This window comes from Acinetobacter sp. P1(2023) (assembly GCF_028367635.1).
In the GTDB taxonomy this organism is placed as follows: domain Bacteria; phylum Pseudomonadota; class Gammaproteobacteria; order Pseudomonadales; family Moraxellaceae; genus Acinetobacter; species Acinetobacter pittii_E.
Window position 1 is genome coordinate 1 of sequence record NZ_JAQNDD010000010.1, and the last position, 57,671, is coordinate 57,671.

Sequence of the window (57,671 nt, forward strand, 5' to 3'; positions counted from 1 at the left end):
ACCCATGTGAGAGTAAGTCATCGCCAGCTCATTATTCTAAACACCCCCACAATTAGTGGGGGTGTTTTTTTATGTAGAAAGAAAAATATATTAAAAATCTAAATTAGATTTATGGATTTAAATCTTTAAATTTAATAAAAAACTGTAGGTAAAAAGGATAATTAATGAGAAGAGCCAACTTTTATTAAAAAGGACTCTTCTAGAATTGATTATTTCAACTGTCTACGTGCATGTTTTAAGGCAGTTCGAAGGCCTTCTTCTAAAGTTGGATGATAGAAAGGTTTTTCTAAAATATCACTTAGTGTTAATTCTTCACCGATTATCCAACTTAATAAATGAGCCATATGTTCAGTTGCTTCTGTAAATAGCTCAGCACCGAGAAGCTTTTGGCTTTCCCGTTCTATATATACTTCAATAGCCCCCTTATTTTTTCCAAGAACTATAGCTCTCCCTTGTCGTTCATAAGAGGCTTCGCCTGTAATAAAGTCTATGCCTTCGTCTTTTAGCTGTTTATAACTTTGCCCTACAATCGCCATTTCAGGATGACTAAATACAATGCCTAGTGGGGTAAGTGTCTTAACTGAGTTAACTTGTGGATAATTCAAACAGTTATAAACAACTTTTTTACCTTCATGTGCTGCCTCATGTTGTAGGGGCGTTGAGGTGTAAGCGTCACCAACAACAAAAATTGGATATGCTTCTAACTGCTTAGTTCTTGAATTTATAGGTAATAACTTAATATCTTTAAAAGAATTATCTATATTTTCTAGTTTTAAAGTATCAAGTAAACTTGTACGGCCTGTTGCCGCTAAAACATATTCAACTTTGAGAGTCTTCTGTTCTTCATCAAGTTGATAAGTTAATAAAGCGTTTTCATCACTGCATTTAACTTCATTTGGTAGAGTTTCGAATAGAATTTTTAACTCTTTGCCTAGTTCTTTTTGTGCAAGTTGTTGAAGCCTATCACTAGTAAGTACTCCAATTCGTTTACTGCGAGCAAAGATTGTAGTTTCTACGCCTAAACGATGCATTGCTTGAGCAATTTCAAGGGCAATTACACCACTGCCAATGACAGCAATAGATTTAGGCAGTGTTTTTAACTCAAATATTTGATTTGTAGTTATAAGACGATTACCCAGTTCCTCTTTCCAATTTTTATCATAATTGGGAGTTGAACCGACAGCTAGAATAAAACTTCTTGCTTGGTACTGTTGTCCATTAACTTCTATAGTTTGTGCATCAATAAAATGTGCTTTGCCAGAAATTTTGTGCTCAGTTGGCCATTGTTCTATATCTTTTAAAGTCGCTTGTGTAAATCGGTCACGTAAAGTTTGTACATGCTGCATCACTTGATTTGTATTAATTTTTGCAGTTACATCCAAAGCAACCTCTTGAGCATTTTGAATGTCAAACATACGGTTTGCTGTAGAGATGAGGACTTTACTTGGCATACAGCCTACACGAGCACAAGTAGTATCCCATGGTCCTCATTTATAATTAAAATATTATTGGTATGTTTAACGGCTTCTTTATATGCGCTAATACCAGCAGTACCTGCGCCAATGATAATAATATCGAACATTATGAATCTCAATATCTATAAATTTTCTACTTAATAAGTTACACAATAAAACATAAAGTAATTTATGTTTACAGAGCGTGGTGAATATGATTACACTAATAATATAAATAATTAATAAATCTTATACCTTTAGGAAAGATTGGGGAAATGAAAAGTATGTATAAAAAACAACTTACCTTGAAGTTGTCGGCTATTGCTATATCAATTATGTTAGCAAGTTGTGGTGGGGGAGGCGGTGATGGTTATTATCAAAATGGTTCATCAAATAATAACTCATCTGGAAGTAATAACAGTGGATCACAGCAAGCCACTGCTACAGCTTTAAAGATCGAATTAGATAAATTATCATTTGCAGCGACGAATGATACTTTAACAGTTACTGTTAGAGCTTTAGACAAAAATAAAGGTGGTGTTGCTGGTGCTAATGTTACTTTGGCATTAGTTGACCCAACAAACAATGTGTCTATAGAAGGGGTATCAACTCAAATTACAGATGCAGCAGGTAATGCTGTATACATTATAAAAACTCCAAAAACATCAAATTCAATAAATGAGTTAGTTAAAAATGGTTTTAAATTAATTGCGTCTACAAATAATGGTACGCTTACTCAAGAACAGACGGTAACAGTGACAGGTAGCAATAGTACTGTCGAGGCTGATACTACAAGTATTGTATTGTTTGATGCTACAAAAACTTCTTTAAATGTTAGAGGAGATCAGACAACTGTTACATTAACGGCTGTAGATGCAAATGGCTCAACTTTAGCAAATCAGGCTATCACGCTTAGAGTTAAAAATTCAGTTTTAAACGGTGTCAAATTTACACCTAATGCAACACAAACCGATGCGAATGGTCAGATTACCTATACTTTATCTTTTAGTGAAAATCAAAGATATTCCTCATATAGTGCAGCTCAATTTGTGATAGATGATTTAGTTCTAGAAGCGAATTTTGGCCAATCAACAAAAATTTATACTTATAAACTCGATGTTGTTAATTCCGATGTGCCAGTTGCAGTGGGGGCAATTGCTGTAGCATATAATCCGACGACGATGGAAGATACGAGTGAAGGGGTGTATTACTATAAGAATATTTCGGTACAAGTGACTGATGTGGATGGTAAGCCGATACCAAATCAAGACGTAACAATGGGAGTTAATGCTCTTGCTTACTATAAAGGGCGATTTGGTTTTGTTGATACTTCTAATCCGACGGATGGTAAACCTGACGAATATCTCCCAGTTATTAGATCAATGTGTACCTCACCAGTTCAAGCTGTAAATGCTAATGGAGAAGTTATTAATCAATTAACTCCACTTAAAAAGGATTCTACTGTACAAGTTGTATCGTATATTAATAGTGCAGGTACCGCTGCAACGAATAATAAATATACAACAGATGCGAATGGTCGTTTTGATCTTAAGATTCAATATCCTAAAATTTATGCATCGTGGTTAACTGTTCAGTTAACGGCTAAATCTACAGTTTCGGGAAGTTTAATCAAAGGATCTACATCTCTAACTTTAGGTTATTTAACTAAAGATGTCAGTCTTAGCGATCTTAATGGACCAAATATAGAAAGCCCATATGGAATAGATCCAAATTGTACAAATGGTAATTAATATAAAAAGAAGCAGCGTATAAGCTGCTTCTTTTTTAAATGTGTGTACCCATAGTTACTCCAACTGTAGGTTTTACTTGCATTGAAGAACATGCGGTAACGATTAAACAGCTTAAAAGAACGAATATAAATTTATTCATAGAAAATTAATCAATGAATCAAAAGATTTAAGTACTCTAAATTAATATTATTTTTAGTTCTGTTGAATTCGTGCAGAGATATGCAAAATAATTTATCTAAAAACCCTACTTTATAAAGAAATAGGGTTTTAAAGAGTAATAGTTTCTTAAACTTAGTCGTCTAACAAATCCATTTGTTTTGCTAATTGATATAGGTTGTTTGAACGGTTTCCTGTACGACAGAACATAAGTATAGGTTTTGGTAATTCATTGTAATGATTAGCAAAAGTACGCACATCGAGTTCTGTGATTTGTCCAGCTACAACAGGTTGATAAACGTAGTCTAAACCGACTTGACGGGCTGCTTCTTCAATTTGAGCACTTGTAGGTTGTTCTGGACCGCCTTCCATATCTGGTCGGTTATTAATAATAGATTTGAATCCTTTTTCTACAACTTGGCCAACATGTTCTGGGCCAATTTGACCTGCGAAACCAACATTATCTGACATTTCGTCACTCCAAAATTTAACAAAACCTCTTATGCTGTATCATAGCATTAAGCTTAACCTGAGATACAAGACACTAAAACGTTGTTCCTACATAGATAAAACTTATGTCATAGAACAGCTATAGATTTTTAAAAGGCGATCAGGATGTTTTTTGTAAATTCATTACTTCGACTATAATGCCACGGAGCACATATGCACGCTTATACGGTTGAGCCTTTATATGTTCCATGTGATCAGGAAGTGATCGCAGCTGATTTTTATATTCCAAAAACAAATAAGAAATCGGCAGTAATTATTATGGCGCATGGTTTTGCCGGATTGCGTCAATTCAAACTTATTCAGTGTGCCCAGCGATTTGCGCAAGCAGGTTACGCTGTTATTTTGTTTGATTATCGATATTGGGGCGGGAGTACTGGCAAGCCGAGAGAAATGGTCTCGATCAATTCCCAGTTAGAAGATTGGAAGACAGTTATTCAATATGCTTCGAATTGCAAACTTGTAGATAACCGAAGAATTGTGTTGTGGGGAACTTCTTTAAGTGGGGGATATGCGCTAAGTTTAGCGTCAGAGTTAAAGAACATTCAGGCAATTCTAGTACAAATTCCTTATGTTGATGGAGCCGAAACTGCTAAGCTCTATCCTTTGCAACGCTATCCTCAAGCATTGAAGTTATCAAGTCAGGATTATATGGGATCAAAAATGGGACTTAATCCCAAAAGATTACCTGTAGTTGATCAACATAACTTATGCTTTATGCCTACGGCAGATAGTTATTATGGCTATCTATCGATTGTGAATCCTGATTACTACTGGAGTGGGGAAGTCCCGGCACGTGTCTTTTTTAATCTGATGAGATACCGTCCAATCCAAGTTGTGCGCCAGATTAATATTCCTGTTTTATTTATTGCTGCTCAAAAAGATTCGCTTATTCCTATTGAGTCAAGCCGTGAAGCTGCGACAAATATTGCGCCTTTTGTGAGTTATCATGAGTGGGATATGAAACATTTTGATATCTATCACGGTTCATGGTTTGAAAAAGCAGTGGTAACCCAATTAGAATTTTTACATCAGCATATAGGAGTGATGTAAATGATTATTGTATGTGCATCGTGTGGTGCTAAAAACCGAGTTCCGGAAGATAAGCTTCCAGAACAACCAAGCTGTGGGCAATGTCATCAGCCATTACTACCGCTTGCACCTATTGAGCTAAAAGAGCAAAATTTTAGTAACTACATCACGAATAGTGATCTCCCTATTCTTATAGATTTATGGGCAGAATGGTGCGGACCCTGTAAAATGATGGCTCCACATTTTGCGCAGGTCGCAAAACAAAATCCAGGCGTTATCTTTGCTAAGATTGATACCGAAGAATCTCCTCGCTTAAGCCAAGCGTTTCACGTGAGAAGTATTCCAACCCTTGTCTTAATGAATAAAACGACAGAGGTCGCGCGTATTAGCGGTGCATTACGTGCGCCTGAATTACAGCAGTGGCTCGATCAACAACTTCAAACGAATTTCGGGAGCTAAGGTGTCAGAAGCTTATACCAAACCAGAAGGAATTTTGTCCTTACAAACGATTGCCATGCCAGCAGATACAAACTGGAGTGGTGATGTATTTGGTGGATGGATTGTGTCACAAATGGACTTGGCTGGAGCAATTCACGCAGAACGTTTCAGTCGTGGTCGCTGTGCTACGATTTCTATTAATCAAATGACCTTTTTGGTTCCGGTAAAAGTTGGCTTTGTCATTAGCTGCTATACCAAGATCTTAAAAGTTGGAAATACTTCTATTCAGATGCAAATTGAAGTTTGGGATAGTCATGATGACTCTCGTGAGCCAATACGTATTACTGAAGGAGTCTTTACTTTTGTAGCAGTAGATGTAAAAGGGAATAAGCGTTATATACCTGAAGAAGCCAAACAGAAGTTTCTTGCCTCTCAAGAATCATAATAAAAAAGCCCAAATATGAATTTGGGCTTTTTTCTATTTTTATTTCTTACGTTTAGGCAACCATGCCCACAGCATTTGACATTGAATTGGTTCGTTGCCTGCATCATCAATTACAGTAACTGGGATCACAAGTTCACCTTTCTCGTTATCTGCAATAAACTTTTGTTGTTCAGCAGATAACGTTGCTGTAGCAGTCAAACCGCCTTCAACCACTTTTAAATAATCTACATGTAACGATTTGATTAATAAAATTCGATTATCAGGAATATGTAAACCCGTTAGAAAACCTGTGGCAGTTTCTGCTAAAAGAGCCATAGCCGCAGCATGAACTCCTTTAATATGATTTTGCATATTTTTTTGGTTATCTAAACGGACAATAACGTGGTTTGAATCTACTTCCAGATAGCGGATATTTGCTGTACCCACCATTGGCACGATACGACCAAACGCCTTGCTCCAAAGCGTGCTCCGAATACCTTTTGGGAATTTTGAAGTTGCTTTTACCAGTTTTGATAGACGGTTGGATTGAGACATGGAATTACCTTAGCTTTAAATGGCCGACAAGATATTAATCTTTGAAGTTATTAAATTGTAATGGCACACCGAATTGTTGTTCACGTAAAAAAGTCATGACTTGTTGTAAAGTGTCACGCTTTTTATCTGTTACACGAATTTTGTCGCCTTGGATAGAAGATTGCACTTTAACGCCACTTTCTTTAATGGCTTTATTAATTTTTTTTGCAGTATCAGAGTCAAGACCATCTTTAAGTTTAATGACTTGTACAAAATTTTTGCCTGAAGCAGCGGCTTTTTGTGGGTCAAGTGCTTGCACATCAATTTTACGTTTATAAAAATGATTTTCTAACATGTTATAAACTTGTTCACACTGGAAATCACTTTCGGTACTGATTTTAATCTCTTTATTTTTTTCATTTAATTCGATAGAAACATCGTGACCACGGAAGTCAAAGCGTGTTGCAATCTCTTTTTGTGTGTTTTGTACAGCATGATTAACTTCAAATAACTCTAATTCAGAGACAATATCGAAAGAAGGCATAGTTTAGACCTTTACAAAGTGAAAGAATATTTGAGATGCTAAGAGGGTTTTCTTCATTTGCCAAGTGTTGTTTACATCAAAGGAGTGCACAATGATCCGTAAACAAGAAATTACAACATTTGAATTCCCAGAAAATGCTGTTATCTGGGATGTCCGTGATACTAATGCTTATGCAGAAGGGCATGTTAAAGGTGCGGTGAATCGCCCAATTAATGATTTGAATGCTGATATTTTAAACCAGGTCTCTGCGGGTCAGCCGATTTATATTTTATGTGGTGGTGGTAGCAAAGCTCCTCGTGCAGCTGAGAAACTAGAAGGATTGGATGCCTCGCGTGAATATGTCGTGCTGATGGGTGGGACACGTGCAGCTCGTGATGCTGGCTTGCCCCTAGAGCAGGGCGCATAAAAAAAGCACCTTCGGGTGCTTTTTTATTGAAGTAAATTATTGCGGCTTAAAATAAGGCTTTTTAGGTTTGACTTTCTTTTGGAACCGTTGAGGATTCAATTTTTGTAATAGGCGGTCCGGCACTGGACAAGCTTCTCCTAGTATTTGAGCCACTAAGATTTCACTGCATAGCGGGGCAAAAAGAAAGCCTTTAGAGCCAAGCCCAGCAAAAGTAGCTATTCGGCTATTTTCCTGCATTTTTCCAACCAGAGGGAAATAATCCAAACTTTGTGCCCGTATCGATGCACGGCCTTGCCATGTCGACGGTGATGGGAGTTTTTCTGCATATTCAGGGAATATACTGTGGATTAATTCAAAGTTATGCACATGGTCTTCGGTAAGTACATCTTGATCCTCACGATTTGGATAGAAAGACGCACCTAAAATCATTTGCGAGGCATCAAGTTGCATACAATAGCCGCCATAGCTATAGGCTTTATTTAAAGGCAGTGGGGCAAACGTATTATCAACCCAGCTCACTTGTCCACGTATTGGTTTTAACTGTGGATAGCTTTCAAATAAAGCCGCACTTTCTCGAGCACAGCACACAACGACATGGTCTACTTCTGCAATAATTTCATTGTTGGCTTGCAATTGAACTTTATTTTCAGAAGAAATAAGTGCTGTCACATGGGCAATTTTGAGATTGATAGATGGATGCTGCAAAATTTCATCACGTAATTGATGTGGTGAAATGGAACCAGCCTCAGTTAGTAATATGCTTGAATAATCAGTTTCAAGTGAGCTTGCTGAGTTAGTAACAACTTGAGCTGGATATTGATTTACCAGATCAAGAAGTTCATCTGCATTTTTCAATGCAATTTGCTGTATTTGCAGTGGACGGAATGCTTTGAAGTTTTTATAAAAATTTAAAGCATGTTGCCAACTTAAGGTCATGAGATGTTCATGACTTTGTTCAATTGGACATAGTTTTGGATTAAGTAAGGCTAAAGGATTTCCAGAAGCGCCAGATAATGCTTCTGTTTGCTCATATAAGGTCACTTGATGCCCACGTGCTGCAAATGCCCACGCCGTGGTTAAACCAGCAACACCAGCCCCTACAATCGCAATATGCTGTTGCTTTGTACCAAATGAGGTTTGCACTAATGAGAATGACTCATTATCAATTTCAGGCAGTTTCCAGACCGCTTTAAGCATTTCTCGTTTATGTCCAAAACCACGTGGACGAGAAATATCGATACCGTGTGCTTTTAATCCCCGTTTTAAAATACCAGCGACACTAAAAGAGGCAAATGTAGTGCCATAGTCAGAAAGACGGACAATATTGTTTAAAACGTTTTGTTCCCACATGTCTGGATTGCATGAAGGTGCAAAGCCATCTAAAAACCATGCATTCACAGCTTTAGTTTTAGCCATGCTTGGGAAAATCTCTTGCGCATCGCCAAGCCATAGATCGATGCTAAAACGTTCTTTAGGGAACGTTAAGCGATGACATCCAGCAATGAGCAGGGGATATTGTTCAATTAACTGCTCTGCAAGTGGTTTAAGCTCATCCCAGACATTTAAAGCACGAATAAGATCAGCTTTACTTAATGGAAACTTTTCAACGCTAATTGCATGTAAATGGCTTTGATTATCGGGACGGACTTGTTGCCAAAGTTGCCAGAGTGCAAGAATATTTAAACCTGTACCAAAACCGGTTTCTCCTACACTGAAATATTCAAAATCTTTTAAATTGGCTAATCGTTCTGATAAGTCGTTACCATTTAGAAAAACATGTCGTGTTTCCAGTAGGCCATTATCTTTAGAGAAGTAGACATCACCAAATTGTTTGGAAATGGGAATCTCGATACCATCGATGACCTCCCAGTCCAGTTCAGCTGTTTGGATACGGTTTGATACGTTCATTGGGTTTAATAGGCCGCTTGGAATTACCACTGGCGTCGACGTTTTGTATGAATATAACTAGCGATAAAGAAACCTAGCAATACGCCACCCGCTAAGGTCACAGCACCATATAAAAACATTTGAGCGCTGCGTTCGCTTTGTAAGACTTGAACCTGAACAGAGAGGTTATCATTTTTGAGCTGTAACTCTTGGTTCTGGGCCAGCGCTTCAAGGTTGGCGTGTTCTAACTGTTTTAAGCGAGATGCCTGATCTTGAACTAAGGCTTTGATTTTTGCGTCTTGCTGTTGCTTGTTCTTTGCAAGTTGTTCTGCTGTCAGTGGTTGTGTTGCAGTTGGTGCTGTTGTTTTAACTCCAGTTGCAGATGTTGGAGCTGGTTTAGTGGCCTGAGTTGAAGGCGCACTTGGAGAAGGCGTTGCTGGTGTCGCAGCAGGTTCAACTGCTCCAGCAGTTGAACATATCAAACACAAGCCAAGAAAGCTTTTGATTGCAAGCTGCATGCGGTTACCCTTTTGGAAATGCTTTATTAAACGGTTTTACATCAACATGAGCATAAATGCCTTCTTTAACAAATGGCTCTTCTTTTAACCATTCATCTAATGCTTCGCGACTGTCAAATTCAACAATCATGGTGCTGCCATAGAAGCCTGCTTGCGGATCATTAGGATCTTTTGGCATAGCACCCGCTGTAACAAGGCGGCCTTCATCATCGAGTTTTTGTAAACGTTCGATATGCTGAGGACGTACTGCTAAGCGTTTTTCTAAAGTTCCTTCGTTATCGGTACAGCTTAGTACAAAAAAAGGCATGTAATTTTATCTCTATAAACTATCAGGAAGCATTTTAAGCGTCTGGTGACTTAAAATGTTTACGTAAAATAATGAACTGAATAATGATAAATGAAAACATCACAATCATGTCACCAAATGCAGTGAATTCACCCCAATATTTTCCGCCGTGAAATAAAAATGCGAAGAATACATGCAAGCAAGACATCACAACAAACATGGCTGCCCAAGCAAAATTGAGATTTTTCCAACCTTTTTCACTTAAATCTAAAATAGGATCAAATAAGCGTTGTATGAGTGGCTTACGGTCTTTACCAAACCAAGGTGAAACCAAGAATGCGCCAGCGAAAACTAAATTTAAAATTGCAGCTTTAAGACGAATATAAAAATCGTCACTTAACATGAGCGTGATGCCACCGAAAATGACGGTCATGAACAATACAAACCATTGTTGTTTGTCTAGACGGAATTTTTGGAAAATAAACAGAGCACCATATACCACAAGCATTGAAATAATTAAGCCAGTCGTCGCTACAAGAATATTATTATTATCGACACCGCCAGCAGACCCGATCAGTTTAAGTAAAGGATGTTGTGTGTCGGTTGGATCAACTGTTTTATATAAATAGAAGAAAATAATTAATGGAACAAAGTCCAGAAGTGCTTTCATGTTAGAGTATCTGATCAGGTTTGGTGAATGGCATAGTATAAAAGATGCAAGGCATAGATTTACATACACATAGCAATATTTCTGATGGAACTTTGTCTCCGGAATTACTGGTGCAAGCTGCTATAGATGTGAACTTGCATACGTTGGCTTTAACTGACCACGATACAATGGATGGGTTACAGCGTGCTAAAATTGCTGCGCAAGAACATGATTTAGAAATCATTTCTGGTGCAGAGATTTCAAGCCAGTGGTCACGTCCAACTACTAAAAAGAGTTATGGTGTACATATTGTTGCTTTAAATATGCAAGATGAAGCACCAATTTTAGAAGCATTAGAACAACAAAAAAGAATTAGGGCGCAAAGAGCTAAAGTGATTTGTGAACTGCTAGAAAAATGTATTGGTTTTCAGATTTATGATGATGTTCTTGCCAAAGTAGAACATCAAGCTGACAGAGTAACAAGAACACATATTGCTAAAACATTGGTCGAGAAAAATGTCGTGGCTCGACCTCAACAAGCTTTTGACCGTTTCCTAAAGGAAGGAAAGCGTGCCTTTGTAAAGTTCGAAGGTTTAGGGTTAAAAGAAACAATTGATGTGATTCATCAAAGTAAAGGGGTTGCCATATTAGCTCACCCGACGCGTTATGATTTATCTGCAACTAACGTTCGCTATTTAATTGAATTGTTCGCAACTTCAGGTGGAGATGCAATTGAGCTACCTCCACCTATGGAACCTCTATCTACTCGCCAAATGATTGACCGCATGATTGAACAATATCAGTTGTCAGTTTCAATTGGCAGTGATTTTCATGGTGAAAATATGCCATGGATTAAACTCGGAAATACACCTAAACCCACTGATAAGCAGCAAGGGATTTGGGAGCGTTTTCGTTAAACTTTTTACAGTAAGTTGTTATCTTGAGCTTGAATAGGCGGTGGAGTAGGTTTACCGAGCGTCCCTAAAAGTTCAATCTCGATACTACGTACCATCGCATCTAGCGGTAAATCATTACTTTGAGTACCAAAAGGCTCTTCAATTTCAGAGCTTAGAGCATCTAGACCTAAGAATGTGTATGCCAAAATTCCGACGAGTAAAGGTGTTGCTAATCCAAGCAATGAACCTAGACTAAACGGTAACATAAAACAGAAAAAATAGACTGTGCGGTTAAGTAAAACTGAATAAGCAAATGGAATAGGTGTATTGGCAATTCGGTCACAGCCAGTTTGTACAACACTTAAGTCGGCAACATTTTTATTCATTTGTGCATAAATAATGTCTGAAATTTCACCTTCTTTAAGGGCTTGCAATAATTCCCAATGAATGAGACTGAGCGTGTACTGCGGAGCATTATTTTGTTGGTAGAGTTGAGTGAGTGCTTGCTGACTCATACCACTGGTTTGAATTAACTCAGTTGGGTTCGCTGTCTGACGGCGTAAGCGGTCACGCAATACATTAGCAAAAACAATTACATGTTGAATAACGCGCTCACGGCGAGCTTGAGTTAAAATACGGCAATCACGGTCAAAATGGCGTGACGTTGCAATCAAAACGCCCCATAATTTTCGGGCCTCCCACCAACGGTCATAACACGCAGTATTTTTAAATCCTAGAAAAATAGAAAGTACGACACCAATAAGTGTAAAGCCAACCAAAGGGATCTCTGGAAAGCGATAAAGATTGATATATTCCACTCCACCAATGATTGCCGAGATCAGCATCACAACGCCTAGGGAAGGTAAAATTTTGGGTAAAATTGTGCCTCGCCAAGAGAATAAAACTTTGAAAATACTAGGCTGTTCCCGAACAATCATTTTATTTTAAACGTCGCTATTTTTGTTTTGATCTTCTAGGCTTAGTGGTACTTTGTCAATATCATTGAACTGATATTGTTGCTGGGTTGAGCAGTTGTTGTTCAGCAAAGGAAAAGCTCCCTTCTGGAGAGATAATAAAATGGTCAAGCAAACGAATTTCGACAAGCTGACAAGCCTGTTCAAGTTGCTGAGTTAAGGTAATATCTTCGGAAGATGGTTGTGCTGAACCAAATGGATGATTATGTGCAATAACGAGCTGACAAGCATGTTGCTGTAAGGCATAGCGTAGTGTTTGATTGACTGAAACCGAACAATGCTGAACTGAACCAAAGAATAGCTTTTTAAAATGTAGCTTTCTGAGTTCAGGATCTAGACATAAGACCGCAAAGACTTCTTGTTTTTCGCCCTTTAATTCGTAACGCAGATAATCTAAAACTAAGTCAGAGGAATGGAGGCTGAGGTGAGTTGTCTGAAAGTGATGATCGAGATAACGCCGTCCCAGTTCTTTGACTGCCAGTAATTGTGAATATTTCGTTGCTCCAATCCCATTAAATTGAGTTAACTCACTTAATGGCGCATCGAATACTGCATTAAGGCTACCAAAGTGATGAATGAGTAAACGTGATAGCTCAACTGCTGAATGTTGCCGTGAACCGGAGCGAAGAAAAATCGCCAGTAGCTCTGCATCGGATAGACTTTGTGGACCTTGTTGCAATAACCGTTCTCTTGGCCGTTCTTGTTCAGGCCAATTTTTAATAGAAGTATTCATATTCCCCAGCATAATTCGCTTAAAATTTTATTTTGTTTGCCCAATCAATCTTGGGTCTGCGCGTATTTAATGCTATTGTGAGCGCCACTGCAACAGAAAGGTATCCTGTTCGTGAGCTTTGATCTAAGTGTTATTCCTCATAAAAACATTGTTTTAGCTGTTACTGGCGGAATTGCTGCCTATAAAAGTGCCATCTTAGTCCGCCGTCTCAAAGATTATGGCTTTGACGTGCGAGTGGTGATGACACATGGCGCTCAGGCATTTATTACGCCACTAACTTTTCAGGCTCTTTCTGGTAATCCTGTTCATACTGAACTTCTAGACCCTGCGGCTGAAGCAGGTATGGGACATATTGAATTAGCGCGTTGGGCTGATTTGTTACTGGTCGCACCTGCAAGCTGTGACACATTGGCTAAATTTGCGAATGGTTTAGCAGATGACTTACTGAGCACTGTGTTTTTGGCAACAAAATCTCCTGTCTGGGTAGCTCCAGCCATGAACCAGCAAATGTGGGCTGCTAAAGCAACTCAGCGAAATTTACGAACTCTGGTTGAAGATGGTGTACATGTAATTATGCCAGACGCGGGTGAGCAGGCGTGTGGTGATGTCGGTTTAGGTCGTATGCCTGAACCAGAAGAAATTGCTCGCCAAGTCGCTGGTTATTTCCATCAAGCTCAACGTGCCATCGCTGAAAAATTTGGTTTGTTGGCTGGTAAGCGGGTGGTTATTACTGCTGGACCGACACGTGAAGCGATTGACCCTGTTCGTTATATCTCAAACCATAGTACTGGCAAAATGGGCTTCGCTTTAGCCGCTGCTTGTTATGCTGCTGGTGCGCAAGTGACTCTAATTGCTGGGCCTGTCAGTTTAGATACACCAAATGGTGTTCAACGTGTAAATGTTGCCTCAGCACGACAAATGCTTGATGTCAGTATGGATTCACTAGAAACAGGCTGTGATATTTTTATTGCTACTGCCGCAGTCGCAGACTATCGCGTAGCAGAAGTTGCTGAGCACAAAATTAAGAAAGCAGGGGATGAGCTGAATGTTTCCCTTGTAAAAAATCCAGATATTGTGGCAACAATTGCAGGTCAGGAAAAACGTCCATTTATGGTGGGCTTTGCAGCCGAAACGCAAAATGTTGAAGAATATGCGGCAGGAAAACTAGTGGCTAAGAAACTAGATATGATTGCATGCAACGATGTATCACGTGCAGATATTGGTTTTGCTTCTGATGAGAATGCGATGACAGTTTTCTTTGCTGAAAGCTACCACATGAAAAAGCGTGAATTAGAGAAAGCCTCTAAACAAGAAATTTCTCAACAGTTGGTTGAAGCAATTTCGGATGCTCTACGCCGTAAATAATTTTTGAATCAAATAAAAAACCGCGAATAAATCGCGGTTTTTTTATATGTCTTGGTTTAGACAACTTAAGGAATTTCATCCTCAAATTCAGGTTTAACCTGAACAATGAAGTCTTGACGGTTAAGACCACGCCATAATGCAAATGCAGTACCGATATAAATCGAAGAATAAGTACCGACAAATACACCAACAAACATTGCCACAGAGAACCAGTGTAGACCATCACCACCTAAGAACATCATCGCAAGTACAACAAGTAATAATGTCATTGAGGTATGAATGGTACGACGTAAAGTCTCAGTTAACGCAATATCGACGATTTCACGAGGAGTCGCACCGCGAATCTTACGGAAATTTTCACGAATACGGTCTGACACTACAATGTTATCGTTAAGCGAGAAACCAATAACAGCAAGTACCGCAGCTAAAACTGTAAGGTCAAATGGCCATTGGAATAATGCAAAAGCACCAATGATAATGATGATGTCATGGAATAAAGACATTACGGCACCCATCGCGAGTTTAAACTCAAAGCGAATAGTCACGTAGATCAACATTAAGATAAGTGCAAGTGCAACCGCACCAGCAGAACGAACATAGAGTTCATTACCAACTTGACCACCTACAGAGTCCACTTTATGAACTTCGGCAGCATTATTCGGTAATTGTACAGCCTTAGTGATCGCGTTATTAAGATCTTCAACCTTAACTTCTTGTACTGGCATACGCACAAGTAAATCTTTATTACTACCTAAGGTTTGTACTACAGCATCTTTAAAACCAGCTTTATCGAGCGCCTGAATAACTTCTGACTGATTGGCTGGTTGAGCATAGTTAAGCTCAGCTGAAACACCACCTGTAAAGTCCAAACCTAAGTTAAGACCTTTAGTCGCAATAAAGAAAATACTCGCTAAAGTAATAAGGATCGAGAAGATTGCCGCAGGTTTGGCAATCTTCATGAACGGGATGATTTTTGCATCATCCGGACGACCATATTGTTTTGAATCTTGTTGAGTCACTTTAGTCATCATCGATCTCCTTAAATGCTCAACTTTTTCAAGTTACGGCGTTGCCATAAATGATTTGTACGATTGCACGAGTTACTGTAATTGCAGTAAACATTGAACAAATAATACCGATCATTAATGTTACGGCGAAACCTTTGATTGGACCTGTACCAATTGCAAACAGGATGAATGCAACGAGGAACGTGGTTAAGTTCGAGTCAAAAATGGTGTTATAGGCTCGATCATAACCGGCCACAATGGCCTGTTTGGGTGAGGCCCCCCAGAGCATTTCTTCTCGGATACGCTCGCATATCAATACGTTGGCATCGACCGCCATACCAATGGTAATAACGATACCCGCAATACCCGGTAAGGTGAGGGAAGCACCAATCCATGACATGACGGTTAAAATCATTGCCAAGTTAAACACAAGTGCAAAGTTCGCGATTAAACCGAATAGACGGAAGAAGACTACCATCCAGATTGCAACGAGCAAGAAGCCGATTTGAGTAGACAATACACCTTTATCAATGTTTTCTTGACCAAGGCTTGGACCAACTACACGCTCTTCAACAAAGTACATTGGCGCAGCCAAAGCACCAGCACGAAGCATTAATGCAAGTTCAGATGCTTCTTGAGGAGAACTTAAGCCTGTAATACGGAAAGTCGAACCTAAAACAGCCTGAACTGTTGCTGCGTTAATGACTACAGATTCAGTGTATGGCGTACGAACTTCTGTTTGTGCACCAGTTTTTGGATCTGTTACATAGTTAATTTTTTGCTTGTTCTCGATGAACAATACCGCCATGCGTTTACCAACAGCATTACGGGTTGCATCAGACATTAGCTTACCGCCAGCACTGTCGAGCGTAATATTTACCTCGGCACCGCCAGAGTCCTGACTAAAGCCAGAGCTCGCATTTTGAACACGCTCACCCGTCAAGATACGGTTACGTTGCAACAAGAGCTGACGGCCGCTATCTAAAGACTCATAAGCAAAAACTTCTGTGCCCGGAGGTAAAGGTTGACCATTATATTTACCCGTATATGGATCAATATATTGATCATTTGAGTCAGAAACTAAACGGAATTCGAGGTTCGCAGTACGCCCTAAAACACGTTTAGCTTCAGCAGTATCTTGTACACCCGGTAATTCAACAACAATACGGTTGCTACCCTGACTTTGTACCAATGCTTCTGCAACACCAAGTTCGTTAATACGATTACGTAATGTTGTTAAGTTCTGATTTACCGCATATGACTGAATTTCTTGGCGACGTACATCAGTATAAGTAAGCTTTAAAGTAGAACCTGTAGAGCTTGCTAATGCCTGTTGGGTATATTCATTCCCATTACGACGTAAAAAATCCATTGCTGCATCACGGTCAGCATTGTCAGCAAATTGAACAGTGATCACATTATTCGTTAATGCAAGACTGTTAAATTTGATCTTGTTTTCACGGAACTGACGACGCAAATCGGTGGCAGAGGTTTCCATACGTTGGGCAACGGCTTTGTCCATATCTACTTCAAGCAAGAAGTGGACACCACCACGTAAGTCCAAACCAAGTTTCATTGGTTTTGCCCCAATCTTTTGCAGCCATTCCGGTGTGGTTGGTGCAAGGTTTAGGGCGACAACATATTCATCACCTAAGTCACGACGTAATACTTCTTTTGCCTTTAACTGTGCTTCAGATGAACTGACACGCAATAGGGCAGCATTATTTGTAAAAGTATTGTCATGGCTTGCAATATTTGCTGTTTTTAAAATTTGCTCTGCTTTTTTCACCACACTTTGATCAATTTGGGTACCAGCTTTGGCACCGGAAATTTGAACAGCGGGCTCATCCGGATATAGACTTGGCAGTGCGTATAATGTACTGATTACCAGAACAACCAGAATCAGTAAATATTTCCATGCAGGGTAACGCATTCGCTTTCTTCTTAAATGAAAAAGCCGTGCTAAAGCACGACTGTTTTATGATTAAAGGTTATTTAGAGTGCCTTCAGGTAATACTGAAATTACGCTGGCACGCTGAATTTTTACTTCTACACCACGGCTGAGTTCAACAACTGCATAGTCACCTTCAATTTTGGTTACTTTGCCCATTAAACCACCAGCGAAAACAACTTCACTACCAACACCTAAGCTCTCGATTAAAGAACGGTGTTCTTTAGCACGTTTTGCTTGAGGGCGCCAAATTAAGAAATAAAAGATTGCAACGAATACGACAATCATCAAGATGTTTGGCAAAATACCATTAGTTGGGCCAGCTGCCGGTGCTGCATGAGCAGCAGAAATTAAAAAGCTCATTTTGATTTCCTAAAGTTAAAAATATGAGTCAGATAACTGACATAATCCTAATTCGTTTTGCAATTTACCTTGTCTTGAGGTTGAGCGCAAATCTGGCTTATTCATCAACAGGACATGGCGGAACTTCTAAACCACGACGGGCATAAAAGTCCTGAACAAATTCATCAAATGTGCCATTGTCTAATGCATCACGCATACCTTCAGTCAAACGTTGGTAATAACGTAAGTTGTGAATAGTACCGAGCATAGACGCTAACATTTCTCCACATTTTTCAAGATGGAATAGATAAGCACGGGTAAAGTTCTTACAAGTGTAGCAATCGCAATGTGGATCGAGCGGACTTTGGTCATGACGATATTTACTATTACGAATACGTACCAGACCATCCGTGACAAAATAATGACCGTTTCGAGCATTACGAGTCGGCATTACACAGTCAAACATATCGACACCACGGCGCACCGCTTCAACGATATCTTCTGGTTTACCAACGCCCATCAAATAGCGCGGTTTATCATGTGGCATTTTATTCGGCAGATAATCTAAAACTTTGATCATCTCTTCTTTAGGTTCACCAACAGATAAACCACCAATGGCATAACCATCAAAACCGATTTCTAAAAGGCCATTTAAAGACTCATCGCGTAAGTCTTCATACATGCCGCCTTGAATAATGCCAAATAACGCATTGTGATTTTTGAGCTCATCATGATGATGGGTTTTACAACGTTTTGCCCAGCGTAAAGAAAGCTGCAATGATTTTTGAGCTTCTTCATGGGTTGCAGGGTAAGGTGTACACTCATCAAAAATCATCACGATGTCAGAGTTCAAAACCTGCTGAATTTCCATAGAAATTTCAGGTGATAAAAACACTTTTGAACCATCAATCGGTGAGCGGAAAGTAACACCTTCCTCTTTGATTTTGCGCATTGCGCCAAGACTAAAAACCTGAAAACCGCCAGAGTCAGTTAAAATTGGCTTATTCCATTTAATAAAGTCATGCAAACCACCGTGCTCTTTAATTACTTCGAGACCCGGTCGCAAATATAAATGGAAGGTATTTCCTAAAATAATTTGTGCCTGAATGTCTTCGATGTCACGAGGTAACATACCTTTGACTGTGCCGTAAGTCCCCACTGGCATAAAAACAGGTGTTTCAACAACACCATGTTCTAAAGTTAAACGACCACGACGGGCACGCCCCGACTGACCTAATTTTTCAAACTTCATCTAAAAATCCTGAACACGAGCAGAGGCGAAGAAACAGTTCGCTGCTAAAAAGAGGGCTATTTTCCTTGATTCTGCGACGTAGTTCTACTACTAAATGTAGCTGGTTATAAAATAGATAAATTTCCGATAGTTTAGAGACTATTTTCTTCCTATTAAAAATTAGGTTTATAGTCAAAATTCTCATTAACGAGATTATCTCTAAAAGGACGAATTGCTTTCTTGGATAAAGTTAAGGTGTTAATGAGATTATTAGGGAATACTTCAATCTGGTTGTTGAACAGCTCGACATTACGGTTAAAAATACTAATTGCTGCACCAACATTTTCATTTTGTTCCTGAATATCATCCATCATTTTGCTATAGAGTGAATCAGCTTTAAGCTCTGGATAATTTTCAACAACAACTTTTAAGCTTCGAATAAGTTCTTGGCTCATTTTCTCGATCTCTTGTAGCTGAGAAATATCAGTGTTATTCACATTTAAATTAAGAATTTGTTGACGTAATTGAGTAACCTTCTCTAATGTCGATTTTTCAAATTGAGTATATTGATTGAGTGTTGATTCGAGAGATTCCAAGGTCTTTACTTTTTGACGCTCGAAATTGGCAACTTCAGCCCAGGCTCTTTTAGTCGCATTAAAGTAACGTACGATGGTGTTACGGATGTGAACACCCCAGACAATCAGTACGACGAAAATCCCCAAGAAAACAAATAAACCTGTCATTTTCACTCCTCTTATTTTTGTTCCCTCATTGAGCCTTTTAACTTCTTATTTTTGATAAGTTGCCAGTTCAGCGCTACGAGAGATTTATTTAATTAAATTAAGCATTAATTGCTGAAATTTTTCATATTGCGGCATAGTCATGGTACGCAAGTGTCCACGTAAAGTTGAAACATTATGAATTTCACTTTGCTTGCTGGTGGTCTGAAAAAGATCTTGTTCACCGATATAACACAAAATTTGTTCTTCATGATGATAAATTAAATCACCTTTAAAGTGTTGAAAAAAATCATGAAGTTTTAAAGTTGTGCTTGGGCTAACTTCTTTAGCTAATTGGTGTTGGGCAGTACCAAAAATATTGAGCTTTTGGTTAATCAGGATGTCAGTGCTTTGCCATTCAGTTAAGTAAGGTACAAAAAAGCGAGAACGTTGGTTACTTATAGCAATACCCAAGGCAGGCATTTGAAATATAAAAGCGCCCCATAGATCTCTATGGATCTCTTTAACTATTTTTTTGTCACTACCCTGATTTTGAAGAATGGGTAAATTATTTACATAGTGATATTTGAACAGCAGAACTTGATGTTCCGTAATTCCATCATCCCACGTAGTCGAAGCAAACTGAGTAATTTCGTTAGATTCATTACCCCGATTAAACAGTGGAAAGTGTTGCTTTAATTTGCTTAAGACTAAAATTGGTTGAGATTGAATAGGAAGATAGGCCGGTAACTGTTGAAAGCGTAATCCATAACGTAAAGTTGTGATACGTTCTTCTAAATAGTGAATGACTTCGCTTAGAGGTTTTTGCGGTTCATAGAGCACATAGGCCAGAAAACTAGTTAAAAATGCCCATAAGAGGCTCAAAATATATTGAATATGAGGATGAAACAAGTATCCAAATAATAAAGTCGTAATACTGCAAATACCTAACAAATACGGCAATACATTAACAAAACGAAGGTTAGGATCTTCACGCCATGGATGTAACGCATTTAAGAGCTCTTGATCTGTTTGTGACTTTTGTCCAGCATCCCAAAGTCGAGCAATATTGCGAAAAACCTGTGTGTTTTTCTTACGTCTTATATGCAGAGCTTCTTGTAAGGTATCAATTGGCATGGAAGTAATGAGGTCATTATCATAAAGTTCTATTTTTAGATTATCTTTTAAATTGAATGAGATAAATAGAAATAAATCATAAATAATTACTTTTATGATTTTGCCATTTGAGTTTCATTAATGAAATGCTGCAATTTATTTGCAAATTTCTCAAACTCTGGCATTGAAAGTGTTTCAAGGCATTCAGCAAGCTCGCGTACACTAGCGCCATATAAGCTTTGTTGCCGTAAAAGGTTTACATTACAGAGCCAACATAATGCAGATGTTTCAGGGTGTACATAAAAATCCCCTGGAAAATCTTCCAACATTTTTTCTAATAATAACAAACGGTCAGGGCTTAGAAATTTTACTAAATCCAATTCATTAATTCCGCTTTGTTGGTACTTTTGATTAAAACGGATATCACTTGATTCCCAAGCTACTCCTAAGCGACAAACCTTTTTCTGTTTACTTGAAATACTAACTCCGCGAACTGGAAAATTCTCTAAAATAACGCCGTATAAGTTATAGCTAACATCTTTTAGTTCCCATTTACCTTTTGAATTATAGGCCATCTCTCGATTTATATAATGGTATCTAAAGATTTTATATGGATGAATTGTTTCTCTTACTTGCCACTTACCGTGTATTGCAATTAGGACTGAATTTTGTTGATTACCTAACTTAAACAACGGAAAGTCTGAAGCGGATGTTCCTTCTTTAGGTAGGTTATCTTCAGTTGCAAATCTGAAATTATATTTATGTTCATAATAATAAGTTTGGATATCTTGAAGTAGGCAAATCAGTTCGGAGGTAGAGGCTCTGTGATAAAAACCATAAAAGATCGCAAGAATGGCAAAAGGAAAGAAGTAAATCGAGATTAAAAAGCCTAAGGCCATACAAACTAAGGCGAAAATTGTAGCATTCCAAAAAATATAATTTCGAATATCAAGTTGTTGGGTGCCTGTCCAATTCTTTAATGAATAAACAAGAATATCAAGTGGTAATTGCTGATTAAGTAAATTTCTTAATGCCTCAATATTTCTTAAAGTAATTTTGTTATGGGTATTTTGATTGTCAAAAGCATTTTGAATTTTTTGAAAAAGCAGTTTCATAAATTTTATTATTAGTCGAAATTGTAGTTGGATCAGCTGGGTTAAACTTTAAATGGGTTTATAAAATTTAACCCAGCTTTAATTTTTAAACTTCAAATTTATCAATCAGCATTGCATCGCCATAGCTAAAGAAACGATAGCGGTCTTTAACTGCATGTTTATAGGCAGCCAAGATGTTGTCTCGATTTGATAGTGCTGATACCAACATAAGCAGGGTAGATTCTGGTAAATGAAAGTTGGTAATTAAACGGTCTACGATGCAGAACTCATAACCTGGATAGATAAAGATTTGCGTGTCGCCAGTCCAAGCCGCGATTTTACCACCATGAGCTTGAGCTGCACTTTCTAAAGCACGTGTCGCGGTTGTACCCACAGCAATCACTTTATTGCCACGTGCTTTAGTCGCCAAAATTAAATCAATGGTTTCTTGGGGAACATCACACCATTCACTGTGCATGACATGATTGGTAATGTCATCAGTACGAACAGGCATGAAGGTGCCAGCACCAACGTGTAAAGTCACAAAAGATTTTTGAACACTTTTTTGCTCTAACTTTGCTAATAACTCTTCGTCAAAGTGCAAGCTCGCAGTAGGAGCGGCAACACTGGCAATTTTTTCGGGATTATGGAAAACCGTTTGATAGCGTTCCGTATCAATTTCTTCTGCTTCACGGTTAAAGTAAGGCGGAATAGGTAACTGACCATATTGCTCAAGTACAGGCAAGATCGGCTGTGAAAACTCAACCACAAATAAATTTTCGTGACGGCCACGTACAATCACAGGAATATTATCTGCACCAACAAAAAGCTCCGCACCTGCTTTAGGTGAGTTGCTTGATTTAATATGACAATACGCTGTGGTGTGGTTCAGCATACGCTCAACCAGAATCTCAATCGCACCACCTGTAGAGCGTTTTCCTTTAAGTCGAGCTTTCATGACCTTGGTGTCATTAAGCACTAACAAATCACCTTCTTTGAACAGATCGATAATGTCTGTGAACATGTGATCGTGATATTGACCTTTTGAGTCTAAGTGCAACAACCGTGAAGCACTACGTGATTCAAGAGGATAACGGGCAATAAGTTCATCAGGTAATTCAAAGGAAAAGTCAGACAGTTGCATATTTGAGAAAAAACACCACAAAAATTGTGCCTAGTATAAACTTTTTCGCTTTTTTATGGCTGTGCTTCTAGCCTAAATCATGAAAAATGTTTAAATGATCTAAAAGTGAACGATAATATTCACTTAGGGTTTGACAAGTTTTACAAACGCGCTAATATACGCAACACAAACATACTTCCTCTCCCGAGGTGGTGAAATTGGTAGACGCGGCGGACTCAAAATCCGCTGTCAGAGATGACGTGTCGGTTCGAGTCCGACCCTCGGGACCATATTCAGAATTGAAAGATTCTACGAAAACCCCTAAGCTAACGGCTTAGGGGTTTTTTGTTTTAGAAAACAAATATTTACGCTATCTTAAGTAGTTGATTTATAAAGTTGCTCAAAATTTTCTTTGGGGAATTAGCCCTCTTGATAGAAAGAATAAACATCCATATAAACATCCAGAACTTCTTTGAATCTTAATGAAATCAGAATGGCTAGGATTGTTAAACCTTTAACTGTTACTCAAATTGATGCTTCACAACCTAAAGAAAAAGATTACAACTTATCTGATGGTGAAGGACTTTACTTACGTATAAGAGCCTCTGGAACAAAAACTTGGATATTTCAATATAAGAACCAGCAAGATGTTCGAGTAGTGATTACCATAGGAAACTACCCACAATATAAATTAGCCTTAGCTCGTGAAAAGAAAAGAGATTACTTAAGTATCTTGGCAGAAGGTAAAGACCTTAAAGAATATTTAGACTCATTAAAAAAGAAGTCTACTCAAGAACTTTCACTTGAGGTCATAACACGTACATGGTTAGAACAATACGCTGTTAAGAAATCTCTAGATGAAGAAACTAAAAGGAAAAGAATTAGGAAATTCGAAAACCATTTGTTTCCTTATATTGGGCATTTGCAAATAACAGATATTCGGTCCAGTGACCTAAGACTGTTATTAAACAAGATTTATGAGAAAAGTGCTGATAATGCACAACGAATGCGTTCCGATCTAATCTTAATTTTTAGTTATGCTGTTCAATATGGCTATATTGAAGTCAATCATGCAAGAGAGATGGAGAGCCTTGATTTAACAGCCCCTAAAAAACATAGACCAGCTTTATCTTTAGAAAGATTACCTGAGTTAATACGGCGTATAAAAAGTGATACAGGACAACCGTTAACCAAGTTTGGAATTCTATTAGGTCTACACATCTTTATACGTTCTTCAGAATTACGATTTGCTAGATGGAGTGAAATTGATTTAGTAAAGAAGCAATGGGTACTTCCTGCTAAAAGAAATGAGGTGAGGGGAGCTAAGCATTCTGACCGTGGAGCCAAAATGAGAACTCAGCATATTGTTCCTTTATCTGACCATGCAATTGGGATACTTAAAGAAATAAAGCTCATTACTATGGGTAGTGAATATATATTTCCTAGCTCATATAAAGGTGCTCAATTTCTAGGTGAGAATACATTCAATGATGCCTTAAGAAGAATGGGATATGATACTCAAACGGAACTATGTTTTCATGGACTAAGAGCTATGGCACGTTCTGCATTAGGTGAGTGTGGTTTATTTCAGAAAGATGCTATAGAAAAGCAAATGAGTCACCAAGAACGAAATAATGTAGTAGGGGCTTATACACACGTCGCTGAGTACTTACAAGAACGAAAGGAAATGATGGAATGGTGGAGTCAATATCTTTTAGATATTGAAAAAAAGGGATATATTTCACCTTATTACTATGCTAACCCAGAAAAAAATAATGTAGTTACCTTTCAAAGAAATATAGCTTGAAACTAGATTTTCATAGTAATTGAAAAGTACAAAATTTTAGTCTTAATTTCTAGTTCTTTAAGGCCTAGCTTTATTACAATACATTGTTGATTGAGATGTGTATGTTTAAATAATTAAAAAGGAAATGTAAATTGATTAATAAGTATTTTATGATTGAAATGTCAAAGATAGCAACCAAAAATCTAGGCTTGGCTGTAGTTGATAGTATTTCATTAGGTTTAGGAAGCGGGATTAAAAATGCTGCTGATGAAATGACAAAATATGCCTCACTTTGTAATGAAGCACTTTATCATATGCAAGTACGAACTTTTCTTGAAACACTAGATTTGGATCAAGATGAAGTTAATAATTTTTTTAATGATAATCCTGATAATCAAAGATTAGGTGTTGAGATTTTTAAAATTTTAGAAATTACAATTTTAGAGAAACAATCTAAATATATAGCAATAGCTTTCAAAAAATACGTTAGAGGTGAGATAAATTCAAGAAAATTTCATCAATACTTACATGTAATCAATCAGCTTAATAGACATATTGTTGATGAAATTGAACTGGATCTGGGAAATGTTAATGAAAGCTCCTTACAAGGATTGCCAGATATAGAAAGAGAAGTGAGCTTAATAGCTTTTACAAGTATCAACACTTCAAAAAATCAAACATTACAAAATATTGGATTTATTGTAGAAAAAACAGAATCTCAAGAGTTACGGCTCACTGGTACTTTTGAACCAAAATTATCTTATTTTAGAACTGAACTTTATCTTAATTTTTATCTTGATATTATTAAAGAGTAATAATTTGGTTATTTTTTAGAATAGATGTAAGAGAAGTTTAATTAAATAAAAATAACAATTCCCTGTTATCTATATGGTTATTATAAGGAAACTCATAATAGACAATAAAGAGATATAAGATAATGGCAACGCCATATATAACAATTGGATGTCCTACTACTGGTGGTGGTCAAGTAATTTCAGGGAATAGTATGTTCCTTATTGATGGTATTCCTGTTGCATGCGTGGGTGATAAAGCAAGTTGTCCAACTCACAAAGTTGTTGCAACTATTGTGTCAGGTGATCCATATATGCAAATTTTTGGTAAAGCTGCTGCAAGAGTAAATGATTCACTTTCTTGTGGTTGTAAATTACTTCCAAAACAGAATCTAGTAGTTCAGGATAATGGTGGTAGTACAGGATCTGCAGCTTTATCTACTAATAATTTTCAACCTGCTCAAATAAAAGAATTCGGGCAAAAGTTTTTAATTATTGATGAGTCAACTTCAGAACCGTTAGCTAATATTCATTATGAAATTCATAAAGAAGGAAGTTTGTTTTCAAAAGGTGTGACAGATGAACAAGGATATACTCAATTTATATCTGGCGCTGAAAATGAAGAAATCGAATTAAAAATTGTAGTAGAGGATAAAGATCATGAACACTGTTGTAAGCCTTAGAGCTAGATTACAGGGTAAGGATTTCGTTGAGAAAAATCCAACAACTGTAACTGTAAATACACGTCGAAAATTGACTGGTGGAGAAATTGCTCTTGCTAAAATTATGTTTAAAGATGCAATCGATTATTCAAAGGTTGAGATTATTCGTGGTGGTCTATTATCTATTCCTACAAGAAGTAAAAATGCTATGACTCCTTTTGGTAGCATTCATTTACCTAATGAAGATTATGATAAGGTCAAAGATTTTTCTCAGGATCAAAAAGCGACTAATAAAATATGGTTCATTCATGAAATGGCTCATGTGTGGCAATATCAATTAGGATTGAATACAGCAATGCGTGGTATCGAAATAGGTATTAGAGGTGGTTATAGTGATGCTAAAGCTTATGACTATGATTTAGTATGCGATGACCAAGGTAAAAAATTTCAACAATTTAACTTTGAACAACAAGCTGAAATTATTAGCCATTACTTTGATGCCTATCATTTACCTGTTCAAGGGCATAATTATCCAGTTTTACATAATAAAAATGTTATGCAAAAATTTGCTTTAAAAAATGTTTTAAAAGAATTTCTTGTGAATCCTTCTGATAAGGCTTTGTTATCACAGAACTATGGAGGTATTTACTATAATCATGAGCCAAAAAGATATTGATTATGAAAAAATATATATTATTAATTTTGTTAACGATTCCTTTTTCTGCTTTTGCTACTTCAAATCCCTATAGAGGTGGTGAAGTTATTATAGATGTGAAAAATAATACGCCATGCTTTTATATTGATGATACAGAACAAAGAGGGGACTTTAGTATTGTTGTATTAGGCTTAACTCATGGCAGTAAAGAGTACTGGAATTATGATAGTTCGTTCGAAAAGAGCTATCCAGTGAAAAATAAATGTATTGTTCTAAATGAAAAAAACTTTAAGAACTTTAAAGGATTAAAAGAGAATACCCCTTATAGTGTAACTTTAGGAGGAGTGAGAACAGCCTATAACAAAGACTTCTGTGTCACAAAGAAAGCAGGAATACTTACAGTACAAGATTTTAAAGGGACGCAGTGTGTGGATGTAGAACCTAGTTTTTGGGATAAGTTAAAAAGATTATTTAATTAAAACAGTTTTTAGTTATTTGGGGGTAGATTTTTGAATAGCTTTTTTGAGGTTTCTTTTACTTATTTTATTTTAATATTTATTATTTTAATTGTCGGATCTATATTTTACAAAGTTAAGTATGGAACTACACCTCCTTATAAATGGTTTAATTCTATTATTACTCTTACTGCAACTGTCTTAACTCCCATATTAGCAGTTGCAGCATATGATAGTTGGAAAAAACAACATGTTATTAACCAACAGGAAACAATTATTGTTAGAGTGTTGGATCAACTTGATAAAGTAGATATGGCAGCAAAAGATTATTTTAAGCCTATTCATAGTTCTACTGTTATTGAGGATAATGAGAAATATGCAAATGATATATACTCTTCAGAGATACAATTAACTTTTGAATTAAAAAAACTAGAAACTTTGTTAGAACGTACTAAAGAAATAGATTTGAGCTGTTCAAGTTTAGAAAAAAATAATGTAATTAAATTTCGAGAATTAGTGGGAAAACATTATAAATATTTAAAATTTAATACAGAATCATTTCTAGAGGAAAATAAAGAATTTAAAAAATCATTACTTAAAAATAATGAAATAAACTTATTTATAATTTTTGGTGAAATAAATATTCAATGGAATCATCTGTCTAATGATATCAGATCAATAGTATTAGGTTGGTCAGGGGCTAAGTTATTATCAAATATAGATGAGAATAGGAAAAAATCTTTGTGTGAGAAAACTACATATAATCATGATGAGTATGCTAAGAAACTCTTTGAAAGAGCTTCTATAAATTTAAAATAATAATTAATTATTTTTTCAATTAATTAAAAACTATTGACGATTACAATCGCTAACATTTATCATCTAGTCGCTGACCACATTGTTAGCCGGTCGTCGCAGACCGCTGTAATACCGCATCAGAACTATTTCTTCTGAGGAATGTTCTCGTGTGTAACTATCGTCCCTCGCTCGTTGCGGTAGGACGAGTGAGGGACACCTTCGGGTGTGCTTGTGTATTACCAAGTCTGCGAACCCTTGCTCGTTCTGCCACCATAATCAACGAAGGGACTTTATAATAATGAAATTTAATAAACTGACTTTAGGCATTATTGCCTGTACTTTAGGCACATCCATATATACCTATCAATTGTATGCTGGTAAAAGTCCACAAGCTGCTATGGAAGTGGCCAATCCACAAAATACAGTCTCTTCAGAAAAGAAAGATAATAGAGTTCTAGTAAATAACTTGAATGATGCTCAAGAATTATTTAATACTTTATATAAACCTGTTGATAAAAATGCCTTAAAAAATAAAGAAGACTTGGAAAATTTTAACAAAGCAAAGACCAGCAATTTTAAGTTTATAGCTTATTTAGATGATGTACTTTCAGCATATCAATACAAAAATATTAAAACTTATAAAAATAATGGTGAAGAGCGTTATTTAGTTATTTTTTCACATCAAGAAGCTGTGATTTCCGATCCTTCTGACCAGTCAAGTTCTCTAGATTTATTTTTATTTAAAAAGTCAGGAGAGGGGTATGAGCTTATAGCACAGACTGAAAAAGGGGGATTGGGTAATGGAATGAGAGAGATATTTGACCAAACCTATAACAATATTATGAATACTGAACCTTTAGATATGGGTAATAAATTTAAAGGATTTATTATAGATCTTCCGTATGGTGGTGGGGGTGATGAAGCGCATATTCCTAACATTATTGTGATAGATGAAGAAGATAAAAAAATTAAAAATATAAATTTAAATGATGAAATAGTTTTTTCTGCTCAAAGTTGGGGTGACATTAATCCTAAATATAACTTTAGCTCTTTTTATGTTCTCAATGAACAGAGTGAACATAATGGTATATATGATCTAGAAGTCTTTTATGAAGGTGAAAATGTTGTAGGAAACTCAGCAAATCATACTTCAAAAATTGCTCCTTACAATGTGCATAAAACTTATCAATTTAATGGGGAAACCTATAAGTTAACCTCTGAAAAAACTAATAATTTTTCAGAATCATCTAACTATGATGGCTATATAAAGCACTTTTCTACGTTTAATAAAGGTGGCTATGGGCCTATACCTTATGGGTCAATAGAGAAGTTTATACGTGGAGATATAGATTATTGGTTGGGGCGAGGTATACGTTTTTATAAGCCAGCAAAAAAGACGGAAGAGTTTTTCTCATGGAAGGTAAAAGGACTAAAACTCTTTGGTTTAGAAGTCGTAGGAGTTGAACGTGGTGTATGCAATATTAGTGGCGAAGATAGATGTGGTTATGCTGGTGATACGATAGTTATCTTTGATAGTAGTGTCGATAAAGTAAGGAATGTACTTAAAAAGCAGACCTTTATTGATTATGCAAAACTAAGTTCAGATGAAAAAGGCAAATATCCAGAGCTAGACGCGATTGATTTTGAGGGTAAGCAGAGAGCAGCATTATTTTTGATAAATGAAAATCCATAATTTTAAAAATAAGAGTATTTGATGGAATAAAAGGTATTCCATCAATTCTACTAATTCTTATTTAAGGTTTTTAAATGCTAGGAATAATTGCTCTATTTCTTATTGGTGGGGGGATTCTCTTTTACCAAGTTCTTATCTTTGGACTTATTGTTGCTTCTGGATCAGTAGGTAGATGGATAGTGGCGCCTTTGGCTTGTCTATGGACCTTAACTCATGTTTTCTTCCCGCCTTTAATGATTTTACAATACTGTGTTATAGCTTTAGCTTTTGTGTGTGCATCAAAAAGATAACTACATATAAGTATTAATGAACTTTCAGGAAGAATTAGATATTTGTATAAGAATTTGAAAAATAAATAATTTTTAAAAAATTGTTATTGTAAGAGGATAATCAATTTAATAGTAAGACTCATTTTACTATGTTTGGATTAAAAATAATTGGTTCTAAAGTTTTCTCTTGTGTGTGGAGAAACACAAAAACACTATATATAGTGGCATTTAAATTAATGTGATGAATTCCTCATTATTAAAAATGAATAAAATTAGAGATAGGTTATGTAGATATGCATAATTTGCGTTGTGTGCAATTATTTCGAATGTTCTGGTGTGTTCTGGTATGTTCTGATGTCATCTACTTAAGTTGGCTTAAATCGCCTTAAAATTAAAAATAAAGGCATGTTTGTGTTGACAAGAATTAAGAGAATGTTAGTATAGACATCGTAAGTTTTATCTTTTTTTTTTAAACGCAAAAAAGCCATAGCTCAATGGCTATAGCTAGTTTGAGAAGCTTAGATAAACCAAGCAAATATGTAAGTGGATAAAAGTAGTCAATATGGAATGCAAATTGCCGTTTGCTATCCGACTTCTTAAATCTGGGTTTCTATAATACAGATGTTCGATTAATCGCACAATTAAAAAAGTGTAACAGTCGTTTGTTTGTGTGATGAGTAAGCATGGAAGAGAAGGGGCTACTACCACTGTTTTTCAATTTAATGACAAAACAGAGAGGTATCTTCTCATGTCAACAACCGTAGTAGCTTATTCTTATAAGCTTCCCGAACTTAACTCATATGCTGCTGAAATTTTAGCGAAATTATTAAGTGGTGCACATATTACTAATGCTGAAATGATGGAATATATTGATTGTCCTCATGCAGCAGCAGTGATGAGTAAAATTAGAGTTAAGTACAACTGGCAACCATACTTGAAGCAATGTTCACAAACTACTGTATCGGGTGTGGGTAAAGCAACTTATGAGTTTGTTTATTGGTTTGATCCAGTAGATATTATGTTTTTAAAGGCGAATGATCCTCGGATCCAGATGTATATTGATCATCACCTTAAAAAGTAACCTAAATAAAAAATAAAAGGTGTTCTGATGGATGCCTTTTATTTCAATTTTTTTACAGTTTAATATATATAATTTTGAAGAAGACTTTAGTTGAAATTTAAAGTTAATGCTACTAACACTTAATAGGAATGAAAATGAAAATCTTAGAGAGTTATAAAATATGAATGAAAAATTGGCATCTAAATCACAACGCTTTTTTAAGTCTTGGTCTCAATACAAGTCTAGTAAAGCAAGTGGTAATGTAGAGGACTTAAGCTTGAATGGAGGTATCAAAGATGTACGCCCTATACTTGTGGAAAGCGAGACATCTTTGGAGAAAATCTCTGTAGCAATTGGCAAAGTTTTTGAAGCTCTTGAAGCTCCCGAACATCATACTCGATTGTTGAGTGAGTTCATTCTAGATAAGCACACTGTATTAGAATATATTGCATTATTGTCTAATAAAGACTCGCTTAACAATGTAATTAATAAATACTTTCTTAGTTTACAAGGTGCTTTAAAACTTACCTCAGCATCTAATACCATTTCACTTTTTAAAAAATTAAAACAAATCACTTTGACTGTAATTTTCACTACTACTCGTAATTTTTCTATTCAAAAAAATCTTTCTATCTCTGCTTAAAGGCAACTCTTAATGACCCAACTGCAAATTAATATTGTATGTTTGGGAATCATTACTGTTATTTCTCATTCGTACAGCCTAAATATAACTCTAATTGGAGTAAACAAATGGCTAATCGAAAGAAGAAGCAAAAGCCAAAAAACAGTAATGTAAATAAGAGAACTCAGCCTAAACCACTAATTATTATTCAGCAATGTTCCAATAATAAAGGAGCATGGATGATATTAGTTGCTGAATTTTTAAAATTTTTAACTTTACTTTGGACTGAATATAAGAAGTATATTGTTGAATTTTTTAATTCATTCTAAGTAACATTCTGTTTTGATCTGATGAGGGTAGTGGAGTATTGAAATTCCATCTACCCTTTTATTGTATATTGCATTATGGGTAAGGGGTTACGAAGATTTTTCAATAGACTGAGTAGGTCTGTATTTAATCGTTATCAAGTTCATAATGACAATCTTTAAAATTTCTCTAAAGTTTTTGATAGCTTCATTGTAAGGTATCAATTCAGGATTCCATTTATGTTCTGTGTCAGTACTATTTTCTTCATAATAGATCCAATTTGCTACGTCAGAACGTATAAGTTGAATAGACTCTTTGAACTCTAATAAACAATCAGGATACTTTGCATATGGGTCTACAATCTTAATTTTTAACTGAGGATTTAAAATTAATGCCTTATAAATTTTATTGTTGATATGGCGATCATTAAAGCCATAACCAATTATAGTTAAAGTATCAATTTCTTTTAATTTTTTTGAAAATAATATAAGTTTTTCTTCACCCTCTTTCTCACTATAGGAAATACTATATTTATCACCACCTGTTAACATGGATTTTTCAGCTATATCTAACTCATTATCCATATTAGTAATAAAACAATCTTGTGCAGACTGAATCTTCTCACCATTGGGATGATAATGACACATTTTCATCATATCGTTAAAGTTATTTGATAATTCAGTAGCATTTTCGACATCTAAGCTTAAATTGCATAAGTACTGACCATCTTTATATTTTAGCTCATTAAGACCGCCATGTAGTTTTACTAAATTAACGCCATATTCATCTGTTAGGAATGATAAGTTCTCTAAGGTTAATTCATCTCTTTTCGTATATGTTAATTTTATAATTTTGTTAAAATTTTCTCTATTATCTTGTCTGAAACTAATTTGATGACTATCGCCAAATGAAATCGGAATATTAAAATCTAAAGCTAAATATTCCATAAATAAATCATGATTAAGCGTAAAAATCCAAGTTTCTTCATTCTGATTGATTAGATTTCTAAAATTTCTATAAGGTTCTTTATTTGCTTGATACAAATGAAAAGCAGCCTTTTGGTAGTCAACAAGAATAGTATGTATTATCCCGTATAGGATACCAAAAACATATTCATAGCTGTGCCTTTCAGATTGAGAAGTACTTGGCTTTGAAAGATTTTTTACAGCATTTATTATAACTTCATAGTTTTGCTCATTCTTCTCTTTATAACTGAGCAGCAATTCAAAAGCTTCTAATAGAGCATCCCGACTTAGTGGGTATTCCTCACCATAAGGAAAAGTTTTAGATAAGCTATCTGCTAGAAGAGTAATATATTCTTTATCAAAGATTGATAAAAATACCTCTGTTAGATCCGAAGCTAAAGGCATACCAAATTGATAAGAGAATCCTGCTGCGAGCAGATAGCATTGTGTCATAGTGATAATTATTGAATTAGTTGATTGTTATTTATACTATAATTATAGCTCTTTTTTCTGTTTTATAAAGAATTTATTTCTTAGCTGGTTGGAATTTTAATAACTCCAAAACCTTTATGTCTTATCCCTTCTTTGTGATCAACTTTAGCTAGATAACTATATCTGTACATTGCATCAATGAATTGTTCTTCTGTTCTAAGGTAATGTACAGGGAAGTTCTTACCTTCTTGATAAGCAATAGTCCATCTAACTTCATTAGCTTGTCCGTTCTATTATTAGTTCTTCTTTTCTCACTCCATCCAACATAGCACATTCATATATCATCTTATAAACAGTGTAGTAGCTACGATGTACTTCAGCATTGTAGATGAACATACAATGTAAGTGATGGTTATCGTTTTCTGATAATTCAAAGCTATATAGATGTAGTAAGCCTTCATCTTTAAACTTAGCTTTTAGACGGCGATTAAACTTCTCAATACTAAAAGTATTCTTGTCTGTAAGTCCTATAGTGATGTGCATTGCTCTAGGCTTTGATATGTTCTTTAAAGACCAAAGCATTGAAGAGTGTATGGTTTCTAAGGAACTCTTTCTTAGTGAATAATGTGGGTTTACTTCATATCCTTTGAAAGTTGTAGTCTTTAATAGGTATTTAGGATTAATCATTTATAATTTCTCTTAATTTTTAGTTTATTTTTGAGGTGATGGCGTGTAGGGGTATAGATATAAGTAAGTATATATATCTATATAATACACGTCATAGATCAACTACTATAAAAATCATATATGGTGGGGCTTTTATAGTGTTGAATTGGTTTTTATACTAACTGATATATGGGCTATTTTCAGATAAAGATGTTGGAATGATAGAAAATGATAGAAGAAGTGAAATCATAGGGAATTATTTTTTATTAATAGTTAATATATATTGGTAGTGTGGAGATGTCAAATTGATAGAATTTTTATAATCAACTAAGAAGGGAAACTAATATACATATTGTAAGCACTATAAGCTTTATACAGCCATTTAGTAATATTTGATATATCATTTATACCTTTATTCTAGAATTGCTCTAAAGTGAATTGAGAGCAATATAGAGGGTACTATATTTTTAAGTCAAAGCCCTAGGTATGATATAGCCTAAGTGTATGAGTAATAAACACGGGAGATACCTAATTTTTGCCCCCGTACCCTAAGACACTCCGTTTTAAGGGGGGAGTTATTTGTGGTCGAGTATCCACTTTCAGGTTAGATCGTATTCATGGGAATACAATTCTCCACGCCCTCGGTTTCTTTCATTGTGTACCTAATATTATGCAGTCGGTTGGATGCTGGCTAAACATGTAACTCTATTCTTAGGGATAGATAAAATTTTTAGAGTGTCGTTACAAGTTTAGACCAGCTAAAATTGGATTCTCATGAGGAAACATTTGTATTAAAGACGATGATAATGGAAGGTATTGGCAAAATGAAGAAGTGTGCTGGAGCTAATTAAACAGAAGATTAATATGTACGGTTTATTTCGAGTTTATTTCGATAAACTATTGATATTTATATTTAAATTTGACAAAGGTAAAGAGGCGTATTATAATAAATCGTGATTTGCAGAAACAGGCTCACCCTGCCATTTATTTATGGTTTGGAAACCATTAACTCCCCTAAGGGGTCGTTAATAGTTACGCTATCGCTTCCACGTTACCAACCATTACCTTTTTCCACTACGAAAACTATTTCAACTCCCTACGGGTCGTCTCATAGTTTTCTACGTTCTTTTCTTTATTACAGTCATAAAAGAACTACGTTCCCTCTGACGAGGTAACTTATTCTTTTATTCCTTCTTATACTTAGTAACGTTATGATTTTTTCACTATCTAGTAATAGAAGATAAATTTTTATATTAAAAATAAAATGAAATATTAATACGATTTTATTTTTTATATTTTTTAGTATTTATAATACATTCAGCTCTAAATTTTATCATTTCTTTTTTTTCTTTAGGAATATTTATATTGATAGTTTTATTAACCTCATCAATACAAGTTTGTCCAATAGCTTCACGGTATTCTTTATATTTAGTTGAATATCTTATTTTATATAATTCTTTCGTTTCATTATTCATCATTATCTTTCTATATGCATTTCCTAATGCATGTTGTCCACACATTTCATGAAATTGAATTGTAATATTAGAATTTGAGTTTATTGCCTCAATTAATGTCGTATATATTTTAAATATCCAATAATAAGGCAAACCTGTTAAAAAACTAAGATCAAAAATAACTTGTAAGTTAATGCTTGTTTCAGCTCTTTCTAATTTTGCATAACCTGTTTTTGAATAAGAGGTTGATTCATCTCCAAACTTCAATACAGCTCCCATTTGTTCCTGTGTTAAATCAAGATTTTTCCTAAACAAATATAATAAATAACCGAAGATTTCTTCAGGAGATGTTACAAAGATTTTTTTCTGTAGAGCTATTTCATCATCAAGTATTTGTTTATCAGTTCTTGTATCTGGAGTAAAAATAATTTCATTTTTTTGCATAATATTTAGTCAAGTGCTCAAAAAGAGTTTTTTGATGGGGTGTTGAGGATTGTAATTAAAGTATTCCTTGTCAGCAATGTTGCTGATTTATTTTTAAAGGTGCTTACCATGACTAATACAAACTCTACTCCGATCTCACCAGAGGTATATAAGGTTTATAAAGAAATGCCAGTAGAACATCAAAATGAATATATGCAACAACAAATGAACGCTTATGAAGCTGCTTATGGCTTTATAGAAGATGCAGAATCTGTTTGTGTATCACTAGTAGTAAATGATGTACAAGACTTACCGACAATGGGAGTTCAGATTTTTGACCCAACATCAATCGAATCTGATCCTGTATTAATGAAGAATTTACAACAAGCAATGAAAGTAAACGAAAGTCAAGGATTAGAATTTAAATATGAAAGTTATAAAATTTTCTTTCCAATTTGGTCATTCTCTTCAATTGCATCCAAGTTTACAACTAATAAAGTTGCAGTTCACATTAATACTCCTAATGTTGAAGGAGAAAATCCAGTAGGACAAAAAATTTCTAACACTTTCGGCCTTTCAACATTTGCACATTTGCATTCACGTACTACAGATAATAAGGACGTCAAAAAAGCTCAAATGGCGGTTAACTATATTACAACCTGTGCAACGATGATTGATCCCCTACGTAATACAAAGGTTGAGGGTTTTGAAAATGTGAAAACTGGAAATTTATTAGTTGTAATTCCACCAAATTCAAATTTTGAACCAAATGATGATACTTATATTGCGAAATTTAAGGATATTTTTGAAAACGAAGATGCTGTTTTACAAGGTAGTAATTTAGATATTTTTTCTAGTAATATTTTCGGAATCCGTTATCACTTGCGATCTTGGATGGATGATAACGAGGAAATGTTAGGAAATTTAATTGAACAACTAAAGACGATACGACCAAGCCAAGTTAAAACTGAAACTTATCATGCATGGTTAGGTGTTCTAGCAATTGCTCTTTTGACAAATTATGAATATTTTGAACAAATGTGGGATTTAATGCTTGAGCAAGTTGGAACTCAACCACTTGAAGCAAAAGTAAAGCTAATTGGTGCATTGTCAAAAATTATTCCAGACTATGAAAAGTTTTTAACAAGTTTTCATGTTGGAGTTGAAGATAATACTGTATTACCTTCAACGTTATTACGTTCAATACTAGGAGGGATTGGCTATAATATTTCAGAAATGAGTGAAGCTTTTTCTGATTTGGGATTTCCTCTTAAGGACTATAAAGGTGGAGTGCCATTGAAAATTTTAAAAGCTAAATGTGTTGATCTACCAATGGAAGATAAACGATTTAAAAAATATATGGAATCTCTTAAATAATAATTATGTTTAAGAAGAGCTCGATGTGTATTACATCGAGCTTTATTTTTATAATTAAATATTAAGGATTTGATTAATTTTAATTATTTTTGTCTATATTATTAGATAATTTCACTTTTTAAATAAAAGCTAATTAAACTAAAAAGATAAATATATTAATATCAAATGAAGAATAGTATTTGACAAAAAATATTGTTGATCAATAATTTGACAATTTTTATCTTTTGATCAAATTGTATGATGGATTTAAATAAAAGAATCTTTGGGCTTAGTCTTTTTATCCTTTTTTTATCTTTAAGTGGCTGTGTTTCAGTAAAGACGAAGCCAGTTAATCTTCATACTGAAAAAGCTCAAGAGAAAAATAAAAAATCTTTAAAACTAGAGAGTGATTCTATTGGTGAACTCATTCATGAAATCCCAGATTTACCTGCTCCATTAGAGGTAAAAATAGTGGGTTATGTAAATGTGGATCTTTTGGAGGTATTTCCTTCTACAAAAAATCTAACCGCAATAAATCATGTGACACGAGGTACAAAGTTATTAATTTTCGATACTAAAGGTGACTGGGCTAATATTTCAGCAGATATCGAGTATCCATATTGGGTTAATTTGGCAAGTATTTGTTTTACAGAAAGATGTTGGGTTAAAACAAAAAGTTATTCATCTCAACATAGCTTAATGAAAAATACTAAAAATAGTACTCAAACGATTGAACAAAAAACAAAAACTTATACATCATCGAATAACTACAGTAGTACAAAAAATATAGTTAATGGTAGGGGGTATAAAAATGTAGATGGAAAGTACATATCAAGTCCAAAGAAATCTAAGACGCAACCGGCAGGTGCAACTGCACAATGTAGAGATGGTACTTGGTCTTTTAGCCAAAATAGGAGAGGAACTTGCTCTGGTCATGGTGGTGTAGCTGCTTGGCTTTAGCATATTTAGCTATTCTTTTTTTGATCATACAGTCTGATATCTAACTCCAAATGAAAGCTAGTGTTTAATCATGAAATATATTGGTTCAATAGTAATATAAATATCTGGGGTTTAGAGGTTCTATATGCGTATAGTGCTGTTTGTCTATAATTTGATCGTTTGATTGTGGTTATTGAAATAGACATCCATAAGTACATCCAATATAAATTTATTATTAAAATTATTTTTTATTATCAATAAGATGTAAGCATAAATCGAGTCCGACCCTCGGGACCATATTCGGAATCGTAAGATTCTACGAAAACCCCTAAGCTAACGGCTTAGGGGTTTTTTTGTTGGTTATCAAAAGCGGTTTGATCTTAAGAAATTACGTACTCACACTTTGGTTCCGAGGGTCAGACTCGAACTTTGAGTTTTAAAACATAGAACTTATAAAAATCTTTCAATTTTTATTCTCACAAAAGCCCTTATTTCAATTGAGATGAGTTTACTATGAGCCACATTAAGCCCGCCTCCTAAGCTCTTATTCAAATGGTACTTTTAAAGCCGCTTTATAAACTCGTATTTCCAACATCTTTCAACTCTCCACCTTCAAACATTTGTTGTATTTTTCTAAAGCATACCCACTTTATGTATCTGAAAACCTTTAATTGAAACTTCACATTTCTATTTTGAAAAGAACGTTGCTCTTTTAATGTACTGTGTTAAAGTTTGTAGTAGATCATAATGATTATAAGTACATTTCTTAAGAGCGGTTCCGACCAAAAACGACAAAATCTGTGAGGCGGGCAATGACATTCCAACGTTTAGAACTAAATCAGGTTGAGCAGTTAAGTGCTTGTAGAATATCTTTGTTGCTTGGATTAAATGCCGAGCAGAACTATATCGAGCAATTTTTCCGATTTAGTCTTCGTCTTTTGAATTGTAAAAAAGCCCTGTTGACTTTTAATCAGGAACCTTACTTTTGGCACCGTTGCCCTGAAGGTATGACGGCAATCTCTTTTAAGCCTTCGAAACATTTAAAACAGTGCTTTGCAAAGCAACAGTTTATTAATCATTTACATCCTTCATATCAAAACTTAATCAATTATTTAAAAGAATTAAATATTGAGTGCAGCAGGGCACTGGCTGTACATCTTTTACACCCCGATAAAACCTCAATGGGTTTTGCTGTGTTTTTTGATGATGATGCAGCAACATTTGAAGATGATGATATTCAATTGTTGCTCGATTATTGTTCTACTTTTATGCAGCAGGTTGAGTTGAAGTTTAACTATGAAGAGTTAAACGAACTCTATGAACAACAAGTTGCGATTAATTCAAGTAAAACAAAATTCTTCTCAATTATTTCGCATGACTTGCGTGCACCTTTTCATGGATTGCTGGGATTCTCTGAGGTACTCGCCAAAGAGCGTGAAACTTTAGATGAATCGAGTATTCAAAATATTGCAGATTATTTATATGACACCTCACAATCGACCTATAACTTACTTGAAAGTTTGCTGACATGGGCGATGGCAGAGGGTGGGCGTTTTGTTTATCACCCAATTAACTTTAAGCTTAGACAAGTCAGCAATATCGTTTGTGATGTACTGCATACCTTAGCTTTAAAGAAAAATATTGAACTGGTGAATGATGTTCCGGAAGATCTAAAAATCTATGCCGATATCAACATGATGACCTCCGTAATCCAAAACTTAGTATCAAACGCACTGAAATTTACCGACATTGATGGATCGGGGAAAGTTTTTATTGAAGCTCGACAAGCGGATGCAAATGTAGAAATTACTGTTCGAGACACAGGTCTGGGCATGACCGAGCAACAAATGGCAAACTTGTTCCATCCACGTATTACCGCTAGTTTTAAAGGCACTGCAGGGGAAAAAGGTGCTGGCTTAGGTTTGAGTCTTTGCAAGCGTTTTGTCGAGATTAATCAGGGAAAAATTAGTGTAAATTCCCAAAAAGGAGTTGGAACAACTTTTAAAGTTTTACTACCTTCAGCTCAAGAAAGTCATGAGGCGCTTACCGAACATCATTCTTCATCGGAAGCTAAATTAGTCTAATCCCTTTTCCTAGCACTACTCGAACTGCTATAACTAAAAAGAGAGTACGAGGAAAAGAGCTTTTTATATGAATGCGGAGCAGTTACAAAAAACATTGCGTGCGAGTCAGTACGCAGAACAAGTTTTAGGCTTGCATCAAGCTGTTTTAGAAAAAGATTATCAAATAGATCAATTTACTGCGCCGCTCTCGACCGAACAGATTTACCAGTTCGTACAAACCACATTAGATGGAATTAATGATGAAACGCTTTGGATGCGTGGTCTGCGCATTTTACGTAGTCGTTTAATGTTCCGTTGGATCTGGCAGGATGCCAATCAGCTTACCGATGTTGTCACACTCACTCGTGAACTTTCTGATTTTGCCGATGCCAGTATCTGTGCAGCAAAGGGTTTTGCGCGTGTAGCACTTGTGGCGAAACATGGTGAACCGTTAAGTTATTCTGGCAAAGTTCAAGACTTGATTGTGGTTGCCATGGGTAAACTTGGTGCCCAAGAGCTTAATCTGTCGAGTGATATCGACTTAATTTTTGCCTTTGATGAGCAAGGCGAAACCAATGGCCGCAAATGTATTGATGTACAGCAGTTCTGTATTTTGTGGGGACAAAAACTCATTTATTTACTTGAGCACATTACTGCTGATGGTTTTGTGTTTCGAGTCGATATGCGCTTGCGCCCTTGGGGTGATGGCTCGGCATTAGCGATTAGTCATGCCGCTTTAGAAAAATATTTAAGTCAGCATGGGCGCGAATGGGAACGTTATGCATGGATTAAAGCGCGTGTTGTAACCGGTGGGAAAGAAGGGCAGGACTTGTTAGAGATGACTCGTCCTTTTGTATTCCGTCGTTATGTCGATTATACCGCCTTTGCTGCCATGCGTGATATGAAAGCAATGATTGAGCGTGAAGTCTTACGCCGTCATATTGAGGATGATATTAAACTCGGTGCAGGTGGTATTCGCGAAATTGAGTTCATTGTTCAGGTCTTTCAGCTTATTTACGGTGGGTCAAAACGTGAGTTACAAGACCGTCAATGTTTAGTCAGCCTTGAACATATTGGCGAAGCAGGCTTATTAGAAAAACAAGCTGTATTAGAACTTGAAGATGCATACCTATTTTTACGCCGTGTTGAACATGCAATTCAAGCTCTTAACGATCAGCAAACCCAGTTATTGCCAGAAGAATTAGACCTAAGACAACGCATTATCGATACTTTGGGTTTCGCAAGCTGGAATGAATTTATTGATGTTCTTAATGAGAAACGTCAAAAAGTCAAAGTTCAATTTAAGCAACTCATTGAAGATACCAGCTCTAATGCAGCAACAGAGAATTATGGGCAGTTAGAGCAGCAGCTAGATGAAGTACTAGATGACAATGCGAAAAATCTGATTCATGAGTTCTGGCATGGGCATGCACTCAAAAAACTTCCTTCAAATGCTGTGCAACGTTTAAAAACGTTTTGGCCTCATTTAATTGAAGCGATCTTACAGTCAGAACACCCACAAACTGCATTGTTACGTTTAATGCCGCTTATTGAATCGGTTATGCGTCGAACCGTGTATTTGGTGATGCTGATTGAAAGTAAAGGGGCATTACAACGCTTAGTAAAAATGGCGACTGTAAGCCCGTGGATTTGTGAAGAGTTAACTCAATATCCGGTACTGCTGGATGAGTTTTTGTCGATGGACTTTGAGCTACCAAAACGTAAGGATTTAGAAGACTCATTACGTCAGCAGTTACTTCGTATTGAGATTGATCAGGTTGAAGACCAAATGCGAGCACTTCGCCTCTTTAAAAAGAGTAATGTACTCACTGTTGCTGCAAGTGATGTGCTAGCTGAAAGTCCTCTTATGAAGGTATCTGATGCATTAACTGATATTGCTGAAGTTAGTGTGAATGCAACACTTAATTTGGCTTATCAGACAGTAGCAAAACGTCATGGTTACCCGTGCGATGTTGATGGAAAACGCTGCTCACTCGACTATAAAGCTTTTGCTGTCATTGGTTATGGCAAAGTGGGCGGTATTGAGCTGGGCTATGGTTCTGACTTAGACCTTGTCTTTATTCACTACCTAGATGAACAAGCTGATACGGATGGAACGAAGTCTATTAGTGGCTTTGAGTTTGCTATGCGTGTTGCTCAAAAGTTTATGTCACTCATGACGACACAAACACTAGATGGTCGTGTCTATGAAATTGATACGCGGTTAAGACCTTCAGGTGAAGCTGGTTTATTGGTGACGAGTCTGAAAGCCTATGAACACTATCAGTTGAAAAGTGCATGGCTTTGGGAGCATCAGGCATTAGTTCGAGCGCGTTCTATTGCTGGTGATGAGGCACTTTGCCAGAAATTTGAAATATTTCGCCGCGAGATATTGACTCAGTCTAGAGATGAGGCTTATGTTCGTGAGGAAGTGCTGAAAATGCGTCAGAAAATGAAAGACCACCTAGGTTCGTCTTCTGAACAAAAAAAACATGGTATTTTTCATTTAAAACAGGACGCAGGTGGTATCGTAGATATCGAATTTATGGCACAGTATGCTGTACTTGCATGGAGCGGGACGAAACCCGATCTCGCCCATTATTCTGATAATGTAAGAATATTAGAAGATGCTGCTAAAGCAGACTGCTTATCCAGTGAAGATGCCACAGCATTAATTCGAGCCTATCTTAGTGAACGTGCCGAAAGCCACCGTTTAGCCCTTGCAAATCAATCCATGCAAGTAAGCGCAGCGGACTGGCGTAGTACCCGTGCGGTCGTTTGCAATTTATGGCAAAGATTAATAGACCCAACCGCCTCGGTTGAGTTGGATAGTGAATGATTTTATAACAATTTGGAGTGTTCCATGAATTTGGCTGATCGTGATGGTTTTATTTGGCAAGATGGACAATTAATTGATTGGCGTGATGCAAAGATTCACGTTTTAACCCATACTTTACACTACAGTATGGGCGTATTTGAGGGTGTTCGTGCTTATGAAACGCCTAAAGGTACTGCCATTTTCCGTCTTCAAGACCACACAAAACGTTTGTTAAATTCAGCAAAAATTTATCAAATGAAAGTGCCGTATGATCAAGCAGCGCTTGAACAAGCACAAATCGATGTTGTTCGTGAAAATAAATTAGCTTCTTGCTATTTACGCCCACTCATCTGGATCGGTTCAGAGAAACTTGGTATTGCAGCAACAAATAACACAATTCATGCCGCTGTTGCAGCATGGGCATGGGGTGCATACCTTGGTGATGAAGCGATGGCGAAAGGTATTCGCGTTAAAACTTCATCATTTACTCACCATCATCCAAACGTGACGATGTGTAAAGCAAAAGCATCTGGTAACTACACATTGTCAATTCTTGCTCACCAAGAAGTTGCACACTCAGGTTACGATGAAGCAATGTTAATGGACCCACAAGGTTATGTATGCCAAGGTTCAGGTGAAAACGTATTCTTGATTAAAGATGGCGTTTTACACACTCCAGATATCGCTGGTGGTGCACTTGATGGTATTACCCGTCAAACAGTAATGACGATTGCTAGAGATCTTGGTTATCAAGTAGTTGAGCGTCGTATTACACGTGACGAATTTTATATTGCAGACGAAGCATTCTTCACAGGTACTGCTGCTGAAGTAACACCAATTCGTGAATACGATGACCGTCCAATTGGTTCGGGTACCCGTGGCCCAATTACGACTGAAATCCAAAAAACTTACTTTGATGCTGTTCAAGGTAGAAATCCGAAATATGAACACTGGTTAACTTACGTAAAATAAGTTAATCCGTTAACATAAAAAGGCGAACATAAGTTTCGCCTTTTTATTTTTTGGCTTAGGGAGCTTCTATGCATATTGTCTATGTGTCTGATGGTAAGGCAGGACACCGCTCACAAGCATTAGGCTTGTTTCAGGCAATGCAAAGACAACAGCCAGAAACAACTTTTGACGAAGTCCTAATTACTGATTTGCCAATTATTTCTTTAATTCAGGCACTTTTTTCTTCAAAAAACTCCTTATTTAAACAAGCGCCTGATTTTATATTTGGCGTAGGAAGCCACACACATTTTCGTGTTTGGTTACTCGGTAAAATTTTCAAAAAGGCTAAAACGATTATTTTAATGAAGCCGAGTTTACCGATTGGTTGCTTTGACTATGCGGTTATTCCAGAGCATGACGGCATTCACGCCGACAGCCATGTGATTGTCACACGTGGCGCATTAAATCCTATTCGTAATGAAAATCGACATCAAACAGCTAGGGTTTTAATTGCATTAGGTGGTTCATCTAAACGACATCAATGGAACCCAAATAAAGTATTAAGCAGTGTTGAAAAAATTGTTGAGAATAATCCAAACGCTGAAATTATTCTGACGACTTCACGTCGAACTCCAGCAGAGTTTGTCGATATTTTAAGGCAACAAAACTTTGCCCAGCATTTACATATATTTCCAGTTGAGCAAACACCTCAAGGCTGGATTTTTGAGGAAATGCAAAAAGCAGAAGCTGTCTGGGTCACAGAAGACAGCGTGTCTATGATTTTTGAGGCACTTACTGCGGGTTGTCGAGTTGGGGTGATGGCAATGGACCGTTTGAAAGACGACCGGATTACGCACTCAGTTGATCAAATGTTAGAATCACAATTAATTTCACAGCAGACTTGTGTTGTACAGTTACCACAACCTTATGCTTTTAAAGAAGCGGACCGTGTGGCAACATATCTTTTATCAAAGAATTAAATTTTTTATTTTGAGTAAATAAATGAAAATATTGCATATTGCAAATTTTGGCTTTAATAAACAAGGCGCCCATTTTTACTGCACAGACCGTAAAATTTCTGCCGGATTAATTGAAAATGGCCATTTCGTTTATGATTTTAGTTTTCGTGACATGGCTCGTATGGGAACCATTTTTAAAACAAAAAAACTGGGTGCTAATTGGGCTAATAAAGAAGTTCTAAAGGTCGTTAATAATATTGAACCTGATCTGGTGCTCATTGGGCATAGTGACTTAATGAGTCCAGACGTTTTAAGACAAATTAAAGAATCTTATCCAAATACTAAAATTGCATTTTGGTATGTTGATCCGCTTTATCTTGAAAACAAACTGGACTTTGTCAAAGCATTCTCGCCGTACTTAGATGCTATTTTCTGTACAACAGGCGGAGAATATCTACAAAAGCTAAAGCAACCTCATTTAAGCGTGGCCTATTTGCCAAATGTCGGTCACCGTAATGTAGAAACACTACAGCAATTTTCAAACTCTAAGACTGACAAGACTTTTATTTTCTGCGGTGTGGTCTATAAAGAACCTGAGCGTGAAAAGTTCTTAAAGGACTTGGCAGGTGCTTTGCAACAAGGGCATGTAAACTATCAATACTATGGTTGTTTTGAACAACCCGGTGTTTATGGTAAAGCGTATTATAAAGTTCTCTCTGAAACAAAAATGGGACTTAATTACTCACGCCGTAATGATGTCACCTTGTATAGTTCTGACCGTATTGTTCAGCTGACTGGTAATGGTTTACTTACCTTTAGCCCAAGAATACCGGGCTTTGAGAAGCTCTACACCGAGCAGGAAGTGGTTTACTTTGATGATCAGTTTGATTTGGCCAAGAAGATCCAATTCTTTAATCAAAACCCAGATCAGGCTGAAAAAATAGCGAAAGAAGGCTGGGAGAAAACACGCAAATCTTTCAATGCTAAGCGCATCACCCAATTTATGGTTGAGGTGACATTTAAGCAGCCCTTTTCAGAAGATTATGAATGGTCACATGAGGTGTATGCATGATGTGGTTTTTGTACGTTGCGGTAGGCCTACTAGCACTTGCTGCACTGTTATATGTGCTGGGTAATTATACATTCTGGCTTCCGTTTCGTTCGAGTAAACTACCACGCATTGTGATGTTGCATCAGGTTACTCCTAAAGATGCAGCCTCAGGTATGAACATGCCTCCTGAAAAGTTTGAACAACTCTTACAGTTGTTGACGCGTAAAAAGGCTACTTTTTGCTTTGTTTCTGAGCTTGAACAATACCGTAATCAAAAGAATGTCGTTGCTTTAAGTTTTGATGATGGTTTTATGGATAATTATCTTTATGCCTATCCATTACTTAAAAAATATAATGCAAAAGCAACCATTTATTTGGCAACTCAAATTGAAGGAATTGAAAAGCTCACTCATGAGCAAATTCATGAAATGGCCAAATCTGGTGTTATTGAGTTTGGTGCGCATACCCAACATCATGTTAACTTACTTAAGCTTGATGACCAAACCGCTTATGATGAAATGTTTCAGTCTAAACGTGACGTTGAAGCGTTAGTTGGAAAATGTCCGAGCTTTGCTTATCCATTTGGTCGATTTAATGAAAAGCACCAGAAAATGGCTCAAGAGATTGGCTTTAAAAACGCCGTATCGACTCGTAAAAAAATCGAAGCGTATGAAGTAAGTAATCAATTTAATATTCCACGTGTCAGCACGCATGGTGCCATGAATGCTTTACAGATGCGTATCGCCCTTGCTAAAGGACGTTATAAGTTATGAATAAAATTCCATGTAGTGTCTATATTGTCACCTTAAATTGTGGTGCTTGGTTAGAGCGAACTTTGCAAAGTGTCAGTGATTTTGATGAAGTAATTATTTTAGATTCGGGCAGTACTGATAATACTTATGAAATTGCTCAGAGTTTTGAAAATACTCAAATTTCTCATCAAGAATGGCAAGGTTACGCTGGGCAAAAAAGTTTAGCTTTAGCAAAATGCCGAAATGATTGGGTACTCAATTTAGATGGCGATGAAGTCTTATCTAACGAGTTAAAACAAGAGATTGTTGAGACCATCCAGCAGAACAGACTTGATGCTTTAGTCACTCCTATTAATGATGTATTTTTAGGTGTTCCCAATAGCAAACATACCAAAAAACATGCAAAAGTGCGTTTTTTCCGCAAGTCTAAAGGGCATTATGATCTTGCCAATAAAGTCCATGAAAATGTGATTGTAGATGGCGAATCTCAGCGTGCTCAACATGATATTTATCATTATGGTGAGTCGAGCATTTTCGTTAAGGTCGAAAAAAATAACCAATATTCCAACTTGAAAGCATTAGAGAAATACCAAAAAGGAAAGTCTCCAAGTGTGGCTAAATTGATTTTGGTGATGCCTGTGACTTTTATGAAGTCTTATTTTATTCGCCGTAGTTTCTTAAATGGTTGGCGTGGTTTCGTAAATAGTATGATTAACGCGTTTTATGCTTTTCTAAAAGAAGCAAAGCTGTTTGAACAAACCATGAATAAAGATAAAAAATAAGTAGGCAAGCTATGAAAATTGTTCAGGTATTGGCAACTAGCGGTGGAATTGGTGGATTAGAGCAGCATACTTTTAACCTTGTTAATGAGCTCGCTTTAAATCACGAAGTACATGTGATTGCACATCCTTGCTATGTAGACAAGTTTAGCCAACAAGTACATTTTCATGCCGTCGATTTTGCACGTAGCCGTTGGAATATTCTTTTACTGTGGCAACTTAAAAATCTTATCCAGCAAATCCAACCCGCTATTGTTCATGCACAAGCAGGAAAAGCGGCTGAGCTGATTGCACGTATTAAGCCATTTTTATCTGGTCCAAAGTTTGTAACGACTGTTCATGGTACTAAAAAGAATAAATCTGCTTATTTAACGGGTGATGCTGTTATTGCGGTGGGCCAAGCGCTAACGCAAGGCATCCCAGAGTCTAAAGCACACGTAGTTTATAACGGGGTATATCCTCAGCCCGTACTTACAACTGAAAATAAAGAAAAGTTACTTCAATCGATTCAAAAAGATTTTGCTGAGCTAGACACAAGCAAAAAAGTAGTTATGTGCATTGGGCGCCTAGAGCCAGTAAAAAATATCAGTTTACTGATTGAGTCGATGCAGCAGATTGATGCCAATTTATGGATTGTGGGCGATGGCTCACTTCGAGCAAGTTTGGAAAAACAAGTCAGTGAATTAAACATGCAAAATCGGGTCGCTTTTCTTGGGTTTAGAACTGATGCTCGAGATCTGGTGCAGTTGGCTGATATTGTAGTTTTATCGTCAGACCGTGAAGGTTTTCCACTTGTTATGGTCGAAGCATTGCAGGCCGATAAACCAATGGCTTCAACTAAAGTGAATGGTGTGATTGAGTGGTTGCCAGAACAATATCTGGCAGAAATTGGAGACGCACAAGGTTTAGCAAGAGCGATTCAATGTGCACTTCAACCAGAGGCGCAAAGTGACTTTAGCCAGCTATATGCAAAGGCCAAGGCTGAACTGACTGTACCAGCCATGGCCGAGCAGACGTTTAATATTTATAAAGGCCTGCTAAAGACTTAATTATTTTTTGGCGTAAGGCGGATGGCATCAAGTACCACGAAGTTATCTTCAACATTAATAGTATGGCAACCGTCATCTGCTTGATTCCAGTCTGGTAAAACTACTTCTAGTAATTTTTCTTCATAAGCTGTTGGGCTAAGCTGAGTAATCGCTTTTAATTCGATATTACCACCATAACGTTTTAAAGAATCTTGGCTTGGTCGAACCAGCTGCCCTTTATAAATAAAAGGTTTGCCTGCCATACGGAACTGCTGACTGCCTCGGCACACTGGATTCATTGGGTGCTCTTGCCAGTTAGGATTTAAAATATCTTCGGTAAAGAACAGGTCTAAACGGTCACCAAATTTCTTACAATCACGACGCGTTGAGGTAAAAAGATACCATAAGCCCTCATGGTAAAAAGGGGTGCTATCGACTGCTTCAATATTTTCAATAAGGTTGGAATGCTTTTCCCATTTCAGCGGAAACTCAGTACATTTCCAAAGTTCGATGGTCTTGTTGGCCGATGTTTCAGGGACCATGTACCAAGTGTTATCTATTTTAAATACGTAAGGGTATGAGAGGTGGTAATCGAGTTTTAAAATGGTTTCAGGCGGGGTGTAAGTGCCATCTTTAAAAACTTCCAAGACCGAAAGAAAGCCCACGGGATGTTCATCATCCACTTCTTCAAAAAAAATGAAATGACGACCATTTTCATAAGCATAAAAACTATCTGCAAAGGTAAACTTTCTAGGGGAATGGATCTCAAACAGAGAATCTAATTGCTCAAGTGTTGTAAAAGGTTGTTCTAACCAGCCAAAACGCATATACCAATGAGAGTCAAAAGATTTTGCTTTTTTTGCTTGTTGGTACTTGTACCATTTTTTTTGAATCAGGCGATTTAGCATTAAATTTTACACTCGATATAACTATAATTAGATAGACTATCCCTGACTCATTTTAACATTTGAATGAAATGAAAAAATATTTAATCAGTATTGAATCTGCTAATAGTGAACGTTTAAATAAGTTGTACTCTCAAGCAACATTTTACAAATATCGCGATGAATTCAAGCAATTTGGGGTTATAGGTAAAAATTTAAGTGTGAGTGAGTATTTTCAACAGGGTGTAGCAGGCAAGAAAAAACCAATGACGCCTGGTGAACTTGGTTGTGCAATGTCACATATTGCTGCATTGAAAGATTTTTTAAATTCTGATGACGAATATGCCATTATTTTTGAAGATGATGTAATTGAACGTTTTGAAATTGATTTCCAGAATTTAGAAAAACATATTCGTTCTTTGAACTTAGGGCCTTGCTTTTTCCTTAGCTTGGGCGGTATTCAAATGAAAATATGCAATCGTGTTCGTGGAAAGTTTTTACCCGAAGAATTGTATAACCAAAAAATTTTAAAAGTTGATTACGACTATCTTGAAAAACTTGCTTATGCTTATGCCTATGTTGTAGATCGTAAAATGGCTCAAATGTTGGTTGATTATCATCAACCGATAAAAATTTATGACCATTGGCAAGATCTTGTGGGACGAGGGGATTTTAGTTTCTATGTCAGCTTTTTATTCGATCACCCAATTATTGAAAATGATGATGCATTAAGTTATCTAGAAAAGGAAAGAAGCTTAATCACTCCAATTTCACAAGATGACAGTGATTTATTACGTTACTTAAGAGTTAAATTAAAGAAATATATACTTAATAAATATATAATTTAGCCGTTTTTTCGGTTTTATTATTAATTTTATGATTAAGCAAAAAAATATTATTATTGGGTCGGCAACGGGATACAATGCTGACCTCATCTCTTCTTTTGTCTATTCTTTGGAAAAGGCTAGCTTTGATGGAATATTGTCTTTAATTATCTATAAAGAGCAAATGACTGAGTTTGTGAATGCATTCTCAGATATCAAAGGTTTTAAAATTGAATTTAAAGTTTCAACTATTGGAAAATTTAAATCAAAATCAAAATATTCAGGTATTTATAAGTTTAAGTTTGTAAAAAATATTTTAAAAAAAATTATTAGCTTAACTGTAAATGAAGCAGTTCCTGATTCAAAAATTAAAGCTCTTAAAATTACTGGTTATCCACATGTGAGCCGTTTCTTTGAATATAAGGAAATTGTAGAAAGTCATCCTGATGCTTCACATGTATTGCTTAGCGATGTTCGTGATGTTTTTTTCCAGAGTAACCCTTTTAAAAATCTTGGCAAAGGACTATTGGTAGGGATGGAAAATCCGGATTATACGATTGGTACTGAGCAATATAATCAAAAATGGATTAAGGATGCGTATGGAGAGGGCTTTTATAATCTTGCAAAAGATGAGCAAGTATCTTGTTCAGGGGTTACTATTGGTGATCATGAATCAATTAAAGTCTATATCAATAAGATGATTGAGGAGTTCTGCAAACAGCCATATCAAAAAATGTCTGAAAGAATTTATGATCAGGCCATGCATAATAAATTATTAATTACTAATAATTTAGCTGATGTAACTCGCTGTCAACCCTTTCAATCAATTATTGTAACTCTTGGATTATACCCAATAGATCAAATTGCAGTTAATGATCAAGGTTTTATTATCAATCGCAATGAAGAAATTATTCCTATTGTCCATCAACATGACAGACATCCGGAACTACTTCAGTTATGTGATAATTATGTTGGGAAATAAATTTAAGATTTTCTAAATTTTATATGGAATGCGGATATTAATTTTTATCCGCATTTCCTTTTAAAACCATATAAATCAGTGCAACAAAAATAAGCAATGCACCTGCTAAGCTACTTACACAGAAATAAAGGATACGTTGACTTGTAGTGATGTTAAATAATTCATTTGCAAGGATATAGCGCATCAAAAACCATTGCGCAAGAGAGAATACAATCACAATTAAAGCATGTCGACGTACATCAGGACGCATTGCCATAATGAATTACCAAGGGAGAAAAGAAAGAATGGGGATATTATGCCACTTGCCCACTACCATCTCAATAGAAGCTTAATTAAGCAAATTATTTAGAAAAAATAAAATTATGAATAAATTGTGAAGTTTTATTAACATTAATAAACTTTGAATTCTATTTTTATCAAATTTTATCTAGTAAATTACTGTATTTATTTGGATATATGTTTGATGCAGCCTATCGATTTTGTAATGATTTGGGTGGACTCAACCGATACCAAATGGCAGCAGCAATATCTATATTATAAATCCAAAGAAACTAAAACAAAGATTGATGAAGTCGTTGAACAATGTCGCTATCGCGATTGGAATAACCTCCATTTTTGGTTTAGATCTGTTGAGAAATTTTGTCCTTGGGTTAGAAAAATTCATCTTGTGACCTGTGGCCATTTTCCTGAGTTTTTAGTTAAAAATCATCCCAAGTTGAATCTAGTTACTCATGATCAAATTATAGAACCAAACTGTTTACCGACTTTTAATTCACATGCTATTGAAATCAATATTCATAAAATAGAGGGCTTGGCAGAACACTTTGTCTATTTTAATGATGACACTTTCATTAACAGCCCTTTAGAGCCTGAGTTCTTTTTTAAAAACGGTTTACCCTGTGATGGGATTCAGCTACAGCCCTTGATGGTGGTAGGGCAAGAGAACTTTTTGGGTGCAGTTGCTTTGACTGATGTAGCGATTATTAACAAGTATTTTGATAAGCGTAAATTATTTCATAACAATCCCTATGCACTTTTTAATCATCGTTATTCGATGAGTAATAATTGGGGGAATTTTTTAAGTTTATATAACCGAAAATTTTCGAGCTTTTATAGTACTCATTTGCCTCAACCATTTTTGAAATCAGTGTTTGAAGAAGTCTGGCAAACTGAAGAGAGTTATTTAAAAGAAGTATCAAGTCATCGCTTTAGACAGCCTTTAGATGTTAACCAATATTTGTTTAGGTTATGGCAGTTATGTTCAGCCCGTTTTTATCCTGTAAATATATTTGAGCGCGGCCAAAATTTTAATTTAAGACTGCAAAATCTCCCCGAAATTAACCAGATTATTAAAAGTGAACGGCTTCCACAAATTTGTCTAAATGACGATGAACAAGTGGTCGATTTTGAAAAACTAAAAACAGAAGTTATTCAAATTTTTGAACAAAAATTTAATACGCTTTCAAGCTTCGAAAAAGAAATGTCTCATTAAAATTCTCTTATTAAAAAACCCTGCATAAGCAGGGTTTTTTAATTTGAAAATCTAAAAATTATTTAGATTCTTCAGCCTTTGGCTTTTCACGTAAGCGGATGCCCAAGTCACGAAGCTGATTTGCTTCAACAGGAGCAGGCGCTTGAGTAAGTGGACATTCAGCAGTCTTAGTTTTCGGGAATGCAATAACGTCACGAATAGAAGTCGCGCCAGTCATAAGCATAACTAAACGGTCAAGACCAAATGCCAAACCACCGTGAGGAGGAGCACCGTAACGAAGCGCATTCAGCAAGAAGCTGAATTTCTCTTCTGCTTCTTCATCAGAAATACCAAGCGCTTCAAAAATCGCTTTTTGCATTTCTAATGTATAAATACGTAGAGAACCACCACCAACTTCAGTACCGTTCAATACCATGTCGTAAGCAACAGAAAGTGCTTCACCTGGATTGCTCTTCACGTCTTCTACGCTAGATTTAGGTAGCGTGAATGGGTGGTGAACAGAAGTCCATTTGCCATCGTCAGTTTCTTCAAACATTGGGAAATCAACAACCCAAAGTGGAGCCCACTCACATGTTGAAAGATTCAAGTCGTGACCAATCTTGACACGAAGTGCGCCCATTGCATCATTTACAACTTTAGCTTTATCAGCACCGAAGAATACGATATCGCCATCTTGTGCACCAACACGTGCCAATAGTTCAAGTACAATCGGTTCAATGAATTTAACGATTGGAGATTGAAGACCTTCAATTCCTTTAGCGAGTTCATTCACTTTAATGTACGCTAAACCTTTAGCACCATAGATGCCAACGAATTTAGTGTATTCATCGATTGCACTACGTGGCAATGATGCTGCACCTGGAACACGTAACGCAACAATACGACCTTTAGGATCTTTTGCAGGACCAGCAAATACTTTGAACTCTACTTCTTGCATTAAGTCTGCAACGTCAACAAGTTTCAACGGAATACGCAAATCCGGTTTGTCAGATGCATAATCACGCATTGCTTCGCTATATGGCATACGGCGGAATTTTTCAAATTTTACGCCAAGCAAGTCGTTAAATAGTTTAACAGTCATGCCTTCCATCAAATCCATGATTTCATCGTCATTTAAGAACGATGTTTCAATGTCGATTTGAGTAAATTCTGGCTGACGGTCAGCACGCAAGTCTTCATCACGGAAACATTTCGCGATTTGGTAGTAACGATCAATACCACCAACCATCAATAATTGTTTAAACAATTGTGGTGATTGTGGAAGTGCGTAGAAGCTGCCATTTTGTACACGACTTGGTACTAAATAGTCACGTGCGCCTTCAGGAGTTGCACGAGTTAAAATCGGAGTTTCAACGTCTAAGAAACCGTGATCGTCTAAATAATTACGGATCAAGTTAGTTACTTTAGAACGGAAACGTAAGCGATCTAACATTTCTGGACGACGGATGTCCAAGAAACGATATTTTAAACGGTGTTCTTCTGACACGTTAATCGTGTCATCATTTAATGGGAATGGCGGAGTTTCAGAAGCAGCAAGAACTTCGATTTCTTTGCCTAAAACTTCGATTTGACCACTCACCATATTTTGGTTTTCAGTACCTTCATAACGGCGACGAACACGACCTGTAATTTTTAATACATATTCAGAACGTGCTTTATCTGCAGTTGCAAATGCTTCTGGAGTATCTGGGTCAATAACCACTTGAACGAGACCATCACGATCACGCATATCAAGGAAAATAACACCGCCATGGTCACGGCGACGATGTACCCAACCGCATAGTGTAACGGTCTGGTCGATTTGGGCTTCAGTTAAAGAGCCACAGTAATGAGTTCGCATCATGATGAAGATTATCCAAACTATATTGGCTGAAAGGACGGATGCGTAAACCGCGCACCGTCAAAAAAGTAAGTTTTCGATTATGCCTTGTTGGATGGTTTGCCACAAGAACTAGATCAAAAAACCGCAGAAATTAAGCTGAAAATGAGCAATTTGGCAGCAACTTTAAGTATTCACCCCATTCTTTTTTGTCGATCTAAAACCAAGAATAGTAAGCATCCTAAGCTAAAGGTACTTAGCCAGCCTTGCATAAATTCATTAATAGAACGACCAGTGAAATAATAGGTATCGGCATGCCAAACTTCATGAGGAATGTAGCGGGCATAATCCCAAAAAGAGAATAAACCTAACAGTGTAGATAGAATGAACAGACACCATGCGAAAATTTTAATTTTATAGTTTACTTTCCAGTGTTGTTTGTAGCGCTGATAATAGTGAATACTCATCCAGACAATAAAAGGTAAGGCAAGAGCTGAGGTGCCTAGCTGCAAAAGACGATGTAAGGGATAAGGATGCCCGAAAAGATGAACTGTGGTTGCTAATACATCTTTAAATGCAAAAGTCCGAAAGTCAGAATGTGTTAGGCCATCCCAAATTAAATGAGTTGCAATCCCTACAATAAGTGCGAGTAATGTTCCAATCAAAAATAAAAAAATACGTTTTATAGAGTGGAGGTCAAGATCATGTTGAATACCAAAAAACCGATAAATTACAGGCCGATAAAGTAAATACCAAATAGCACAGAATAGTAATCCTAATGCAAGATTTGGGTAGAAAAGTCCTTTCCATTGATGAGTCAACATCCCTGATTGCATTGTAAATAAGCGGTAAAGATCGGGTGTCATACTGCCAATTGCCAATGCAGCAATTGGTAAAGTGTTTTGACTAAGCTTGGAAAGAGGTGGTGCTATAACGGCATGAGAGATGGTAAAAGGCATTAGAAATTAGAATTTACTCACATCATTTAATTGGCCAGTCTAACGAATCATCTGATTAGAAATGTTTTTTATTGCAAAACAACTGAAATGTTATAATATAACAAAACAAAAGGCGTAGCGATCAGAGAATCACCTCATGTTGTTCTATAAAAATATTTTGACCATATCCATTTTGGCTGCAATATCGGTACCTGTATTTGCAGCAGAAAGTGAAAATGTTGAAAAGTTAGAAACTATTCGGATTAAGGCCCATCCACTTGAGCAAACATCACAAGATTTTGCCGTTGCAGATACTGTGGTTGATCAAAAGCATTTAGCGCAAGGTGCTGCCACCATTGGGGATGCACTCAGTAGTGAAGTTGGAATTTATGCCAATCAGTTTGGGGCGGGGTCGAGTCGTCCAGTGATTCGTGGACAAGATGGACCACGTGTTAAAGTTCTTCAAAATTCATCAGAAAATATTGATGTCTCGACATTGTCTCCTGACCATGCGGTAACTGTAGATCCTGTGCTTGCAAAACAAGTGGAAGTGATTCGGGGCCCTTCAACTTTATTGTTTGGTGCTGGAACTGTTGGTGGTTTAGTCAATGTAATTGATAACAAGATCCCTACGCAAATGCCTGAAAACGGTTATGAAGGACAAGTTGGTTTACGTTATAACACTGGAAGTGATGAAAAACTGGCGAGCGCTGGCGTAACTGTTGGCTTGGGCAGCCAAGTTGCTTTACGTGTTGAGGGGTTAACACGTGATGCAAATAATTATATTGCACCAAATTATATTCATGAAGGTGAAAAAGAGCGCCGTGTAGACAATACTTTTGCTCAGGGTGATTCAGTTAACGTTGGTTTGTCTTGGATTTATGACCGTGGTTATACGGGTATTTCTTATAGCAATCGTCGGGATCAATATGGTTTGCCTGGGCATAGCCATGAATACGAAAGTTGTAGCGCTCATCTAGGTGGAAGACCACATTTGCATTGTGATCCACATGAGCATGAGCACGAAGATGGGGAAGAAGCTCATGATCATGGACAAGAAGAACATGATCACGAACATGGCGGCCCATGGATTGACTTAAAATCTGAGCGTTATGATTTTAAAACCGAGTTAAATGATCCATTCGCAGGCTTCCAAAAGTTACGTGCACAAGCGAGCTATACTGACTATCAGCATGACGAAATTGAAGAGGGAACAATTGCGACTCGATTCCAAAACAAAGGCTATGATGGTCGTATTGAGTTAGTACATAACCCGATTGCAAGTTGGGAAGGGGTGATCGGTGCTCAGTTAGGCCAACAAAAATTAGATTTAACTGGTGAAGAAGCTTTTATGGCTCCGACCACTACCAAAAAATGGAGCGTATTTGCTTTAGAACATAAACAATGGAAAGACGTACATTTTGAGCTTTCTGCACGTGCAGATCAGCAAGAGATTGATGTAGACGATAACGCTAAACAGGATTTTGATGGTTCGGCATTTTCTTACGCAGGTGCTGCGAATTGGGAGTTTGCACCGAACTATAAACTGTCTTTTGTTGCTTCACATCAAGAGCGTTTACCTTTAGCTCAAGAGTTATATGCAAATGGTGGACATTTTGCGACGAATACTTATGAGTTGGGGAATGATCAACTCAGTAAGGAAAAATCGAATAATGTTGAATTAGGTTTACATTTTGATAATGACAAACTTGATTATCATCTGCATGTTTACCATAACTGGTTTGATGACTACATCTATGCACAAACCCTTGACCGTTATAAAGACTTCCGTTTAGTCCAATATACTCAAGATAAAGCACGTTTCTATGGTGCTGAGGGTGAAATTGGTTATCAAATTACCC

The 57,671-nt window shown here is 36.4% G+C and carries 55 protein-coding genes, 1 tRNA gene and 2 pseudogenes (1 of these 58 running past the window's edge); 32 read left to right on the forward strand and 26 right to left on the reverse strand.

Features of this window, described 5'->3' with window-relative positions; all coding sequences use genetic code 11:
* Positions 1 to 209: 209 nt before the first annotated feature.
* Positions 210 to 1,582, reverse strand: a pseudogene (locus POD11_RS14105) (dihydrolipoyl dehydrogenase).
* A 147-nt stretch (positions 1,583 to 1,729) separates the two neighbouring features.
* On the opposite strand from POD11_RS14105, the gene POD11_RS14110 reads away from it, so the two are divergent.
* Positions 1,730 to 3,205: an Ig-like domain-containing protein gene (locus tag POD11_RS14110; protein ID WP_262457582.1), complete on the forward strand. Its 1,476-nt coding sequence runs from the start codon at positions 1,730 to 1,732 to the stop codon at positions 3,203 to 3,205.
* A gap of 34 nt (positions 3,206 to 3,239) precedes the next feature.
* On the opposite strand, the gene POD11_RS17645 is transcribed toward POD11_RS14110, so the two are convergent.
* Together POD11_RS17645 and POD11_RS14115 are read right to left on the reverse strand one after the other, a co-directional pair.
* Positions 3,240 to 3,344, reverse strand: coding sequence for a lipoprotein (locus POD11_RS17645; protein WP_410374409.1), 105 nt, complete (start codon positions 3,342 to 3,344; stop codon positions 3,240 to 3,242).
* A 152-nt stretch (positions 3,345 to 3,496) separates the two neighbouring features.
* Positions 3,497 to 3,832: a TIGR01244 family sulfur transferase gene (locus POD11_RS14115; RefSeq protein WP_016143035.1), complete on the reverse strand. Its 336-nt coding sequence runs from the start codon at positions 3,830 to 3,832 to the stop codon at positions 3,497 to 3,499.
* 192 nt (positions 3,833 to 4,024) lie between these two features.
* Here POD11_RS14115 and POD11_RS14120 point away from each other — a divergent pair, with 192 nt between their 5' ends.
* The 3 genes from POD11_RS14120 to POD11_RS14130 are packed head-to-tail and all read left to right on the forward strand — an operon-like array spanning position 4,025 to position 5,783.
* Positions 4,025 to 4,921: an alpha/beta hydrolase gene (locus tag POD11_RS14120; protein WP_262457584.1), complete on the forward strand. Its 897-nt coding sequence runs from the start codon at positions 4,025 to 4,027 to the stop codon at positions 4,919 to 4,921.
* Positions 4,922 to 5,359, forward strand: coding sequence for a thioredoxin TrxC (gene trxC / locus POD11_RS14125; protein WP_262457586.1), 438 nt, complete (start codon positions 4,922 to 4,924; stop codon positions 5,357 to 5,359).
* Position 5,360: 1 nt separating this feature from the next.
* Positions 5,361 to 5,783 (forward strand): acyl-CoA thioesterase, encoded by a 423-nt coding sequence (locus POD11_RS14130; RefSeq protein WP_224992633.1) that lies wholly within the window; start codon positions 5,361 to 5,363, stop codon positions 5,781 to 5,783.
* A 39-nt stretch (positions 5,784 to 5,822) separates the two neighbouring features.
* Here the strand turns inward: POD11_RS14130 and POD11_RS14135 are convergent, their stop codons facing one another.
* Complete coding sequence (locus POD11_RS14135; protein WP_016143039.1) at positions 5,823 to 6,317, reverse strand: DUF4442 domain-containing protein; 495 nt, start codon at positions 6,315 to 6,317, stop codon at positions 5,823 to 5,825.
* A 34-nt stretch (positions 6,318 to 6,351) separates the two neighbouring features.
* Complete coding sequence (locus POD11_RS14140; RefSeq protein WP_002051423.1) at positions 6,352 to 6,840, reverse strand: YajQ family cyclic di-GMP-binding protein; 489 nt, start codon at positions 6,838 to 6,840, stop codon at positions 6,352 to 6,354.
* A gap of 91 nt (positions 6,841 to 6,931) precedes the next feature.
* Here POD11_RS14140 and POD11_RS14145 point away from each other — a divergent pair, with 91 nt between their 5' ends.
* Positions 6,932 to 7,246, forward strand: a complete 315-nt coding sequence (locus POD11_RS14145; RefSeq protein ID WP_002116171.1) for a rhodanese-like domain-containing protein — start codon at positions 6,932 to 6,934, stop codon at positions 7,244 to 7,246.
* Between the two features lie 36 nt (positions 7,247 to 7,282).
* Here the strand turns inward: POD11_RS14145 and mnmC are convergent, their stop codons facing one another.
* From mnmC to POD11_RS14165, 4 genes are read right to left on the reverse strand one after another with little or no spacing between them, the layout of a single operon-like run.
* Positions 7,283 to 9,154 (reverse strand): FAD-dependent 5-carboxymethylaminomethyl-2-thiouridine(34) oxidoreductase MnmC, encoded by a 1,872-nt coding sequence (gene mnmC, locus POD11_RS14150; protein ID WP_262457588.1) that lies wholly within the window; start codon positions 9,152 to 9,154, stop codon positions 7,283 to 7,285.
* 23 nt (positions 9,155 to 9,177) lie between these two features.
* The gene (locus POD11_RS14155; protein WP_262457590.1) at positions 9,178 to 9,651 is read right to left on the reverse strand and encodes a hypothetical protein; all 474 of its coding nucleotides are present in this window, start codon (positions 9,649 to 9,651) and stop codon (positions 9,178 to 9,180) included.
* Positions 9,652 to 9,655: 4 nt separating this feature from the next.
* Entirely contained in the window at positions 9,656 to 9,958 is a 303-nt protein-coding gene (locus POD11_RS14160) for a YciI family protein (RefSeq protein WP_005804733.1), read from the reverse strand.
* Positions 9,959 to 9,992: 34 nt separating this feature from the next.
* Entirely contained in the window at positions 9,993 to 10,607 is a 615-nt protein-coding gene (locus POD11_RS14165) for a septation protein IspZ (protein ID WP_224992637.1), read from the reverse strand.
* A 44-nt stretch (positions 10,608 to 10,651) separates the two neighbouring features.
* Between POD11_RS14165 and POD11_RS14170 the strand changes: the two genes are divergently transcribed.
* Positions 10,652 to 11,503 (forward strand): PHP domain-containing protein, encoded by an 852-nt coding sequence (locus tag POD11_RS14170; RefSeq protein WP_262457591.1) that lies wholly within the window; start codon positions 10,652 to 10,654, stop codon positions 11,501 to 11,503.
* Positions 11,504 to 11,508: 5 nt separating this feature from the next.
* Here POD11_RS14170 and POD11_RS14175 read toward each other — a convergent pair whose 3' ends face one another.
* The gene (locus POD11_RS14175) at positions 11,509 to 12,420 is read right to left on the reverse strand and encodes a bestrophin family protein (RefSeq protein WP_005064169.1); all 912 of its coding nucleotides are present in this window, start codon (positions 12,418 to 12,420) and stop codon (positions 11,509 to 11,511) included.
* Between the two features lie 61 nt (positions 12,421 to 12,481).
* On the reverse strand, positions 12,482 to 13,201 hold the full coding sequence (gene radC, locus POD11_RS14180) for a RadC family protein (RefSeq protein ID WP_262457593.1): 720 nt from the start codon (positions 13,199 to 13,201) through the stop codon (positions 12,482 to 12,484).
* Between the two features lie 99 nt (positions 13,202 to 13,300).
* On the opposite strand from radC, the gene coaBC reads away from it, so the two are divergent.
* Complete coding sequence (gene coaBC / locus POD11_RS14185; protein WP_262457594.1) at positions 13,301 to 14,554, forward strand: bifunctional phosphopantothenoylcysteine decarboxylase/phosphopantothenate--cysteine ligase CoaBC; 1,254 nt, start codon at positions 13,301 to 13,303, stop codon at positions 14,552 to 14,554.
* Positions 14,555 to 14,619: 65 nt separating this feature from the next.
* Here coaBC and secF read toward each other — a convergent pair whose 3' ends face one another.
* From secF to queA, 8 genes and pseudogenes are all read right to left on the reverse strand, one after another.
* On the reverse strand, positions 14,620 to 15,585 hold the full coding sequence (secF, locus tag POD11_RS14190) for a protein translocase subunit SecF (RefSeq protein WP_014207646.1): 966 nt from the start codon (positions 15,583 to 15,585) through the stop codon (positions 14,620 to 14,622).
* An 8-nt stretch (positions 15,586 to 15,593) separates the two neighbouring features.
* Positions 15,594 to 17,494, reverse strand: a pseudogene (secD, locus tag POD11_RS14195) (protein translocase subunit SecD).
* Positions 17,495 to 17,545: 51 nt separating this feature from the next.
* A complete protein-coding gene (gene yajC / locus POD11_RS14200; RefSeq protein WP_002116168.1) occupies positions 17,546 to 17,875 on the reverse strand; it encodes a preprotein translocase subunit YajC in 330 nt (109 codons plus the stop codon).
* Positions 17,876 to 17,972: 97 nt separating this feature from the next.
* Positions 17,973 to 19,106, reverse strand: coding sequence for a tRNA guanosine(34) transglycosylase Tgt (gene tgt, locus POD11_RS14205; protein ID WP_002116306.1), 1,134 nt, complete (start codon positions 19,104 to 19,106; stop codon positions 17,973 to 17,975).
* Between the two features lie 152 nt (positions 19,107 to 19,258).
* Positions 19,259 to 19,828 carry a LemA family protein gene (locus tag POD11_RS14210; RefSeq protein WP_262457595.1) on the reverse strand — a complete coding sequence of 190 codons (570 nt, stop codon included), beginning with the start codon at positions 19,826 to 19,828 and terminating at the stop codon, positions 19,259 to 19,261.
* Between the two features lie 84 nt (positions 19,829 to 19,912).
* Positions 19,913 to 20,941: a hypothetical protein gene (locus POD11_RS14215; RefSeq protein ID WP_262457598.1), complete on the reverse strand. Its 1,029-nt coding sequence runs from the start codon at positions 20,939 to 20,941 to the stop codon at positions 19,913 to 19,915.
* A gap of 92 nt (positions 20,942 to 21,033) precedes the next feature.
* A complete protein-coding gene (locus POD11_RS14220; protein ID WP_239967430.1) occupies positions 21,034 to 22,035 on the reverse strand; it encodes a hypothetical protein in 1,002 nt (333 codons plus the stop codon).
* A gap of 85 nt (positions 22,036 to 22,120) precedes the next feature.
* Positions 22,121 to 23,158 carry a tRNA preQ1(34) S-adenosylmethionine ribosyltransferase-isomerase QueA gene (gene queA, locus POD11_RS14225; RefSeq protein WP_262457600.1) on the reverse strand — a complete coding sequence of 346 codons (1,038 nt, stop codon included), beginning with the start codon at positions 23,156 to 23,158 and terminating at the stop codon, positions 22,121 to 22,123.
* Between the two features lie 182 nt (positions 23,159 to 23,340).
* Between queA and POD11_RS14230 the strand changes: the two genes are divergently transcribed.
* The 11 genes from POD11_RS14230 (at position 23,341) to POD11_RS14280 (ending at position 32,257) form a co-directional block, all read left to right on the forward strand.
* A tRNA-Leu gene (locus tag POD11_RS14230) sits at positions 23,341 to 23,427 on the forward strand.
* A 203-nt stretch (positions 23,428 to 23,630) separates the two neighbouring features.
* Entirely contained in the window at positions 23,631 to 24,944 is a 1,314-nt protein-coding gene (locus POD11_RS14235; RefSeq protein ID WP_262457602.1) for a tyrosine-type recombinase/integrase, read from the forward strand.
* Positions 24,945 to 25,075: 131 nt separating this feature from the next.
* Positions 25,076 to 25,738 carry a hypothetical protein gene (locus POD11_RS14240; protein WP_262457604.1) on the forward strand — a complete coding sequence of 221 codons (663 nt, stop codon included), beginning with the start codon at positions 25,076 to 25,078 and terminating at the stop codon, positions 25,736 to 25,738.
* Positions 25,739 to 25,860: 122 nt separating this feature from the next.
* Entirely contained in the window at positions 25,861 to 26,397 is a 537-nt protein-coding gene (locus tag POD11_RS14245; RefSeq protein ID WP_262457605.1) for a PAAR domain-containing protein, read from the forward strand.
* Positions 26,375 to 27,052 (forward strand): hypothetical protein, encoded by a 678-nt coding sequence (locus POD11_RS14250; RefSeq protein WP_042051331.1) that lies wholly within the window; start codon positions 26,375 to 26,377, stop codon positions 27,050 to 27,052. The genes POD11_RS14245 and POD11_RS14250 overlap by 23 nt, the downstream gene beginning before the upstream one ends.
* Positions 27,053 to 27,054: 2 nt before the next feature.
* Entirely contained in the window at positions 27,055 to 27,510 is a 456-nt protein-coding gene (locus POD11_RS14255) for an NF045616 family extracytoplasmic (lipo)protein (protein ID WP_262457607.1), read from the forward strand.
* A gap of 30 nt (positions 27,511 to 27,540) precedes the next feature.
* Positions 27,541 to 28,305, forward strand: coding sequence for a hypothetical protein (locus POD11_RS14260; RefSeq protein ID WP_262457608.1), 765 nt, complete (start codon positions 27,541 to 27,543; stop codon positions 28,303 to 28,305).
* Between the two features lie 277 nt (positions 28,306 to 28,582).
* Positions 28,583 to 29,977: a hypothetical protein gene (locus POD11_RS14265; RefSeq protein WP_262457609.1), complete on the forward strand. Its 1,395-nt coding sequence runs from the start codon at positions 28,583 to 28,585 to the stop codon at positions 29,975 to 29,977.
* Between the two features lie 1,017 nt (positions 29,978 to 30,994).
* Entirely contained in the window at positions 30,995 to 31,327 is a 333-nt protein-coding gene (locus tag POD11_RS14270) for a hypothetical protein (protein WP_262457610.1), read from the forward strand.
* Positions 31,328 to 31,487: 160 nt separating this feature from the next.
* Positions 31,488 to 31,949: a hypothetical protein gene (locus POD11_RS14275; RefSeq protein ID WP_262457611.1), complete on the forward strand. Its 462-nt coding sequence runs from the start codon at positions 31,488 to 31,490 to the stop codon at positions 31,947 to 31,949.
* 107 nt (positions 31,950 to 32,056) lie between these two features.
* Positions 32,057 to 32,257 carry a hypothetical protein gene (locus tag POD11_RS14280; protein WP_262457612.1) on the forward strand — a complete coding sequence of 67 codons (201 nt, stop codon included), beginning with the start codon at positions 32,057 to 32,059 and terminating at the stop codon, positions 32,255 to 32,257.
* 87 nt (positions 32,258 to 32,344) lie between these two features.
* Here POD11_RS14280 and POD11_RS14285 read toward each other — a convergent pair whose 3' ends face one another.
* The 3 genes from POD11_RS14285 to POD11_RS14295 form a co-directional block, all read right to left on the reverse strand.
* Entirely contained in the window at positions 32,345 to 33,652 is a 1,308-nt protein-coding gene (locus POD11_RS14285; RefSeq protein WP_262457613.1) for a hypothetical protein, read from the reverse strand.
* A 255-nt stretch (positions 33,653 to 33,907) separates the two neighbouring features.
* Positions 33,908 to 34,318 carry a hypothetical protein gene (locus POD11_RS14290; protein ID WP_262457614.1) on the reverse strand — a complete coding sequence of 137 codons (411 nt, stop codon included), beginning with the start codon at positions 34,316 to 34,318 and terminating at the stop codon, positions 33,908 to 33,910.
* 1,262 nt (positions 34,319 to 35,580) lie between these two features.
* Positions 35,581 to 36,195 (reverse strand): hypothetical protein, encoded by a 615-nt coding sequence (locus tag POD11_RS14295; RefSeq protein WP_262457615.1) that lies wholly within the window; start codon positions 36,193 to 36,195, stop codon positions 35,581 to 35,583.
* Positions 36,196 to 36,303: 108 nt separating this feature from the next.
* Here POD11_RS14295 and POD11_RS14300 point away from each other — a divergent pair, with 108 nt between their 5' ends.
* The 10 genes from POD11_RS14300 (at position 36,304) to POD11_RS14345 (ending at position 48,891) form a co-directional block, all read left to right on the forward strand.
* Positions 36,304 to 37,551, forward strand: coding sequence for a hypothetical protein (locus POD11_RS14300; RefSeq protein ID WP_262457616.1), 1,248 nt, complete (start codon positions 36,304 to 36,306; stop codon positions 37,549 to 37,551).
* A 237-nt stretch (positions 37,552 to 37,788) separates the two neighbouring features.
* Entirely contained in the window at positions 37,789 to 38,490 is a 702-nt protein-coding gene (locus POD11_RS14305) for a DUF3761 domain-containing protein (protein ID WP_262457618.1), read from the forward strand.
* 791 nt (positions 38,491 to 39,281) lie between these two features.
* Positions 39,282 to 40,553, forward strand: coding sequence for a sensor histidine kinase (locus POD11_RS14310; RefSeq protein WP_016143049.1), 1,272 nt, complete (start codon positions 39,282 to 39,284; stop codon positions 40,551 to 40,553).
* A 67-nt stretch (positions 40,554 to 40,620) separates the two neighbouring features.
* Complete coding sequence (glnE, locus tag POD11_RS14315; RefSeq protein ID WP_262457619.1) at positions 40,621 to 43,371, forward strand: bifunctional [glutamate--ammonia ligase]-adenylyl-L-tyrosine phosphorylase/[glutamate--ammonia-ligase] adenylyltransferase; 2,751 nt, start codon at positions 40,621 to 40,623, stop codon at positions 43,369 to 43,371.
* Positions 43,372 to 43,395: 24 nt separating this feature from the next.
* Positions 43,396 to 44,322: a branched-chain amino acid transaminase gene (locus tag POD11_RS14320; protein WP_016143486.1), complete on the forward strand. Its 927-nt coding sequence runs from the start codon at positions 43,396 to 43,398 to the stop codon at positions 44,320 to 44,322.
* 68 nt (positions 44,323 to 44,390) lie between these two features.
* Positions 44,391 to 45,281, forward strand: coding sequence for a mitochondrial fission ELM1 family protein (locus POD11_RS14325; protein WP_262457620.1), 891 nt, complete (start codon positions 44,391 to 44,393; stop codon positions 45,279 to 45,281).
* Positions 45,282 to 45,303: 22 nt separating this feature from the next.
* The gene (locus tag POD11_RS14330) at positions 45,304 to 46,332 is read left to right on the forward strand and encodes a glycosyltransferase family protein (protein ID WP_262457621.1); all 1,029 of its coding nucleotides are present in this window, start codon (positions 45,304 to 45,306) and stop codon (positions 46,330 to 46,332) included.
* Positions 46,329 to 47,084: a polysaccharide deacetylase family protein gene (locus POD11_RS14335; RefSeq protein WP_262457623.1), complete on the forward strand. Its 756-nt coding sequence runs from the start codon at positions 46,329 to 46,331 to the stop codon at positions 47,082 to 47,084. The genes POD11_RS14330 and POD11_RS14335 overlap by 4 nt, the downstream gene beginning before the upstream one ends.
* Positions 47,081 to 47,845: a glycosyltransferase family 2 protein gene (locus POD11_RS14340; RefSeq protein WP_262457625.1), complete on the forward strand. Its 765-nt coding sequence runs from the start codon at positions 47,081 to 47,083 to the stop codon at positions 47,843 to 47,845. The genes POD11_RS14335 and POD11_RS14340 overlap by 4 nt, the downstream gene beginning before the upstream one ends.
* An 11-nt stretch (positions 47,846 to 47,856) precedes the next feature.
* Positions 47,857 to 48,891: a glycosyltransferase gene (locus POD11_RS14345; protein WP_262457627.1), complete on the forward strand. Its 1,035-nt coding sequence runs from the start codon at positions 47,857 to 47,859 to the stop codon at positions 48,889 to 48,891.
* On the opposite strand, the gene ghy is transcribed toward POD11_RS14345, so the two are convergent.
* Complete coding sequence (gene ghy, locus POD11_RS14350; protein WP_262457628.1) at positions 48,888 to 49,778, reverse strand: glycosyl hydrolase Ghy; 891 nt, start codon at positions 49,776 to 49,778, stop codon at positions 48,888 to 48,890. The genes POD11_RS14345 and ghy overlap by 4 nt on opposite strands.
* 68 nt (positions 49,779 to 49,846) lie before the next feature.
* Between ghy and POD11_RS14355 the strand changes: the two genes are divergently transcribed.
* Positions 49,847 to 50,602 carry a glycosyltransferase family 25 protein gene (locus POD11_RS14355; RefSeq protein ID WP_262457630.1) on the forward strand — a complete coding sequence of 252 codons (756 nt, stop codon included), beginning with the start codon at positions 49,847 to 49,849 and terminating at the stop codon, positions 50,600 to 50,602.
* A 28-nt stretch (positions 50,603 to 50,630) separates the two neighbouring features.
* Positions 50,631 to 51,560 carry a lipooligosaccharide outer core biosynthesis glycosyltransferase GtrOC6 gene (locus tag POD11_RS14360; protein WP_262457631.1) on the forward strand — a complete coding sequence of 310 codons (930 nt, stop codon included), beginning with the start codon at positions 50,631 to 50,633 and terminating at the stop codon, positions 51,558 to 51,560.
* Between the two features lie 37 nt (positions 51,561 to 51,597).
* Here the strand turns inward: POD11_RS14360 and POD11_RS14365 are convergent, their stop codons facing one another.
* Positions 51,598 to 51,816, reverse strand: a complete 219-nt coding sequence (locus POD11_RS14365; RefSeq protein WP_009389608.1) for a hypothetical protein — start codon at positions 51,814 to 51,816, stop codon at positions 51,598 to 51,600.
* Between the two features lie 207 nt (positions 51,817 to 52,023).
* Here POD11_RS14365 and POD11_RS14370 point away from each other — a divergent pair, with 207 nt between their 5' ends.
* Positions 52,024 to 53,052 (forward strand): stealth conserved region 3 domain-containing protein, encoded by a 1,029-nt coding sequence (locus tag POD11_RS14370; RefSeq protein WP_262457695.1) that lies wholly within the window; start codon positions 52,024 to 52,026, stop codon positions 53,050 to 53,052.
* Between the two features lie 58 nt (positions 53,053 to 53,110).
* Here POD11_RS14370 and aspS read toward each other — a convergent pair whose 3' ends face one another.
* The gene (gene aspS, locus POD11_RS14375) at positions 53,111 to 54,895 is read right to left on the reverse strand and encodes an aspartate--tRNA ligase (protein ID WP_239967410.1); all 1,785 of its coding nucleotides are present in this window, start codon (positions 54,893 to 54,895) and stop codon (positions 53,111 to 53,113) included.
* Between the two features lie 170 nt (positions 54,896 to 55,065).
* Entirely contained in the window at positions 55,066 to 55,830 is a 765-nt protein-coding gene (locus POD11_RS14380; RefSeq protein ID WP_262457632.1) for a DUF4184 family protein, read from the reverse strand.
* A gap of 136 nt (positions 55,831 to 55,966) precedes the next feature.
* On the opposite strand from POD11_RS14380, the gene znuD reads away from it, so the two are divergent.
* Positions 55,967 to 57,671 carry the 5' portion of a zinc piracy TonB-dependent receptor ZnuD gene (gene znuD / locus POD11_RS14385; RefSeq protein ID WP_262457633.1) on the forward strand. The gene runs 377 nt beyond the window's last position, so only the first 1,705 of its 2,082 coding nucleotides appear in the window; it begins with the start codon at positions 55,967 to 55,969; the stop codon falls past the right edge of the window.

What these genes read in the sequence shown, in the direction of transcription:
- POD11_RS14110 (WP_262457582.1), top strand. Translation starts at nt 1,730, where the DNA reads ATGAAAAGTATGTATAAAAAACAACTTACCTTGAAGTTGTCGGCTATT.
- POD11_RS17645 (WP_410374409.1), bottom strand. Translation starts at nt 3,344, where the DNA reads ATGAATAAATTTATATTCGTTCTTTTAAGCTGTTTAATCGTTACCGCA.
- POD11_RS14115 (WP_016143035.1), bottom strand. Translation starts at nt 3,832, where the DNA reads ATGTCAGATAATGTTGGTTTCGCAGGTCAAATTGGCCCAGAACATGTT.
- POD11_RS14120 (WP_262457584.1), top strand. Translation starts at nt 4,025, where the DNA reads ATGCACGCTTATACGGTTGAGCCTTTATATGTTCCATGTGATCAGGAA.
- trxC (WP_262457586.1), top strand. Translation starts at nt 4,922, where the DNA reads ATGATTATTGTATGTGCATCGTGTGGTGCTAAAAACCGAGTTCCGGAA.
- POD11_RS14135 (WP_016143039.1), bottom strand. Translation starts at nt 6,317, where the DNA reads ATGTCTCAATCCAACCGTCTATCAAAACTGGTAAAAGCAACTTCAAAA.
- POD11_RS14140 (WP_002051423.1), bottom strand. Translation starts at nt 6,840, where the DNA reads ATGCCTTCTTTCGATATTGTCTCTGAATTAGAGTTATTTGAAGTTAAT.
- POD11_RS14145 (WP_002116171.1), top strand. Translation starts at nt 6,932, where the DNA reads ATGATCCGTAAACAAGAAATTACAACATTTGAATTCCCAGAAAATGCT.
- mnmC (WP_262457588.1), bottom strand. Translation starts at nt 9,154, where the DNA reads ATGAACGTATCAAACCGTATCCAAACAGCTGAACTGGACTGGGAGGTC.
- POD11_RS14155 (WP_262457590.1), bottom strand. Translation starts at nt 9,651, where the DNA reads ATGCAGCTTGCAATCAAAAGCTTTCTTGGCTTGTGTTTGATATGTTCA.
- POD11_RS14160 (WP_005804733.1), bottom strand. Translation starts at nt 9,958, where the DNA reads ATGCCTTTTTTTGTACTAAGCTGTACCGATAACGAAGGAACTTTAGAA.
- POD11_RS14165 (WP_224992637.1), bottom strand. Translation starts at nt 10,607, where the DNA reads ATGAAAGCACTTCTGGACTTTGTTCCATTAATTATTTTCTTCTATTTA.
- POD11_RS14170 (WP_262457591.1), top strand. Translation starts at nt 10,652, where the DNA reads ATGCAAGGCATAGATTTACATACACATAGCAATATTTCTGATGGAACT.
- POD11_RS14175 (WP_005064169.1), bottom strand. Translation starts at nt 12,420, where the DNA reads ATGATTGTTCGGGAACAGCCTAGTATTTTCAAAGTTTTATTCTCTTGG.
- radC (WP_262457593.1), bottom strand. Translation starts at nt 13,201, where the DNA reads ATGCTGGGGAATATGAATACTTCTATTAAAAATTGGCCTGAACAAGAA.
- secF (WP_014207646.1), bottom strand. Translation starts at nt 15,585, where the DNA reads ATGATGACTAAAGTGACTCAACAAGATTCAAAACAATATGGTCGTCCG.
- yajC (WP_002116168.1), bottom strand. Translation starts at nt 17,875, where the DNA reads ATGAGCTTTTTAATTTCTGCTGCTCATGCAGCACCGGCAGCTGGCCCA.
- tgt (WP_002116306.1), bottom strand. Translation starts at nt 19,106, where the DNA reads ATGAAGTTTGAAAAATTAGGTCAGTCGGGGCGTGCCCGTCGTGGTCGT.
- POD11_RS14210 (WP_262457595.1), bottom strand. Translation starts at nt 19,828, where the DNA reads ATGACAGGTTTATTTGTTTTCTTGGGGATTTTCGTCGTACTGATTGTC.
- POD11_RS14215 (WP_262457598.1), bottom strand. Translation starts at nt 20,941, where the DNA reads ATGCCAATTGATACCTTACAAGAAGCTCTGCATATAAGACGTAAGAAA.
- POD11_RS14220 (WP_239967430.1), bottom strand. Translation starts at nt 22,035, where the DNA reads ATGAAACTGCTTTTTCAAAAAATTCAAAATGCTTTTGACAATCAAAAT.
- queA (WP_262457600.1), bottom strand. Translation starts at nt 23,158, where the DNA reads ATGCAACTGTCTGACTTTTCCTTTGAATTACCTGATGAACTTATTGCC.
- POD11_RS14235 (WP_262457602.1), top strand. Translation starts at nt 23,631, where the DNA reads ATGGCTAGGATTGTTAAACCTTTAACTGTTACTCAAATTGATGCTTCA.
- POD11_RS14245 (WP_262457605.1), top strand. Translation starts at nt 25,861, where the DNA reads ATGGCAACGCCATATATAACAATTGGATGTCCTACTACTGGTGGTGGT.
- POD11_RS14250 (WP_042051331.1), top strand. Translation starts at nt 26,375, where the DNA reads ATGAACACTGTTGTAAGCCTTAGAGCTAGATTACAGGGTAAGGATTTC.
- POD11_RS14255 (WP_262457607.1), top strand. Translation starts at nt 27,055, where the DNA reads ATGAAAAAATATATATTATTAATTTTGTTAACGATTCCTTTTTCTGCT.
- POD11_RS14265 (WP_262457609.1), top strand. Translation starts at nt 28,583, where the DNA reads ATGAAATTTAATAAACTGACTTTAGGCATTATTGCCTGTACTTTAGGC.
- POD11_RS14270 (WP_262457610.1), top strand. Translation starts at nt 30,995, where the DNA reads ATGTCAACAACCGTAGTAGCTTATTCTTATAAGCTTCCCGAACTTAAC.
- POD11_RS14275 (WP_262457611.1), top strand. Translation starts at nt 31,488, where the DNA reads ATGAATGAAAAATTGGCATCTAAATCACAACGCTTTTTTAAGTCTTGG.
- POD11_RS14280 (WP_262457612.1), top strand. Translation starts at nt 32,057, where the DNA reads ATGGCTAATCGAAAGAAGAAGCAAAAGCCAAAAAACAGTAATGTAAAT.
- POD11_RS14285 (WP_262457613.1), bottom strand. Translation starts at nt 33,652, where the DNA reads ATGACACAATGCTATCTGCTCGCAGCAGGATTCTCTTATCAATTTGGT.
- POD11_RS14290 (WP_262457614.1), bottom strand. Translation starts at nt 34,318, where the DNA reads ATGATTAATCCTAAATACCTATTAAAGACTACAACTTTCAAAGGATAT.
- POD11_RS14295 (WP_262457615.1), bottom strand. Translation starts at nt 36,195, where the DNA reads ATGCAAAAAAATGAAATTATTTTTACTCCAGATACAAGAACTGATAAA.
- POD11_RS14300 (WP_262457616.1), top strand. Translation starts at nt 36,304, where the DNA reads ATGACTAATACAAACTCTACTCCGATCTCACCAGAGGTATATAAGGTT.
- POD11_RS14305 (WP_262457618.1), top strand. Translation starts at nt 37,789, where the DNA reads ATGATGGATTTAAATAAAAGAATCTTTGGGCTTAGTCTTTTTATCCTT.
- POD11_RS14310 (WP_016143049.1), top strand. Translation starts at nt 39,282, where the DNA reads ATGACATTCCAACGTTTAGAACTAAATCAGGTTGAGCAGTTAAGTGCT.
- glnE (WP_262457619.1), top strand. Translation starts at nt 40,621, where the DNA reads ATGAATGCGGAGCAGTTACAAAAAACATTGCGTGCGAGTCAGTACGCA.
- POD11_RS14320 (WP_016143486.1), top strand. Translation starts at nt 43,396, where the DNA reads ATGAATTTGGCTGATCGTGATGGTTTTATTTGGCAAGATGGACAATTA.
- POD11_RS14325 (WP_262457620.1), top strand. Translation starts at nt 44,391, where the DNA reads ATGCATATTGTCTATGTGTCTGATGGTAAGGCAGGACACCGCTCACAA.
- POD11_RS14330 (WP_262457621.1), top strand. Translation starts at nt 45,304, where the DNA reads ATGAAAATATTGCATATTGCAAATTTTGGCTTTAATAAACAAGGCGCC.
- POD11_RS14335 (WP_262457623.1), top strand. Translation starts at nt 46,329, where the DNA reads ATGATGTGGTTTTTGTACGTTGCGGTAGGCCTACTAGCACTTGCTGCA.
- POD11_RS14340 (WP_262457625.1), top strand. Translation starts at nt 47,081, where the DNA reads ATGAATAAAATTCCATGTAGTGTCTATATTGTCACCTTAAATTGTGGT.
- POD11_RS14345 (WP_262457627.1), top strand. Translation starts at nt 47,857, where the DNA reads ATGAAAATTGTTCAGGTATTGGCAACTAGCGGTGGAATTGGTGGATTA.
- ghy (WP_262457628.1), bottom strand. Translation starts at nt 49,778, where the DNA reads ATGCTAAATCGCCTGATTCAAAAAAAATGGTACAAGTACCAACAAGCA.
- POD11_RS14355 (WP_262457630.1), top strand. Translation starts at nt 49,847, where the DNA reads ATGAAAAAATATTTAATCAGTATTGAATCTGCTAATAGTGAACGTTTA.
- POD11_RS14360 (WP_262457631.1), top strand. Translation starts at nt 50,631, where the DNA reads ATGATTAAGCAAAAAAATATTATTATTGGGTCGGCAACGGGATACAAT.
- POD11_RS14365 (WP_009389608.1), bottom strand. Translation starts at nt 51,816, where the DNA reads ATGGCAATGCGTCCTGATGTACGTCGACATGCTTTAATTGTGATTGTA.
- POD11_RS14370 (WP_262457695.1), top strand. Translation starts at nt 52,024, where the DNA reads ATGCAGCCTATCGATTTTGTAATGATTTGGGTGGACTCAACCGATACC.
- aspS (WP_239967410.1), bottom strand. Translation starts at nt 54,895, where the DNA reads ATGATGCGAACTCATTACTGTGGCTCTTTAACTGAAGCCCAAATCGAC.
- POD11_RS14380 (WP_262457632.1), bottom strand. Translation starts at nt 55,830, where the DNA reads ATGCCTTTTACCATCTCTCATGCCGTTATAGCACCACCTCTTTCCAAG.